Annotated in this window: 37 protein-coding genes and 2 pseudogenes (2 of these 39 cut by a window edge); 26 read left to right on the forward strand and 13 right to left on the reverse strand. The window is 41.0% G+C overall.

From position 1 onward, the window contains the following. Positions 1 to 301 carry the 3' end of a chemotaxis-specific protein-glutamate methyltransferase CheB gene (cheB, locus tag RMZ95_RS17945; RefSeq protein WP_322685024.1) on the forward strand. Its footprint begins 827 nt before the window's first position, so 301 of the gene's 1,128 nt are visible here — the last part of the coding sequence; the start codon falls outside the window, past its left edge; the stop codon is at positions 299 to 301. Between the two features lie 37 nt (positions 302 to 338). On the opposite strand, the gene RMZ95_RS17950 is transcribed toward cheB, so the two are convergent. The 6 genes and pseudogenes from RMZ95_RS17950 to RMZ95_RS17975 form a co-directional block, all read right to left on the reverse strand. Continuing rightward, entirely contained in the window at positions 339 to 929 is a 591-nt protein-coding gene (locus RMZ95_RS17950) for a Uma2 family endonuclease (protein ID WP_322685025.1), read from the reverse strand. 94 nt (positions 930 to 1,023) lie between these two features. Next, entirely contained in the window at positions 1,024 to 1,617 is a 594-nt protein-coding gene (locus tag RMZ95_RS17955) for a Uma2 family endonuclease (RefSeq protein WP_322670076.1), read from the reverse strand. Continuing rightward, entirely contained in the window at positions 1,556 to 1,717 is a 162-nt protein-coding gene (locus RMZ95_RS17960; protein ID WP_322670077.1) for a hypothetical protein, read from the reverse strand. The genes RMZ95_RS17955 and RMZ95_RS17960 overlap by 62 nt, the downstream gene beginning before the upstream one ends. Before the next feature lie 162 nt (positions 1,718 to 1,879). Further along, entirely contained in the window at positions 1,880 to 2,263 is a 384-nt protein-coding gene (locus tag RMZ95_RS17965) for a response regulator (protein WP_322685026.1), read from the reverse strand. Positions 2,264 to 2,360: 97 nt separating this feature from the next. Next, the gene (locus tag RMZ95_RS17970; RefSeq protein WP_322685027.1) at positions 2,361 to 4,403 is read right to left on the reverse strand and encodes a GAF domain-containing protein; all 2,043 of its coding nucleotides are present in this window, start codon (positions 4,401 to 4,403) and stop codon (positions 2,361 to 2,363) included. Between the two features lie 150 nt (positions 4,404 to 4,553). Beyond that, positions 4,554 to 4,952, reverse strand: a pseudogene (locus RMZ95_RS17975) (hypothetical protein); the annotation flags it as partial. A gap of 285 nt (positions 4,953 to 5,237) precedes the next feature. Between RMZ95_RS17975 and RMZ95_RS17980 the strand changes: the two are divergent. From RMZ95_RS17980 to RMZ95_RS18030, 11 genes are all read left to right on the forward strand, one after another. Then, on the forward strand, positions 5,238 to 11,456 hold the full coding sequence (locus RMZ95_RS17980) for a non-ribosomal peptide synthetase (protein WP_322685028.1): 6,219 nt from the start codon (positions 5,238 to 5,240) through the stop codon (positions 11,454 to 11,456). A 117-nt stretch (positions 11,457 to 11,573) separates the two neighbouring features. After that, the gene (locus RMZ95_RS17985) at positions 11,574 to 12,596 is read left to right on the forward strand and encodes a TauD/TfdA family dioxygenase (RefSeq protein WP_322685029.1); all 1,023 of its coding nucleotides are present in this window, start codon (positions 11,574 to 11,576) and stop codon (positions 12,594 to 12,596) included. A gap of 251 nt (positions 12,597 to 12,847) precedes the next feature. Then, positions 12,848 to 16,903 (forward strand): amino acid adenylation domain-containing protein, encoded by a 4,056-nt coding sequence (locus tag RMZ95_RS17990; RefSeq protein WP_322685030.1) that lies wholly within the window; start codon positions 12,848 to 12,850, stop codon positions 16,901 to 16,903. 11 nt (positions 16,904 to 16,914) lie between these two features. After that, positions 16,915 to 18,231, forward strand: a complete 1,317-nt coding sequence (locus RMZ95_RS17995) for an MFS transporter (protein WP_322685031.1) — start codon at positions 16,915 to 16,917, stop codon at positions 18,229 to 18,231. Positions 18,232 to 18,660: 429 nt separating this feature from the next. Next, the gene (locus RMZ95_RS18000; RefSeq protein ID WP_322685032.1) at positions 18,661 to 19,887 is read left to right on the forward strand and encodes an ABC exporter membrane fusion protein; all 1,227 of its coding nucleotides are present in this window, start codon (positions 18,661 to 18,663) and stop codon (positions 19,885 to 19,887) included. Positions 19,888 to 19,914: 27 nt separating this feature from the next. Further along, positions 19,915 to 21,072: an ABC transporter permease DevC gene (devC, locus tag RMZ95_RS18005; RefSeq protein ID WP_322685033.1), complete on the forward strand. Its 1,158-nt coding sequence runs from the start codon at positions 19,915 to 19,917 to the stop codon at positions 21,070 to 21,072. An 84-nt stretch (positions 21,073 to 21,156) separates the two neighbouring features. Continuing rightward, entirely contained in the window at positions 21,157 to 21,852 is a 696-nt protein-coding gene (locus tag RMZ95_RS18010; protein ID WP_322685034.1) for a DevA family ABC transporter ATP-binding protein, read from the forward strand. Between the two features lie 305 nt (positions 21,853 to 22,157). Further along, entirely contained in the window at positions 22,158 to 23,645 is a 1,488-nt protein-coding gene (locus RMZ95_RS18015) for a serine/threonine-protein kinase (protein ID WP_322685035.1), read from the forward strand. A gap of 378 nt (positions 23,646 to 24,023) precedes the next feature. Then, on the forward strand, positions 24,024 to 24,569 hold the full coding sequence (locus tag RMZ95_RS18020; RefSeq protein WP_322685036.1) for a hypothetical protein: 546 nt from the start codon (positions 24,024 to 24,026) through the stop codon (positions 24,567 to 24,569). Between the two features lie 57 nt (positions 24,570 to 24,626). Beyond that, positions 24,627 to 29,537, forward strand: coding sequence for a polyketide synthase (locus RMZ95_RS18025; RefSeq protein ID WP_322685037.1), 4,911 nt, complete (start codon positions 24,627 to 24,629; stop codon positions 29,535 to 29,537). Between the two features lie 205 nt (positions 29,538 to 29,742). Then, on the forward strand, positions 29,743 to 35,049 hold the full coding sequence (locus RMZ95_RS18030; protein WP_322685038.1) for a non-ribosomal peptide synthetase: 5,307 nt from the start codon (positions 29,743 to 29,745) through the stop codon (positions 35,047 to 35,049). 537 nt (positions 35,050 to 35,586) lie between these two features. Here the strand turns inward: RMZ95_RS18030 and RMZ95_RS18035 are convergent. Next, complete coding sequence (locus RMZ95_RS18035) at positions 35,587 to 37,251, reverse strand: alpha-keto acid decarboxylase family protein (protein ID WP_409882948.1); 1,665 nt, start codon at positions 37,249 to 37,251, stop codon at positions 35,587 to 35,589. A gap of 163 nt (positions 37,252 to 37,414) precedes the next feature. Here RMZ95_RS18035 and ppsA point away from each other — a divergent pair, with 163 nt between their 5' ends. After that, positions 37,415 to 40,039 (forward strand): phosphoenolpyruvate synthase, encoded by a 2,625-nt coding sequence (gene ppsA / locus RMZ95_RS18040; RefSeq protein WP_322685040.1) that lies wholly within the window; start codon positions 37,415 to 37,417, stop codon positions 40,037 to 40,039. Beyond that, a complete protein-coding gene (locus RMZ95_RS18045; RefSeq protein ID WP_322685041.1) occupies positions 40,032 to 40,385 on the forward strand; it encodes a hypothetical protein in 354 nt (117 codons plus the stop codon). Before ppsA ends, RMZ95_RS18045 begins: the two co-directional genes overlap by 8 nt. A 44-nt stretch (positions 40,386 to 40,429) precedes the next feature. Here RMZ95_RS18045 and RMZ95_RS18050 read toward each other — a convergent pair whose 3' ends face one another. The 5 genes from RMZ95_RS18050 to RMZ95_RS18070 form a co-directional block, all read right to left on the reverse strand. Further along, complete coding sequence (locus RMZ95_RS18050; protein ID WP_099099723.1) at positions 40,430 to 40,807, reverse strand: VOC family protein; 378 nt, start codon at positions 40,805 to 40,807, stop codon at positions 40,430 to 40,432. Between the two features lie 78 nt (positions 40,808 to 40,885). Next, positions 40,886 to 41,614, reverse strand: coding sequence for a peptidylprolyl isomerase (locus RMZ95_RS18055; protein ID WP_322685042.1), 729 nt, complete (start codon positions 41,612 to 41,614; stop codon positions 40,886 to 40,888). A 63-nt stretch (positions 41,615 to 41,677) separates the two neighbouring features. Beyond that, positions 41,678 to 43,111, reverse strand: coding sequence for an HlyD family efflux transporter periplasmic adaptor subunit (locus RMZ95_RS18060; RefSeq protein ID WP_322685043.1), 1,434 nt, complete (start codon positions 43,109 to 43,111; stop codon positions 41,678 to 41,680). A gap of 60 nt (positions 43,112 to 43,171) precedes the next feature. Further along, entirely contained in the window at positions 43,172 to 46,213 is a 3,042-nt protein-coding gene (locus tag RMZ95_RS18065) for a peptidase domain-containing ABC transporter (protein WP_322685044.1), read from the reverse strand. Between the two features lie 26 nt (positions 46,214 to 46,239). Further along, complete coding sequence (locus tag RMZ95_RS18070; RefSeq protein ID WP_322685058.1) at positions 46,240 to 46,794, reverse strand: helix-turn-helix domain-containing protein; 555 nt, start codon at positions 46,792 to 46,794, stop codon at positions 46,240 to 46,242. A 466-nt stretch (positions 46,795 to 47,260) separates the two neighbouring features. Between RMZ95_RS18070 and RMZ95_RS18075 the strand changes: the two genes are divergently transcribed. The 8 genes from RMZ95_RS18075 to RMZ95_RS18110 all read left to right on the forward strand — a co-directional run bounded on the left by RMZ95_RS18075 (position 47,261) and on the right by RMZ95_RS18110 (position 52,499). Beyond that, positions 47,261 to 47,446: a hypothetical protein gene (locus RMZ95_RS18075; RefSeq protein ID WP_322685045.1), complete on the forward strand. Its 186-nt coding sequence runs from the start codon at positions 47,261 to 47,263 to the stop codon at positions 47,444 to 47,446. 62 nt (positions 47,447 to 47,508) lie between these two features. Then, a complete protein-coding gene (locus RMZ95_RS18080) occupies positions 47,509 to 47,757 on the forward strand; it encodes a hypothetical protein (protein ID WP_322685046.1) in 249 nt (82 codons plus the stop codon). Between the two features lie 61 nt (positions 47,758 to 47,818). Then, complete coding sequence (locus tag RMZ95_RS18085; protein WP_322685047.1) at positions 47,819 to 48,049, forward strand: hypothetical protein; 231 nt, start codon at positions 47,819 to 47,821, stop codon at positions 48,047 to 48,049. A 167-nt stretch (positions 48,050 to 48,216) separates the two neighbouring features. After that, positions 48,217 to 49,365 (forward strand): aminoglycoside phosphotransferase family protein, encoded by a 1,149-nt coding sequence (locus tag RMZ95_RS18090; RefSeq protein ID WP_322685048.1) that lies wholly within the window; start codon positions 48,217 to 48,219, stop codon positions 49,363 to 49,365. 43 nt (positions 49,366 to 49,408) lie between these two features. Beyond that, entirely contained in the window at positions 49,409 to 50,533 is a 1,125-nt protein-coding gene (locus tag RMZ95_RS18095) for a T3SS effector HopA1 family protein (protein WP_322685049.1), read from the forward strand. After that, positions 50,530 to 51,546: an aldo/keto reductase gene (locus RMZ95_RS18100; RefSeq protein ID WP_322685050.1), complete on the forward strand. Its 1,017-nt coding sequence runs from the start codon at positions 50,530 to 50,532 to the stop codon at positions 51,544 to 51,546. The genes RMZ95_RS18095 and RMZ95_RS18100 overlap by 4 nt, the downstream gene beginning before the upstream one ends. 46 nt (positions 51,547 to 51,592) lie before the next feature. Then, positions 51,593 to 52,348 carry a peptidylprolyl isomerase gene (locus RMZ95_RS18105; RefSeq protein WP_322685051.1) on the forward strand — a complete coding sequence of 252 codons (756 nt, stop codon included), beginning with the start codon at positions 51,593 to 51,595 and terminating at the stop codon, positions 52,346 to 52,348. Beyond that, a complete protein-coding gene (locus RMZ95_RS18110) occupies positions 52,335 to 52,499 on the forward strand; it encodes a transposase (RefSeq protein ID WP_322670184.1) in 165 nt (54 codons plus the stop codon). The genes RMZ95_RS18105 and RMZ95_RS18110 overlap by 14 nt, the downstream gene beginning before the upstream one ends. 61 nt (positions 52,500 to 52,560) lie before the next feature. On the opposite strand, the pseudogene RMZ95_RS18115 reads toward RMZ95_RS18110, so the two are convergent. Further along, a pseudogene (locus RMZ95_RS18115) lies at positions 52,561 to 52,740 on the reverse strand (helix-turn-helix domain-containing protein); the annotation flags it as partial. Between the two features lie 454 nt (positions 52,741 to 53,194). Here RMZ95_RS18115 and RMZ95_RS18120 point away from each other — a divergent pair. From RMZ95_RS18120 to RMZ95_RS18135, 4 genes are all read left to right on the forward strand, one after another. After that, positions 53,195 to 53,527, forward strand: a complete 333-nt coding sequence (locus tag RMZ95_RS18120) for a hypothetical protein (RefSeq protein WP_322685052.1) — start codon at positions 53,195 to 53,197, stop codon at positions 53,525 to 53,527. Between the two features lie 597 nt (positions 53,528 to 54,124). Continuing rightward, positions 54,125 to 54,529, forward strand: a complete 405-nt coding sequence (locus RMZ95_RS18125; RefSeq protein ID WP_322685053.1) for a beta/gamma crystallin-related protein — start codon at positions 54,125 to 54,127, stop codon at positions 54,527 to 54,529. 305 nt (positions 54,530 to 54,834) lie between these two features. Beyond that, entirely contained in the window at positions 54,835 to 57,054 is a 2,220-nt protein-coding gene (locus RMZ95_RS18130; protein WP_322685054.1) for a peptidase domain-containing ABC transporter, read from the forward strand. Between the two features lie 88 nt (positions 57,055 to 57,142). Continuing rightward, positions 57,143 to 57,671, forward strand: the beginning of a protein-coding gene (locus RMZ95_RS18135) for a polysaccharide lyase family 7 protein (RefSeq protein ID WP_409882957.1). 842 nt of this gene lie beyond the right edge of the window; 529 of the gene's 1,371 nt are visible here — the first part of the coding sequence; its start codon is at positions 57,143 to 57,145; its stop codon lies beyond the right edge, outside the window.

The following is a 57,671-nucleotide window of genomic DNA, read 5'->3' on the forward strand; positions in this document are numbered from 1 at the left end:
CAGCACTCCTCCTGTTTCCGGGCATCGTCCCTCCGTCACAGCTTTGTTTCAAGCCGTTGCCACCTGTTACCCGCGATCGGCGGTTGGTATTTTGCTGACTGGCATGGGACGGGATGGTGCAGATGGATTACAAGCGATCGCCCAAGCCGGAGGCACTACCATTGCCCAGGATGAACAAACCTGCGTTGTCTTCGGGATGCCCAAAGAAGCGATCGCTCTGGGAGCCGCCCAACATATTTTAGCGATCGGCGAAATTGCTCCCATGCTATTGAATCGAATTTTCAGTTATAGGCTAGGTTAGGTATACCTATAACGTGCAACGCATCTTATCCAAGGGGCTAATTTTGTCCGAATGCTAGAATTTGAGCAGCACTCAGCTTAAAACTAGGAATAACTGTCGATGCCAGAGGAGTGTCGCCCATATAAATCGTGTCTTCATATTGCCCGTTCACCCATAAGCACAGCGTCACTTGCTGTATTTCCGGGTCAATAATCCAGTATTCCGCAATCCCTCGCGCCGCATATTCTGTGCGTTTGTAGCGGTAGTCTCGATCGCGATTCTGCTGTCCGGGTGACACCACTTCAATTACGATCGCAGGTGGCGGCATATCCCGTGTTAAGGTTGCCCGCTTTGCTCCTGCCAAGGCAGTTCGTGATTCTTCTGTATGAACCAGGATATCTGGCAATCGACACTTTGCCCGTCGCCCAGTTACTTCAACCTCTGTTCCCACAGCAATTAATGCAATTGGAAAATATTTTGCCAACTCAAATAACAGATATTTAGCAATGTCTAAATTGCCCTGGCTTTCAGTTGGCATTTCCACTAACTCTCCATCTACAAGCTCATAGCGCGTGTCAGTCCCGTCGTCATAGGCAAGGTATTCCTCCATTGTCATCAACTTTGGGACATTGAGTGCAATTTGAGTCATGGTTAGGAATCTCCGCGATCGCTGCCGTAAGGCTGTCAGGATAGAAAACTGGCTGTGCCAATTTTAGCAAATCTAATTCTGCACCAATGGTTTACTAATTTTGTCCAAATGCCAAAATCTGAGCAGCACTCAGCTTGAAACCAGGAATAACTGTCGATGCCAGAGGGGTATCACCCATATAAATCGTGTCTTCATATTGCCCGTTCACCCATAAGCACAGCGTCATTTGTTGCCTTTCAGGGTCAATAATCCAGTATTCCGCAATCCCTCGCGCCGCATATTCTGTGCGTTTGTAACGATAGTCTCGGTCGCGGTTGTCTTGTCCAGGTGAAACCACCTCAACCACCAAGATTGGCGGTGGCATATCTTGGGTAATCGTGTTGCTGCGTTGTCCTGCCAGCGTTGCGTATCCTTCTTCACTCAGTATGGTCAGATCGGGTAAGCGCACCTTTGCTCGTTTGCCACTCACGACAATTTCCATATCTTTGAGGTTGATCAGCACAATCGAAATGTATTTTGCTAATTCCAACATCAGGAGTTTGGCAAGCTTGCAGTTTTCTGGGGATTCAGTCGGCACTTCTACTAACTCTCCATCTACAAGCTCATAGCGCGTGTCAGTACCGTCGTCATAGGCAAGGTATTCCTCCATTGTCATCAACTTGGGGACGTTGGGTGCAGTTTGAGTCATGGGTAGAAATCTCCGCGATCGCCGCCGCAAGGCTGTCAGAATAGAAAACTGGCTGTGCCAATCTTAGCAAATCCTCATTCTGCGCTAATGTTTTACCCATCGCACCCTGTTAAGCTAAACCACATCTAGTTTGCATATCTAAGATTTATATAACTATTGTGGGGTGGGCAGCGTTCGACTGAACTTCGACAAGTGTTACAGTGAGCCTGTCGAACTGCTCAGTTACCGCGATCGCGCCGAAGTCTGATGAACAAGCAGCAGATCAGGAGCCAATAAATTTTCGTACAGCTTCTCGCAATTGTTCAGCATCAAAAGGTTTGATCAGATATTCTGTTGCACCCGCCAGATGACCCTTCACCCGGTCGAAGGGGGAATCTTGAGAAGTCACCATAATCACGGGCAAATGCTGAAACTGGGGCAGGCTCCGCACCGTGCGGCAAAACTCCAACCCGTTTACATCCGGCATCTGCACATCCAATAGCAAGACTGAAATTCGTTGATGATAAATGATCGACAGGGCATCAACCGCGTTAGCGGCTGTTATTACTTGATAGTCCGGTTCTAACGCTCGTTTAATCATTTGATGAATCACAGGGCTATCATCAAGCGCGAGAACAATCGGTGAGCTTGTCGTACCATTTGACATACTTTACAAGTCGATGAGTCAATCATCGTTGGCATTTAGCCTAGCATTCCCAAAGGAAGACTTGAACAATTGATATGTTGATAATTTTATACATACTTTAAGTACTTTTAACCAGAGGCTCAACCGGAATTTGAATCAAGAACTCGCTGCCTTTCCCAAGTTCTGAGGAGCATTTTAAAATGCCGCCATGTTTTTCAACCACAATTTGATAGCTGATGGACAGTCCTAGCCCGGTTCCCTTGCCGATGGGTTTGGTGGTGAAGAATGGATTGAACAGTTTTTGCTGGGTTGTTTCTGTCATGCCAGAACCGTTATCTCGAATCCGAATCACTACACTATCTGCGTGCGAAAATTGGGATAGATCGGAACTACCCGATTTTTCTCTACTAATGAGTTCTGTTTGAATGGTAACGATCGGATTAGGCGTTTCATCTAAGGCATCGATCGCGTTACCCAAAAGATTCATAAATACTTGATTCAATTGCCCCGCATAACAATCAACAGGCGGTAAATTGTCGTATGCTTTAATCACTTGAATCTCAAACTTGGCACTAGTTAATTTCAACCGACTCTTCAAAATTAACAACGAGTTGTCAATCCCTTCATGGATATCCACAGGTTTCATCTCGGCTTCATCCAGACGCGAGAAGTTCCGCAGAGATAGGACAATTTGCCGAATTCGTTCTCCACCCATTTGCATCGACGACAATAAATTAGGCAAATCTTGCATCAAGAAATCAAGATCCATAGCCTCTATCTTTTCCTGAATAGCATCAGTTCCATTGGGATAGGTTGCTTGATAAAGATGCAATAGTTCCAGCAAATCCCGAACATAGTTGGTTGCATAAGTAATATTACCGTTAATAAAGTTAACCGGGTTGTTGATTTCGTGGGCAACTCCGGCCACCAATTGTCCCAGGCTAGACATCTTCTCTTGCTGTACCAGTTGCATTTGGGTTTGCTGCAACTGGCTCAGGGCGTTTCCCAGATAGGTGGCTTGAGTTTGAGCTGCAAAGGCGGTTGCTCGTGTTTGGGCAAGCAGTTCTGCCTGATCGAGAGCGATCGCTACTTGATCGGTGACAGCTTTGAGTAACCGGACTTCGCTATCAGTCCATTGGCGCGAACCGCGACAGTGATGGCAAACAATAGCACCCAATTGACTAGAATGGGTTCTCAGTGGCAGCAACAGCACCGAGGTTACTGCCAGTTGATGCAGCAGGGCGCGATCCTCCGGGGTGAGTGCCTCTGAGGTAGTAGAAACATCCTCAATCCTTAGCATATCTAGATTTAAGATAGTTTCTGCCAGAACGGAGCCTGGCCCTAGGGAAAGTTCCCCCAACGCCATCTGAATCTCTGGGTTAGTCGCTTCGTGAGTCACCATAAAGTTGAACCGATCTTTGTTGGGCAGACACCACACAAAGTCACAGCGATCGACTTGCAACAGACTATGAATCTCATTCACTGCCGTTTGTAAAATCGTGTCCAGATCCAGAGAATTACGGATTTGATTTGCCAAATTAAACAGAATTGAATCTTGTTGACCAACTAATTCCTGAGTAATCAATTGCTGTTTTAGTTGTTTGATTTCCGGGATCGTTTGACGCAGCTTCGTGGTGTTGCGCTTTAGCTCCAATTGCGCTACCACTTGGTGGCTGAGTGTCTGCAATCCTTTTTGTTGTTTCTGACTCAGATCGCGCGGTTCAATGTCCATGACGCAGAGTGTACCCAAGACACAACCGCCAGTTATTACCAGGGGCACTCCGGCATAAAACCGGATATTGGGAGCATTTATAACGAAGGGATTGGTGGCAAAGCGGGGATCGGCCAGAGTATCTGGAATTACAAATACATCTGACTGGCGAATGGTGTAGTTACAAAATGCGAGGTCTCGGCGAATTTCTGTTAATGTGATTCCCACCTTAGACTTAACCAACTGGCGATCGGCTCCGATAAAACTCACCAGTGCCATTGGAGTTTCGCACAGATCGGCTGCCAGTGCTGTTAAGTCATCTAATGCCCGATTGGGTACAGCATCCAAACCCTGAAATTGATACACTGCTTTGAGCCGTGTCAGTTCGTTGGTGCAGGCCATCTTTGTGCAGGGGAGCATGGAATCAAGTAATAATTCAGGGATTTTCATAGTTTTATTTTAATTGAGGGGCGATCGCTAATTTGACACTGAAACAGGTACATTTGCAATCGCTACTCTAAGTTTTCTAAAGCTTTAGTTTTTATAAGTTTTTCTTTTTTAGAAATATTTTAAATCAAATTATGAATGCGAGTTTAAGTATAACGCCGTCCATATCCAAATTTTGTTTTTTTGACCGCACAAAAGTTTCCAGTTTATCTAATTCCCTAACAGATGGTATTTTATCCGTTGGCGGTGCCTCCGGTAAGTTTTCGCTAATTTGTTTTACCCAGTTAATTATAGTCGTGCGATCAACCCCTGTCTGACGTTCGCTCTAAAGCTAGCACCATTAACGTATGCTTTTAAGCATTCTATTTTTTTCTCATCTGAGTATCCTTTTGGTGGGCTGTAGACATCAATGAATTGGCGTTAGCGTTCGCGTAGCGTCTCGTAGAGAAGCGGGGCGGAACGCACATCGCAATTAGTACATATGTAATTCTGTTTACCTCGCCGCCAGCCATTTTTCCTAATCTCAGTACAGCCGCAGTATGGAAAACTCACAGTAGGGCACCTCAATTCCTCCCTCTATTATGCAACCCCGACTTTTCAATAAAGCAGCGAGGGTTCAGTTTTTCTGCCAGACATCTTCTCAAAGCCGCTTTACAACTAGCATACGAGCTTAACTTCTCGCTCATACGCCCAAGATCGGCAATGCCAAAACAAGATATGTAAAGAAGTGACTGCATAAATTTATTGAGCTTGCCCTATAGAAGTTTTGACCTACACTAGCCACTTACGTTGTGTAACTTTACTAAAGTTATCTTTTTAAATAAAAGCAATAAATTTATGAGTGATTTACTAAAGCGTTTAGAACATCTATCGCCTCAAAAACGCGAACTTGTTCTGCAAAAATTGTTGGCACAGCAATCTTCTCCAATCAACAATAAACCTAAAGTTCCACGAATTGAATCTGTTAGCACTGATAAATTAATTCCTTTATCTTTTCCTCAACAAAGACTTTGGTTTCTCGACCAAATGGAGGGTAATAGCGCTGCATATAATATGGCTGCTGCGGTAGAAATTACTGGTAATTTGCAAGTATATATTCTCGAAAAAATCATCGCAGAAATCATTCAACGTCATGCAATCCTTCGCACTAACTTTAAAACAATTGATGGAAATGCTGTCCAGATAATTACACCTTGTTTAACAATAGCTGTTCCAGTAATTGACTTACAAACATTGCCAGCAGAAGAACAGTTTGCCGAGGTAGAATGTTTGGCAATTGAGGAGCAACTACAACCTTTTGACCTGACAAAAGATTGTTTGTTGCGAGTGACATTACTACATTTGGCATCAGAGTCTTATGTATTGCTAGTAACGATGCACCATATTGTTTCTGATGGCTGGTCGATGGGGGTATTTCTTCAAGAGTTTTCCAGTTTATACACAGCTTTTTCTCAAAATCAACCTTCTCCACTACCGGAATTAGCCATCCAATATACTGATTTTGCTCATTGGCAGAGGCAATGGTTGCAAGGTGAGGTATTAGAAAATCAACTCAACTACTGGCGGCAGCAGTTAGCTGGTATCCCACCAATATTAGAATTACCTACAGACCGTCCGCGTCCTCCAGTTCAAACCTTTCAAGGTCAAACTTTACATTTTGAACTCAACCAAAATCTTACAAAACAATTAAATATCCTGTGTCAAAAGTCAGGGGCAACTATGTTTATGACCCTGATGGCAGCTTTTGTAACTTTACTGTTCCGCTATAGTAACCAGTCAGATATTGTTATCGGTTCCCCGATTGCTAACCGCGATCGCCAGGAAACACATTCACTAATTGGTTTATTTGTCAATACCTTAGTACTGCGGACTAATTTAGAAGGAAATCCGAGTTTTGCAGAATTACTAGAAAGGGTGCGACAAGTTGCTTTAGATGCCTATGCTCATCAAGATATGCCTTTAGAGAGATTAGTTGAAGCTTTGCAACCAGAGCGATCGCTTTCTCACATGCCTTTATTCCAAGTAGCATTTGCGATGCAGAATGCACCGATGGGTAAATTAGAATTACCCAACTTGAGCTTAAATCTTTTAAAAATCGAAAATCGCACAGCGAAATTCGATCTGACGTTATCAATGCAAGAAACCGAGTCAGGACTTTTAGGAGAATGGGAATTCAATAGCGATTTATTTGATGCTACGACTATTAGCCGCATGGCAGAGCATTTTCAGACTTTGCTGGAAAATGTTGTGGCTAACCCTCAGCAAAAAATTGCGGAATTATCACTACTCAGTGCTAGCGAGCAGCACCAGCTACTTGTAGAGTGGAACGATACCCAAACTGCTTATCCCCAAGGTAAATGTATTCATCAGTTGTTTGAAGAGTGGGTAGAACAAACACCAGATGCGGTGGCGGTAGTCTTTGAGAATCAGCAACTTACTTACCGAGAGTTAAATCATCGCGCCAACCAATTAGCACACCAGTTGCAAAACTTAGGTGTAAAATCTGATGTCCTGGTGGGTATCTGTGTTGAACGTTCCCTAGAGATGATCGTTGGGTTATTAGGGATTCTGAAAGCAGGTGGTGCTTATGTACCTTTAGATCCTAATTATCCGAGCGATCGCTTGGCTTTTATGCTCGATGATGCTCAATTACCAGTGCTATTGACACAACAGCGATTGGTTGAGAAGTTACCACAGCATCAAGCAGTCACAATTTGCTTGGATGCAGACTGGAACCAAATTGCCAACAATAGCAGCTCTAATCCTGTTAGTGCAGTTACCGCTTCCGATTTAGCGTATGTAATTTATACCTCTGGGTCAACGGGTAAACCAAAAGGTGTGATGGTGGCACATACTGGGTTATGTAACTTAGTAATAGCGCAAATTCAGATTTATAACGTCCAAACTGATAGTCGCATTCTCCAGTTTGCCTCCTTTAGTTTTGACGCTTCTATTTTTGAAGTTGTGATGGCTCTGGGAACGGGAGCTAGACTTTACCTGGGAACAAAAGAATCTTTATTGCCCGGTTCATCGTTAATTGAACTATTGCAAAACTACGGCATTACCCACATCACTTTACCACCATCAGCTTTAGCGGTCTTACCTGCCGAAGAACTCCCAGCTTTGCAGAATATTACTGTAGCCGGAGAAGCTTGTCCTCCCGACTTGGTTGAACGTTGGTCTTGTGGTCGGCGTTTCTTCAATGCCTACGGCCCAACAGAAGCGACTGTCTGGTCAACAGTTGCAGAATGCAGCGGTAACATCACTAACAAACCCCCCATTGGTCGTCCAATTGCCAATACACAAATATATTTGCTCGATGGAAATTTGCAACCTGTACCCGTTGGTGTTTCTGGGGAACTGCATATTGGTGGCATTGGATTAGCCAGAGGTTATCTCAACCGTCCTGAGTTGACACAACAAAAATTCATTCCTCACCCCTTTCAAAGAGGCAGGGGAGCAGGGGAGCAGGGGAGCAGGGGGGAAACAGAAGACCAATCCTTTAATTCCAAACGCCTCTATAAAACTGGGGATTTGGCACGTTATTTACCTGATGGTAATATTGAGTACTTAGGACGTATCGACCATCAAGTTAAATTACGCGGCTTTCGCATTGAATTAGGAGAAATTGAAGCTTTACTCAGCCAACACCCAGGCGTAATTCAAAATACAATCATCGTCCGTGAAGATATCCCTGGCAGTCAACGTTTAGTTGCTTACACAGTTCCTAATTCAGACCAAGTACCAACAATTAGTGACCTGCGACGATTCCTGAAGGAACGGCTACCTGAGTACATGGTACCGTCGGCTTTTGTGATGTTAGATACTCTGCCTTTAACACCAAACGGCAAAGTAGACCGTCGGGCATTACCTGCACCAGAATCCCGTCCTGAGTTGGAAGTCAACTTTGTAGCTCCACGTACCCCACAAGAAGAAAAGTTAGCGGCGATATGGGCGGATGTGTTGAGATTGCAGCAAGTTGGGATTCACGATAACTTCTTTGAAATTGGTGGCGATTCTATCCTGAGCTTGCAAATTATTGCCAGAGCCAACCAAGCCGGAATTCAATTAAATATCAAGCAGTTATTTCAGCATCAGACAATAGCTGAGTTGGCTGCTGTGGAAAACACAACACAGAGTATCAAAGCAGAACAAGGTTTAGTTACAGGTTCCTTACCATTAACACCTATCCAGCATTGGTTTTTTGCACAAAATCTACCTCAACCAGCCCATTTTAATCAGTCAGTGTTGTTGGAAGTACCAGCAGACCTGAAACCAGAAATATTAGAACAAGCCTTGCAGCAATTATTATTGCACCACGATGCTTTACGTTTGAGATTTATCCAAGAAGGGGAAAGCTGGTTACAAACTAATGCTGATGCTGATGGTACAGTAACTTTAACTTGTGTAGATTTATCAGCCATGTCTGCGACAGGGCGAAGCGCGATCGCCTCACAAGAAAAACAAGCAGCCCTAGAAACTACTGCTAACAGGCTACAGGCTAGCTTAAATCTGTCACAACAGTTAATGCAAGCTGCCCTGTTCAACTTTGGTGCCGAACAACCCGCTAGATTGCTGATCGTTGTGCATCACTTAGCTGTGGATGGTGTTTCGTGGCGAATTTTGGTAGAAGACTTATTTAATACTTATCAACAACTAAATCGGGGAGAAACAATTCAACTTCCAGCCAAAACATCTTCCTTCAAAGAATGGTCGCATCGTTTAGTTGAATATAGCAACTCAGAAGCACTCGCAGCCGAAATAGACTTTTGGTTGGCTCAGTCATCCGGCTCTACTTCTTTGCCTGTAGACTATACTCAAGCAGTTAATACCGTTGTTTCATCCGCACAAGTTTCGGTATCTCTCAACGAAGAACAAACCCGTGCTTTGCTGCAAGAAGTTCCTGCTGTTTACAATACCCAAATTAACGATGTGTTGTTAACTGCTTTGGTACAAAGTTTTGCTCAATGGACTGGTGAATCTTCCCTACTCGTTGATGTTGAAGGTCACGGACGAGAAGAACTGTTTGCAGACATCGATTTGTCGCGCACTGTCGGGTGGTTTACTTGCCTTTTCCCCATTAAATTAGAATTGGCAGCGATGTCTGCGACAGGGCGAAGCGCGATCGCCGATGCTGGTAAAACTTTAAAATCAATTAAAGAACAACTACGCCCTTGCCAAAAACGGGGTATTAACTACGGGATTCTCCGCTATCTCAGCCCCAATCCAGCAATTCGCCATCAACTCGCAACTGTACCCCAAGCACAAGTTAGTTTCAACTACTTGGGACAATTTGACCAATTATCGGAATCTGGATCGTGGAAATTGACCCAAGAATCTGCTGGTGCAGAGCAAAGTACATTAGGCGATCGCACTCACTTACTAGAAGTTAACGCCTTAGTAGCATCAGGTAAGCTGCAACTTAATTGGACTTATAGCCAAAACATTCACCAACAAGCCACTATTGAGGCTTTAGCTGCTGGTTTCATCAATGCACTAACAGATATTATCAATCACTGTCAGTCTGCTAATGTTGGTGGTTATACACCTTCAGATTTTCCCGAAGCTGAGTTAACTCAGAAATATCTGGACAATTTGATTGCAGAAATGGCAATCCGTGATACAGCCAGCAAAAAGAAAAATATTGAGTCGATTTATCCCCTTTCCCCAATGCAGCAGGGTATTCTCTTTCATAGCCTGTATGACCCAGAGTCTGGGGTGTATTGCGAACAGTTAAGCTGCACTCTCCACGGATATATTAATACAACAGCGTTTGCCCAAGCTTGGCAACGAGTAGTTGAGCGTCATCCGGCTTTACGTACCTTCTTTGTCTGGGATAATCTTGACAAGCCCCATCAAGTTGTTTGCAAAACTGTAAATCTACCTTTTACTAATGATGATTGGCGTTCTCTATCGCCTACCCAGCAACAAGAACAACTTACAGCTTTTCAGGAAGCAGATAGAAACAGGGGTTTTGAACTTAACCAAGCTCCCTTGATGCGTTGTAGTCTCATCCAAACAGCAGATGATACTTACGAATTTGTCTGGACTTTCCATCATTTGTTGATAGATGGATGGTCTTTACCTATCGTGGTTCAAGAAGCTTTTGCTTTCTATGAAGCTGCGAATCGGGGTAATGATTTATATCTAAAAACTCCCCGTCCCTTCCGAGATTATATAACTTGGTTGCAACAACAAGACCTTTCCCAAGCCAAAGAATTTTGGAAGCGATCGCTTCAAGGTTTTACAGCCCCAACTTTGCTAATTGCAGATAAGTCTGTTGTTCACAATTCCCAGCAAAAGCAAACTTATCACGAGCAGCATATTCAATTACCACAAGCATTAACAACTACGCTGGAATCTCTAGCTAGACAACATCAACTGACTCTTAACACTGTAGTACAAGGAATTTGGGCACTGTTACTCAGCCATTACAGCACTCAAAAAGATGTAGTATTTGGCACAACTGTATCCGGTCGTCCTCCATCTCTTGTGGGTGTAGAAACTATGGTAGGCATCTTTATCAATGCGTTACCAGTACGGGTACAAGTATTAGAAGATTCTCAAATATTACCTTGGCTGAAAAATTTACACATACAGCAGGTAGAACGGGAGCAATACTCTTATACTCCCTTAGTGGAAATTCAACGGGTAAGTGAAATAGCTAGCGGCACACCAATGTTTGAGACTAACGTCGCATTTTATAATTACCCAGTAGATCCTGCTTTGCAAAATTCCAATAGGGGCTTAAAAATTGACAACATCAGTAATTATGAACGCACAAAATATCCTTTGATGTTAGTAATTATGCCTGGTGAAAATTTATCTGTGGGACTGAGCTATGAAGGCAACCGCTTTTCTCACGATACTATTGCTGACATTCTAGACAACTTTGCAACTATTGCTAACAAAATTACTGAACAGCCTGATGCTAAGTTGAAAACATTAGCAGAAATACTTGTTCAAGCAGACAAACAAAAACAACTCATCAAAGACCAAAAAATGGCAGCAACAGCAATTAATAAGTTGAACAAATTCAAGCGTAAATCAGCTTAAGTTTCTGGTGTTGCTAATCAAGTGTAAATGTTCCTCAAGCAGAGAAGCAAAGCATAGTCTTTTATCCTCTGCGTCTCTGGGTGAAACAAAAAAATCTATTAACCAACACGAATCAAAATGAACGACTTAGAACTAACAACAAACAGCATCAAAAAACTACAAATCGGCAAACGCAAAGTAGTTGAAAAATTAGTCAACATAGAACCGCTCAACTCAGCTAATCCTCTACCGTTAGTCATTTTCCCTGCTGTAGATGGCGTCAATTTAATTAATTGGACGCAGCAAAACCGCGATCTGATTGAAACTAATTTACTTAAAAATGGTGGCATACTTTTCCGAAATTTCCATGTCAATACAGTCGAAGATTTCCAAAGGTTTGTGAAGGTAGCTTCAACCGGAGAACTCTTAGATTACACCTATCGTTCAACGCCACGCACAGAAGTAAGCGATAAAATCTACACTTCAACTGAATATCCCGCAGATGAAGCAATTCCCCTACATAACGAAAATGCTTACTCTCCCATTTATCCTATGAAGATATGGTTTTTCTGCGTTAAAGCATCTGAAATTGGCGGAGAAACACCAATCGCTGATAGCCGTAAAATCTTTGAACGCATCAACCCGTCTATCAAAGAACGGTTTATCGAAAAGAAAGTTATGTATGTGCGAAATTATGGCGATTTAGATTTGCCTTGGCAAGAAGTTTTTCAAACCACAAATAAATCTGAGGTAGAAAGTCATTGCCGCAAGTTGGGTATCTCTTTTGAATGGACAGGTAACAATACCCTCAGAACAAGCCAAGTTTGTCAAGCTGTTGCCAGACATCCAAAAACTGGTGAAATGGTATGGTTTAACCAAGCTCATTTGTTTCATATTTCCAGCTTGAAAGCAGAAATACGCGAATCATTGTCGGCATTACTCAAAGAAGATGAATTTCCTCGCAATGCCTATTATGGTGATGGTTCTCCGATTGAAGTCTCTGTTTTAGATGAAATCCGGGAAATATATCGCCAAGAAGCAGTTATTTATCCTTGGCAGGAAGGAGATGTGTTGATGCTGGACAATATGTTGGCAGCACATGGACGGATGCCATTCGTCGGCAAAAGAAAAATTGTAGTTGCGATGGCAGAATCTTGTTAAAGCAGTTTTCTTTTGCTTTTTTTCAACGCAAAGGTACGCGGAGGTTAGCGCAAAGGTACGCAGAGGGTTTTTAATGTTATCCTCCCAAATGCTTATTAGGTAGGTATTTGGGAGTTTTTGTTTAAAATCTGGCAACTTACAGCATAAATTGATTTGACTACCCCTATTAAAACATTGATGCAGGTGCGACTTCGTTCAATTTACATAACTTGTATCGTCAGTATTGATTAATTGAAAAGGATTTCAATTTTATGCACGCTGAAATGACCAATTTGATTCGCATTTCTCCTCAGCAAAAGCATTTATGGTTGCAACAAAAGGATAATTATCAAGCTTACTGTTCCCAAATTGCGATAAATATCGGAGGTAATCTTAACCCTGATATTCTTAAATTAGCTTTAGCAAATATCAGCGATCGCCACGAAATATTTCGCACTGCTTTTCATTCCTTACCAGGTATGAATATTCCATTACAGTCAATTAGCGATGCTCCGAAGAGAGCCGCCAAGGGCGATCGCAGCACAATTTCACTTGGAGAATACGACTGGAGTAGTTTAACTTCTCAAGTACAACAAACCAAAATTGATGCGCTTTTCCAAGATAAAAGCCTCCGAAATTTTGATTTTGAACAAGCCGCAAGTTTACATTTTATCTTAAGTAAATTAGCTCCAGACAAGCATCTATTGTTTATCAGCTTGCCTGCTTTATATGCAGATATAACAACACTCAATAATCTTATATGTGAAATCGGTCGTTCTTATACAGCTTGTTTACACAGCGAAGAACTGTCAGATGAAATGATGCAATATGCAGATGTTTCTGAATGGCTAAATGAATTATTAGAGTCTGAGGAGACAGAGACAGCAAGAAATTATTGGGATCAACAAGATATTTATTCTGTGTTAAATTTGCAAATTCCCTTTGAAAGTAAAAATGCCAATCAATCATCTGGAGAAATTGTATTTGCACCACAATCGCTCTTTTTGGAGATTAATCGAGATACGGTAGAAAAACTGGCAATATTGCAAGAAAATTATCATACTTCAACTGAAGTAATTTTATTAGCTTGTTGGCAAGTACTAATTTGGCGCTTAAGCGGTCAGTCTAATATTGTGATTGGGACTGCTGGCAATGGACGCGAATATGACGAATTAGAAGAAGTTTTAGGGCTTTTAACTAAATATTTGCCTATTCATTCGCATTTAGAGGATACTTTAAAATTCTCAGAACTTATGAAAAGAGTTTCTGAGTCTTTTCGTTTTGCCAAACAATGGCAAGAGTATTTTGATTGGGAGCATTTGATCGCTGCAAATGAAAAATTTGCTTTTCGTGCATTTTTTCCTTTCTGTTTTGATTTTACAAAACAATCACAGAGCTATGTAAATGCTGATATTTCCTTTTCGGAATATAAAAAATTAGCTAATATAGAGAAATATCAAATTAAGCTTTCCAGTGGCTACAGCCAAAACAATTTATTTCTGAATTTTGATTATGATTCTAGTTTATTTTCAGAGGCTAGTATCAAAACTATTGCTGGACAATATCTGACATTAATAGAAAGTGTCACTCATAATCCAGAAGCAGCAATCATTGATTTAAATATGATTGGTGAAAGCGATCGCCAAAAATTATTGATTGATTTTAACAATACAAAAACAGAATTTCCACAAGATAAATGTATCCATCAACTATTTGCAGAACAAGTAGAACGCACACCCGATAACATCGCAGTTGAATTTAATAACGAGCATCTCACTTATGCACAATTAAACGCCAAGTCCAACCAGCTAGCGCATCAACTACAAAAGTTGGGAGTAAAACCAGAAGTATTGGTAGGAATTTGTGTAGAACGTTCCTTAGAGATGCTGATTGGTATCCTTGGTATCCTCAAAGCAGGTGGTGCATATATACCATTCGATCCCACATATCCCCAAGAACGATTGGGATTTATGTTAGAAGATGCTCAAATTCCTATACTGTTAACTCAACAAAGACTTGTAGATAAGTTTGTTGAACATAACACCCGTTTAATTTGTCTCGATCGAGATTTGCCAGAAAATGCCATACTCAGCATTGAAAATCCTGTAAGCGAAGTCACGCCGGAAAATTTAGCTTATATAATCTATACCTCTGGTTCTACAGGAAAACCCAAGGGAACTATGATTACTCACAGAGGTTTAGTTAATTACCTGAGTTGGTCTACAAATGCGTATGCGATCGCCCAAGGTTACGGCGCTCCAGTACAATCTTCCATAGGGTTTGACGCAACGATTACCAGCTTATTCTCACCGTTATTGGTCGGACAAAGGGTAGTACTGTTGCCTGAGAAGGAAGAAATTGAAGCATTGTCAGCACTTTTGCAGTCTGATAAAAACTATAGCTTGGTTAAAATTACTCCAGCTCACCTAGAAATGCTCAATCAGATGTTACCTAACCGCGAAGGTGTAACGAAAACGAGAGCATTAATCATCGGTGGTGAAGCATTATTGGGTAAAAGCTTGAAATTTTGGCGCGATAATGCTCCAAATACCAGAATAATTAACGAATACGGCCCAACCGAAACTGTTGTTGGTTGTTGTGTTTATGAAGTTGACGAGCAAACTTCTTTATCAGGTGCAATTTTAATAGGTCGTCCTATTGCAAATACTCAACTTTACTTGCTTGATAAAAATCAAAAACTTGTACCAATTGGTGTTCCCGGCGAACTATATATTGGTGGTGCAGGAGTAGCTAGGGGTTATCTCAATCGCCCAGAATTAACACAACAGCGATTTATTCTCAATCCTTTTAGCGATGAACCTAATTCTCGCCTATATAAAACAGGGGATTTAGCGCGATATTTACCTGATGGTAATATAGAGTACCTCGGACGCATTGACCATCAAGTTAAAATTCGCGGCTTCCGCATTGAACTAGAAGAAATTGAGTCTTTACTGGCTCAACATCCCTTAGTAAATTCTGTTACGGTTATTGCCAGGGAAGATCAACCTGGAGACAAACGTTTAGTAAGTTATATTGTTCCTCAAGAGCAAGCCCCAACAAGTAGCGAACTGCGCCAATTTTTACAGGAAAAGTTACCCGAATACATGATACCTTCTGCCTTTTTAATGTTAGAGGTAATACCTCTAACCGCTCATGGCAAGGTAGACCGGCAAGCTTTACCGCAACCCGATACATCTCGTCTCGGTACACTCAAAACCGAATTTTTAGCACCACAAAATAATTTAGAACAGAAATTAGCTAATATTTGGGAAAATCTACTCAACGTCCATCCTGTGGGAGTAAAGGATAATTTCTTCGATTTGGGCGGTCACTCGCTGTTAGCTATACGCTTAATGGCTCATCTTAACCAAGAGTTTGGTAAAAACTTGTCTTTAGCGACACTTTTCCAAAATCCTACAATTGAAAAACTGGCTAATATTCTTCGCCTAGAAACAGAAATATTATCTTGGTCTGCCTTGGTAGAAATTCAAAAAGGTAATTCCAAGTATCCTTTTTTCTGCTTACCTGGGGGTGGCGGCAATGTCCTCTATCTACATAATTTAGCTCGTTATTTAGGGGAAAACCAAACATTTTATGGGTTGCAAGCACCTGGTTTAAATGGGGAATCAGAACCATTGATTTGTGTTGAGGATATGGCAGCTTATTATATCCAGGCGATAAAAACCGTTCAGCCTGAAGGGCCATATTTTCTTGGAGGTCACTCTTTTGGAGGTATTGTTGCTTATGAAATGGCTCAACAGTTAATCAAATCAGGAAATGAGGTTGCTCTGGTTGCGATTTTAGACGCTCCGGCCCCGGTTGCTAGCGACAAACCCTTATATATTGATGTCGATGATGCAACTAGACTGACCGAAACTGCTCGTCTCATCGAACGCTGGGCAGGCAAAAACCTAGATATATCCTATGAAATACTCCAGCCGCTAGAACTCGACGAACAATTGGATTATCTCAAAGAGCGATTAATCACCGTTGATTTACTGCCTGCTGGTACTGATACAAAGCAAGTGCGTGGTTTGGTGCAAGTTTTCGAGGCAAATCTGCAAGCTAGTATCAAATATTTACCACAAGAAGCTTATCCCAATCGCCTGACTCTGTTGCGAGCTAGCGAAGTGAATGCGGAGGATGCTGCACTTTTAACTGATTTACGCGAAGATCCCGCTTGGGGATGGGGACAGTTTTCCGCTCAAAACATCGATATTCACGTTGTTCCAGGCGACCATATTACGATGATGGCTCAACCTCATATTCTAACTGTTGCAGAACAGCTAGGAATCTGCATTGAGCAAGCAAATGTAGGTAAATAAGGAGTATTGAAATGAGCCAACATCCAAAAAATACAGGAATGCAAATTTTTACCCTCATCTGGTTTGGACAGATGATTTCCCTCATCGGCTCTCAGTTAACTAACTTTGCCTTGGGTGTATGGGTATACCAGCGAACTGGTTCGGTAACACAGTTCGCCCTCATTTCACTATTTACCAGCTTGCCCATGATTCTGATTTCCCCTGTAGCTGGCACGCTGGTAGACCAATTTCCCCGCCGTTGGATGATGGTATTTAGTGACTTAGGAGCAGGTATTTCTACGGGGGTAATTGCGATTTTGTTAGCGACAGATGATTTAGCCATTTGGCACATATACGTAGGCGCTGCCATTAGTTCCTGCTTTAGTGCCTTTCAATGGCCAGCTTATACAGCTGCTACCACTCTCCTTGTCCCGCCACAAAAACTGGCGCGTGCCAATGGTATGCTGCAAATCGGGGAAGCAGCTGGTCGGTTGGTTGCACCAATGCTAGGAGGTGTACTGCTGCTGTTTCTCGAAATTGATGGCATTATCTTCATTGATTTTGCTACCTTTATTTTTGCTCTGAGTACTCTGTTACTAGTTCCGTTCCCAAAACAGTACATTGATAGACATCGCGCCGAAAAAACTCCTTGGTTTAAGGAAGCATCCTACGGCTTGGTATATTTAGTGAAAAGAAGAGGACTGTTTGCACTGCTACTTTTCTTTGCTGTTAACAATTTCCTTGTCGGCATTGTGCAGATGCTAATTACACCTCTAGTCTTGTCTTTTGCTTCAGCTACAGACTTAGGTACAATTATGACCGCTGGTGGTGTGGGAATGCTGGTCAGTAGCGTTCTCGTCAGTACAGTAAAATCGCCGCAGCATTTAATTCTCAGTATATTTACTTTTATGCTGCTAGGTGGAATCTGCATTACCTGTGCAGGATTTTATCAATCTGTTTTAGTCTTAGCACTGATAGCTTTTCTATTTTTCTTTGGTCTACCAATTATTAACAGTTCAGCCCAAGTTATTTTCCAAAAGAAAGTACCCTCCAGTCTCCAAGGTCGAGTTTTTGCAACAATCGGAGCGATCGCTAACGCGTCACAGCCTTTTGCTTACACAGTTGCAGGGCCAATGGCAGATAAAATCTTTGAGCCATTAATGACTCCGAACGGACTTTTAGCAGGAAGTATAGGAAAAATTATTGGTGTCGGTCAAGGACGTGGTATTGGTTTGATGTTTATTGTCATGGGAATACTAACTGTATTGGTAACAATTATTGCTTATCAGTATAAATCGTTGAGACTGGTAGAAAAGATTGTGCCCGATGCTATTAACCCAAGTTGCTAAGTAGAAGGCAGGAGGCAGGAGGCAGAGGGCAGAAGGTAAAACCCAATTACTGACAGGGTTTCACAGGTTGACGTTTTACATTTAATTATGTCCACCTACTTAATTGTACTTCCTTAAGTCATAAAATCCCCTCCAGATGAGAAATACGAGGGGTTTATGCTCAACGAAATAATGCCATCTATACTTAGCACTTAACACTCTTGCTCCCCCAGCTTAACTTTATTAACTGAACCATATTGGGTGGGGAAAGCCATACCACAAGACAATTTGGGATATTTTTTGATTTATCAGTTCCCAAGCAAATGCATAAAAGAATTGGCTTACCCCCTATCAAGATACAGAGCGAGATGATTCGGAATTGAAGAATATTTACGAATTACAAATCTCAACATCTAAAATTGCACGAATATTAAATGAGGTTGACCTCCAATGGACATTTTTCGCAAACCAATAAACTTTGATACAAAATCTAAAAAGTGGAGGCTAGCTTTAATAGTTCCTGTAGGACTAGCGGCTGTTGGTGTACCAACCTATATTTTTTCCACTAGCTCAAATTTTAATTTGCAATCTACGAAGCAGAGTAATATTGCCCCAGTAGTTCCAGTTCAACAACCTGTAAATCCAACAGTTGCAGCTTTGGGACGTATCCAAACAAAGGATAAAATCATTAACTTATCTGGTCCATCAGCTTTGCAAACTGCTAGGTTAGATCGGGTTGTGGTAAAAGAAGGCGATAATGTTCGTCGCGGACAATTAATTGCTGTTCTTGATAACGTCAGTCAACTGCAAACAAGCCTAAATAAAGCACAAATAGGTGTTCGAGTTGCTCAAGCGCAACTGATGCAAGCTAAAGCGGGGACTACAAAACAAGGAGAAATTGCCGCTCAACAAGCACGCATTGCAGATTTAGAAGCGCAGTTTCAAGGAGATATTAACATTCAAAAAGCTAAGATTGCTGGATTGCAAGCGCAGTTGAGAAATGCCCAGACGGAATATGCACGCTTTCAATCTTTATACGACCAAGGAGCTATATCTGCGGTCACTAAAGATACTAAAGTTTTAGCAGTAGAAACTTTGCAAGCACAATTCAAAGAAGGTAAAAGTTCTCTCAACCAAACTTTATCGTCGTTTCCCAATCAGATTAGACAAGCTAAAGCTAGCTTGGAAGAGTTAAAAGAAGTTCGTCCTGTAGATGTGCAGGTTGCTCAAAGCGAGTTGGAAAAAGCAAAAGCAGCTGTTCTGGAAGCCAAAGCTAACTTAGATTTAGCTTACGTGAAAACCCCAATGGGTGGAAAAATTTTAAAAGTTAATACTTTTCCGGGAGAAACTATTAGTGAAAAGGGAATAGTCGATCTAGCTCAAACTCAAACTATGTATGTAGTTGCAGAAATTTACGAGACTGACATTAACAAAATTAAAGTAGGTCAAAAAGCTTTGATATCGAGTATTGCATTACCTAGAAAATTTTCTGGAACCGTTGAAACAATAGGTGTCCAAATAGGTAAGAGAAATGTTGTCAACAATGACCCAGCCATCAATATAGATTCAAGAGTTGCAGAAGTAAAAGTTCGCTTAAATCCCAATGATACTGACGAAGCCGCTAAGTTTATTAATCTGCAAGTCAATGTCAAATTAGAAACTGATATCAATAGTTAAGTTAAATTAATAGATAAATACTAAAATATGAGCGCTACAACACCAGTTGCTTGGTTACAATTAATTCATCGCAAATCCCGACTAGTAGTAACAATTACTGGCGTTACTTTTGCTGTGATGTTGATGTTTATTCAATTGGGTTTTCGAGACGGTCTTTTTGAAGATGCTGTTGTATTCCATAAAAAAATACAAGCAGATTTAGTACTGTTACATCGCGATACTGAGCGTTTTTTTGATATGAAAGTCTTTCCACGACGCTATTTGTATAATATCTCAGCAGTTGATGGCATCGCATCAGTTAATCCTTTCTATTTTTCCGTTACAAATTTCAAAAATCCTGAAACTTTTGTCAATAGACCAATCGCTATTGCTGGTTTTACACCCGATCAACCTGTTTTTAATTTGCCAGAAGTAAATCAACAGAAAGAACTGATAAAAGCTGCTGACACTATACTATTTGATAGACTTTCTCGACCTGAATTTGGCCCAATCGTTGCAGAATTAGAAAAGCATGGAGAAGTAACAACAGAAGTATCTAATCGCCAAATAAAAGTGAGAGGATTATTTTCTCTAGGAGGTGGGGTGATGACAGCTGATGGTGTAATCATCACCAGTGATTTAAACTACTCTGAGATTTTAAACCACCCATTAGAAAAAGTTCAGATGGGAGTCATTCAGGTTAAACCTGGTGTTGACCCTGAAAGTATAATCAAAAAAATCTCAAAAGACTTACCTCAAGACGTGAAATTAATGACTCTAGAAAATTATATCAAACTAGAGAAAGACGTTTTAGCACAATCTACACCTATAGGATTTATTTTTAATATGGGTACTGTGATTGGCTGTGTATTTGGTGGCATTATTGTTTATCAAATTCTATACACACAAATTTCTGATAGCTTATTTATTTATGCAACATTTAAAGCTATTGGATACGCAAATTCTTACTTGGTAAAGGTGGTTTTACAACAAGCAATTTTAATGTCCTTGATTGGATATATCCCTGGATTTGCTGTTTGCATGTATCTTTATAACTTTGTTCAAGAGGCTACCCGTTTACCAATGATTATGACTATTACTAGGGGTGTAACAGTTATGTTGCTCACAATTGTTATGTGTTCTCTTGCAGGAATGTTAGCGATGAATAAACTTCGTTCTGCTGACCCTGCCGAACTTTTTGGCTAAAGTCATACCATCATTAATAACCTTAGCCTTTTCGGAATATTTACACCACAAATTTATTTATCCTCTAATTTTGAGGTAATCACTATGTCACAAGGTTCTATCATATCTGTTCAGCATCTCAACCACTACTTTGGTAAAGGCTCGTTACGAAAACAGGTTTTATTTGATGTTAGCTTGTCAATTCAATCTGGTGAAATTGTAATTTTGACTGGCCCTTCTGGCTCAGGTAAAACAACTTTATTAAGTCTAATGGCTGGTTTACGGAGTGTGCAAGAAGGTAGCGTGAAAGTTTTGGGAAGGGAAATATATCGAGCTAGCAATCAGAAGCTATTACAACTACGCCGTCAAACTGGATATATTTTCCAAAAACATAATTTAGTACCTTTTCTAACTGCTAGTCAAAATGTACAAATGACTATGGAATTGGCTCGAAATATGTCTCGTAAAGAAATGTGTAACCGAGCAGAAGCAATGTTGGAAATAGTAGGTTTGAATCACCGCATTCATTATTATCCTGAGCAACTTTCAGAAGGACAAAAACAACGTGTGGCGTTTGCACGAGCGCTAGTTACTCAACCTAAATTAATTCTTGCTGACGAACCAACAGCATCGCTAGATAAAAACAGTACTCATACAGTCGTTGAAATTTTAAAAGAATGCGCCAGATATCAAGGTTGTTCCATTCTTTTAATTACTCATGATAATCGCATCCTTGATATGGCTGACCGCATCATTCACATGGAAGATGGTCAGTTAAAAAATGATGTACGCGCTGCCTAATAAGTTGTAGACAAAAATTCAAAAATTTATAAGGTCAAATAAAACTTGATTTCTAGAGACGTTAACCGTAAGGTTTCTATTTACATCTAACTAAAGTAAAGCTAAATTATCTATGACAATTTAACTGCTTGGCATGGCCATACTAGCAGTATGTATTTGATACATATGTTCTTTAGCGTTTGTTTTCTCATGAAGGAGGAAAGTTTTATTTATTCACTAAATGTCTGTTTTCTGCATAATTCTTGAGGATGCAACACTATTAAATAAAAAAATAATGTTTGCTCCAAATTAATCGGGTATTAGAAATGATTACAAAAATTGAGTCAGGAACTTTAATAAATAACCGTTATCAGATTCAGAAATTTCTTGGTAAGGGAGGATTTGGACGAACTTACCTAGCATTAGACAATCAGCGATTTGATGAACCTTGTGTTTTGAAAGAGTTTGTACCAACAGCGTCAAAAGCAGAAAATCTACGGAAATCCCAGGATTTATTCGAGCGTGAAGCAAAAGTTTTATACCAGATTCAGCATCCTCAAGTTCCCAAATTTTTAGCTTGGTTTACAGATAACCAACGAATCTTTATTGTTCAGGAATATATTAACGGCAAAACTTATTCTGAAATTTTCTCAGAACGCTTGGTGCAGACAGGTCAGCCTTTTTCTGAAATAGAAGTGAGAACATGGCTGACAGATGTATTGCCAGTTTTAGACTATCTCCACGAACGTAAAATAATTCACAGAGATATTTCACTAGAGAATATCATGCTACCTCATAATCAATCTAAACCTGTGTTGATTGATTTTGGCACAGTTAAAGAAAATTACACGCAGATTATGTCTGCTGATTCTCTAAACTTTTATAACTCAATTCGTATTTCAGTAGTTGGAAAGTTTGGTTATTCTCCACCTGAGCAGTTACGTTTAGGATATTCCTATCCTTCTAGTGATATCTATGCACTTGGTGTTTGTACAGTGATTCTTTTAACTGGAAAAATGCCACATGCTCTCTTAGATGAATCACTAAATTGGCAATGGCGTTCTCAAGTCAATATAAGCGATGATTTTGCCAAAATTATCGAAAAAATGTTAGTAGAAGAACCAAATGCCCGCTTTCAGTCAGCTAAAGAAATTCTCCTTGTCTTGAATAATCTAGACAGTAGTTCATCTGTTTTACCTCGTTTTGACTTCAAAATCACATCTCCGATAAAGGCTATTAAGATTCGTAGACAAAAAAAAGAAACTAATAAGGCATTAGAAGAACTATTAATTTTACAAAATTTAGAACGCAATCTGAGACAATCTAATAATATAAATGAAAATATTAGTCTGCAAAAACCTATTTATCTCAACTTAAATTTATCAGAGTATATAAAGCAAAAATCGAGTGTTAATTCTGAGTCTTCTACTCATGCCTTGATTAAAAACTCGACAATACTCACAAAAATTAATAATTTTTTAACGAAAATAACTACTAAGGAAGTAGCAGAAAATAATGAGTGTAATAAAAAAATTTATATTCAACTTAACATACATAATTTCCTGGATAATTGTTCGGTAACTAGTAATTTACAGCTTTTTGAACTTCTCAAGAAAGAATATACTAACTTTGTTGGGCCAATTGCACAGCTAATTATTAATCAAGTACTAGTAAGTTTTCCAGATTGTTCTATCAAACAAATTATTGAAATATTAACAGCAGAAATTCCTGAAAAATTAATGGCGGAACAGTTTCAAAAGCACATGTATAAGATAATTGAATCAAAATTGTATATTTTACAAACTACTGAATAAGTAGCTGTCATCAACTGTATGTCAGAATAACTTTTGTAGGCGATCGCAGCTCCCAAAGCGCTTTAAATCTAGGGTTTTTCGCCACATCAATATTTATAAGTTAACTATATCGGTTATAAATCCTTTATAAATTACTTAATATTTTATTTTTTACTCTTTTCCTTCAAAGACGCTATATGAAAGGCGATGGCGGAGGCGTTCGACAAATTATTTAGGGCTTTATATATTCCTTAATATTTGCTATTTACGGTTATTTTTTCTAAAAACTGCTTTTTACTTGCATAATTTTATAGATTAGATCGGTAATATACATTGTAAGCAACTCTCCTAATTTTTTGAATGAATTTACTCATCTTAGTTATATATTAGAGTAGAAAAATGAACTTCTTAGTATTGGTTAATCAGCAGCAAGAAGAAATACAAATTGTTGATGAAAGTAACCTCAACCTAAATAAACATTCTGTCAGGAATATAATTAGTATTCGAGGTGCTAATTATTCCACTCAAGCTATTGAAAAAACCGTAACTCAAAGCCATCCTTCCTTAAGACAAAATGCAGGAGTGGCATTTACCGTCGAAGTTAATTATCAAGAACGACTAGTAGTTATTCAGGAAGTAAAGAGAACCTATTCACGTATTCTGAACGTGGATGAAGTAATTCCAGCTATCCGTTTTGCTGTGTTGGAAGAACATGGATTGCAAATATATGCTGTAGTACTTCTAAAGGCAACTAGTCTCCCAAAAGACTCTGATGGAAAGATTGACCGTCAAACTTGTCAGAAAATTTTTCTGAATGCAAGTTTGAATGCAATCCATACTTGGACAGTAAACCCTCAACAAGATTTGCAGCAACTACAGGCAGATGTAGATGCTTTGTTAGAAAACATACAAATGTCTCAACAGGCACAGTTCAAAGTCTCTTAACTTCACTATTAATTACAAACTCCGTCCATTACTAGATTTCTTATAAGGAAAAAGCAAATGATTACTAGCCTCAACAATTTTGCCAATAAAAATAATGTTAACTTTTCTACTTTAATAGACCTTTTAACCTATAGAGCGCACAATCAACCTGAGCAAACAGCTTATACTTTTCTTGTTGATGGAGAAACAGAAAGCGTTAACTTAACTTATCAAGAATTAGATCGAAAAGCACGCGCGATCGCTACTCAACTTCTGCAACAGGGAGTACCAGGTTCGCGGGCTTTGTTACTGTATCCACCTGGACTAGAATTTATCGCCGCCTTTTTTGGTTGTTTATATGCTGGTTTTGTCGCAGTTCCAGCTTATCCACCCCGACGCAATCAAAAAATGTCTAGGCTACAGGCGATTGTATCTGATGCTGAAGCGGTAGTAGCATTGACTACAGAATCTATATTGACAACCATCTCGCCTCAATTAGCTGAAAATATTACATTGGCGGTGATACCCTGGATCGCAACTGATAGTATTAACATCGGTATAGTTGGAAATTGGCAGCATCCAAATGTCAACAGTGATACTTTGGCTTTTCTGCAATACACTTCGGGTTCTACTGGCACACCGAAAGGAGTAATGATTACCCACGGTAATTTATTACATAATTCCCAACTAATCTATAACTTTTATCAACACACACCCCAAAGCCAAGGTGTAATTTGGCTGCCACCATATCACGATATGGGATTAATTGGCGGGGTTTTGCAACCGATATATGGTGGTTTTCCAGTAACGCTGATGGCACCAGTTGCTTTTTTGCAAAAGCCTTTCCGTTGGTTGCAGGCGATTTCTAATTACAAAGCAACTACCAGTGGCGGCCCAGATTTTGCTTATGACCTCGCCTGTCGCCAAATTACCCCCGAACAACTAGCAAGTCTTGATTTGAGTAGTTGGAAAGTTGCGTTTACAGGTGCTGAACCGATACGGGCCGAAACACTGGAACGTTTTGCCGAAACTTTTGCTCCTTGCGGTTTCCGGCACTCAGCTTTCTATCCTTGTTATGGGATGGCGGAAACGACTTTAATTGTATCTGGGGGTTTAACATCTGAAGTTCCAATTGTTCGTCATATTCAAACCACAGCTTTGTCACAAAACCAAGTCATAGATACTACTGCTGAAGCTGGCGGCAAAGCGATTGTTGGTTGCGGTAAAAGTAGCCCAGACCAAAAAGTATTGGTTGTAAATCCCGAATCATTTATGCCTTGTGCAGATGGACAGGTGGGAGAAGTTTGGGTATCAGGGCCTAGCGTTGCTCAAGGTTACTGGAATAATCCCGAACAAACAAAAAATACTTTTCATGCGTATCTTGCAGACAATACAACTGGCCCTTTTTTGCGGACTGGAGATTTAGGCTGTTTACAGGATGGTGAGTTGTTTATCACTGGCCGTCTCAAAGATTTAATTATTATCATGGGTCGCAACCATTATCCGCAAGATATTGAATTCACCGTGGAAAATTGTCATCCGGCACTACGTCCTGCTAGTGGTGCAGCTTTTGCAGTCGAAATCAATAACTCAGAAAGGTTGGTCATAGTCCAAGAAGTCGAACGCTCTCATCTCCGCAAACTCAACGCTGATGAAGTCATAGCAGCAATTCGTAAAGCTGTAGCCGAACACTATGACTTGCCAACTCATGCCATTGTCTTAATTAAAACAAACAGTTTGCCCAAAACTTCTTCTGGCAAAGTGCGACGCAGTACCTGCCGAGCTGAGTTAGAAGCTGGTACTCTTGATGTAGTCGCCCAGTGGAGTGCTGATGCTCCCAACAAAACGCAAGAAGCAATTGCACCGCAGGTAGAACAAACAGTAAACACCGAAGCGATCGCAGCTTGGTTAGTTGCAAAAGTTACTGAACAATTGCAATCTCCCCAGGAAATTAATATTGACGAACCGCTGGCACAATACGGTCTGGGTTCCTTGGCAGCCGTGAGAATTTCTGGAGAATTACAAGAATGGTTAGGACGGGAACTTTCACCGACGCTGTTATATGATTACCCTTCTATCGCTGTTTTGGCACAATATTTAGGTGATGGAGTGCCACAACCGAAGATAATAGCGCAGCCGCAAACAGAAAATAATGCGATCGCGATCGTTGGTATTGGTTGCCGTTACCCTGGTGCTAATAACCCAGAAGCTTTTTGGCAATTACTCCGTAATGGTGTTGATGCCATTAGTGAAGTACCTAAACAGCGATGGAATATCGATACTTTCTACGATCCAAACCGTGCAACACCAGGCAAAATGAATACTCGTTGGGGTGGCTTTTTAGAGCAAGTAGACCAATTTGACGCGCAATTTTTTGGCATTTCCCCACGCGAAGCAGAATCTCTCGACCCGCAACAGAGATTATTACTAGAAGTTAGCTGGGAAGCGCTGGAAAATGCAGCTTATCCACCAGATAAATTAGCAGGAACCAATACAGGTGTCTTTGTCGGGATTAGTAATTTTGATTACTCTCAGTTGCAATCCAAACAAATTACTGGATTAGATGCTTACACGGGTACAGGTAACGCTTTTAGCATCGCCGCTAACCGTATTTCCTATTTGTTAGATTTGCGCGGGCCGAGTTTGGCAGTAGATACAGCTTGTTCTTCATCTTTAGTTGCAGTTCACCAAGCTTGTCAAAGTCTGCGTCAGGGAGAATGCGAACTGGCCTTAGCTGCTGGTGTAAACTTAATTCTCACCCCACAATTGACGATTACATTTTCCCAAGCCGGGATGATGGCTAGTGATGGTCGTTGTAAAACTTTTGATGCCGATGCTGATGGTTATGTCCGGGGAGAAGGTTGTGGTGTAGTAGTTCTCAAGCGTCTTAGCGATGCGCGCCGGGATGGTGATAATATCCTGGCAGTGATTAAAGGTTCGGCAATTAATCAAGACGGACGCAGCAACGGACTGACAGCACCCAACGGCCCAGCCCAACAAGCAGTGATTCGGCAAGCGATGCAAAATGCAGGTGTGTCACCTGATGAAATCGGTTACATTGAAGCCCACGGTACTGGAACCTTTTTAGGCGATCCTATCGAAATCAATTCCCTAAAAGCTGTAATGACGCCAGGGCGATCGCCGGAAAATCCCTGTGTGATTGGTTCGGTCAAAACCAACATTGGACATTTAGAAGCAGCAGCGGGAATCGCTGGTTTAATTAAAACTGTACTATCGCTAGATCGCGAGGAAATTCCACCCCATCTGCACCTCAAACAAGTTAACCCCCACATTTCTTTGGCTGGAACGTTATCCATCCCCACTGTATGTGTACCTTGGCATCGAGACGATAAACGGCGCTTGGCTGGTGTATCTTCTTTTGGTTTCGGTGGTACTAATGCCCATGTAATTTTAGAAGAAGCACCTCTTCAAAAACAAACAGGCGGCGATGAACGGCAGATGCATCTTTTCACACTCTCTGCTAAAAGTGAAAATGCTTTGCGCGATTTAGCACGAGATTATGAAAATTATCTTGGTAATAACCCTGATGCGTCATTAGCAGATATTTGTTTTACGGCTAATACCGGACGTTCTCATTTCGAGCATCGCCTAGTTGCGATCGCTCAATCTAATATCCAATTACAAACGGGACTTGGTGCTTACACGGCTGGTAAAAAAACATCTCAGTTAGAAAACGGTAAAATTAGCGGCAAAAAGCATCCCAAAATCGCTTTTTTATTCACAGGTCAGGGTTCCCAATATCTAAATATGGGTCGCCAACTTTACGAAACTCAACCGACCTTCCGCGCTTGTATCGACCAATGCGATCAAATTTTGCGGTTACATTTAGATAAACCTCTGCTGTCGGTTTTGTATTCTGATGAAAGTAGCTGCATCGATGAAACTGCCTATACCCAACCAGCTATATTTGCTGTAGAGTACGCTTTGGCGCAATTATGGAAGTCTTGGGGTGTGGAACCAACAGCAGTAATTGGTCACAGTTTCGGTGAATATGTGGCTGCTTGCATTGCTGGAGTATTTAGTTTGGAAGTAGGACTGAAGCTAGTTACCGAACGATCGCGCTTGATGGAAGAAATCAAGTCAATCGGTGCGATGGCTGCGGTGTTTGCCAATGAAGCGCAAGTGCAAGCTGTGATTGAATCTTACACAGAACTTACCATATCTGCGGTTAATGCTCCTAATAATATCACCATCTCTGGTGCGATCGCCAAAGTTGAAGCAGCGATCGCCCAATTCACAGCCCAAGGAATTGAGACTCGACGCTTGAATGTATCTCATGCTTTCCATTCTCCTTTAATGGATGAAATGCTTGATGCTTTTGAACAAGTAACAAGCCAAGTCAAATTTCAAGCACCACTGATTCCTTTAGTTTCCAATGTCACCGGGAATTTTCTACCAGCAGGACAAGTACCTGATGCCAAATACTGGCGATGCCATACGCGCCAAGCCGTAAGATTTATGGCAGGGTTGAATACTTTATTGGCAGAAGGTTACGAATTATTCATAGAAATTGGTGCTAAACCAGTTCTTTCTAGTCTGGGTAAACGTTGTCAGCAAAACGAAGATTCGGTTTGGTTGCCTTCTTTGACTGCAAAGCGAGATAATTGGCAAACATTATTGGAAAGTGTATCAGTATTGTATTTGCGAGGAGTAGATATTGACTGGACGGGATTTGAAAGCGATTATTCGCATCAGGTACTTCCAGTTCCTACTTATGCGTTTCAAAGAAAACGTTACTGGGTTCAATCGCAAAATTCGGTTGACAGTACAGCAGGAAATCTCAATAGCAATGGTTCTAAACCTGTTGCTTTTAATGGTGATGCTAGAAGAATACCATCTCAAGCATTGGTAGAAAAAATGCTCAAACAACAACTACAGATTATGTCTGAGCAATTAGAAGTTTTGCGTAGTCATAATTTGTCTACAGACAAATTCTTGCCATTCCAGAATGGAATACGGTCAAGATAAGCCCAAATTTAGCGAAAAATAGAACGGTAAGTCAGTGATTGCATAAATTAATTGACTTACCCCTATGAAAACATAGGCGATATATAGGACTCATTTTATTTTTGCGAAGCTAGGTACACATTTATTTCTTCTCTTCTTCCTTTTATATATAGCCCCTGAAAAAACTAATCAGATGAAATTCCAACCAAGCAATTGATAAAAACTCATGAACACATATACTCTTAACACTGATAATTCTTATTTTCAAGTTCCCAGTCAACCCCATAAATGCCAAAAATTATTAACAGAACTACGTACAATTATTGCAAATTTACTCAAATCCGATCCAGAAGATATTGATGTTCATGCTCATTTTTTAGACATGGGTGCTGATTCAATAGTGCTAATTGATGCCATTCGTCAAATTGAAAATACTTTTGGAATTAAAATTACGATTCGTCAGTTATTTGAAGAACTAACAAACCTGAATGCGTTAGCAAACTATATTGATGAGAGTATACAACAAGAACCTATCAAATCTCAAATTCAAGAACAACCCGAAATATCACCTTCTCAAGCCTCAGAAACGACATCCGAAACATTAGTAGAAATCGTTCTTCGGCAGCAGTTTGAATTGATGTCCCAACAGTTGGAAATCTTGCGTAATTCAAGCTTATCAACAAATTTAAATTCTTCCTCTAGCCCACATAAAGAAGCGAAATTTGCCCATAACCCAGTAGAATTACACAAATCAACCGCAAAAAAAGATTTTCCCTCTTCTTTCTGGCGAGTTGAACAATCGTCAGCCAAAATCCTCACCCCACAACAACAACAATATTTAGATTCTCTGATCGCCCGTTATACCAAACGTACAGCAAAATCCAAACAGCGATCGCAAACTTATCGCCCTGTCCTCGCCGACAGAAGGGCTTCTGTCGGATTTCGTCCCGAAACTAAAGAAATCCTCTATCCTATTGTTGGCGATCGTTCTCAAGGTTCAAAAATTTGGGATATTGATGGCAATAAATACATAGATATTTCTATGGGTTTTGGCGTACATCTTTTTGGTCATGATGTTCCCTTTATTACAGAAGCTCTAGAAAATCAACTCAAGCAAGGGATGCAAATCGGCCCCCAATCTCAACTTGCTGGTGAGGTAGCAACTTTAATCTGCGAAATGACAGGAATGGAACGAGTCACTTTCTGTAATTCAGGTACAGAAGCGGCGATGACAGCGATGCGTATAGCCCGTGCAGCCACAGGTCGTGCCAAAATTGCTATTTTTAAAGGCGCTTATCACGGTCATTTTGATGGCACTTTAGCCATACCACAAACATCTGAGGATGGAAAATTACCAGCACACCCAATGGTTCCAGGGGTGCTGCAAAATATGGTTGATGATGTTTTGCTTCTGACTTATGGGGCTTCTGAATCGCTTGATATTATCAAAGCCAATGCTCATGAATTAGCAGCAGTTTTAGTTGAGCCTGTACAAAGCCGCAAACCCGATTTACAACCTAAAGAATTTCTGCAACAGTTGCGAGAGGTAACACAACAACTAGATATCACCTTGATTTTCGATGAAGTAATCACAGGTTTCCGCGTTCATCCCCGTGGAGCGCAAGCATGGTCTGGTGTTGATGCAGATATTGTCATCTATGGCAAGTTAATTGGTGGGGGAATGCCAATCGGGGTAATAGCTGGAAAAGCAGCTTATATGGACAAAATTGACGGTGGTATGTGGAACTATGGAGATGAATCTTATCCAGAAGTGGAAACGACATTTTTTGCTGGTACTTTCTCCAAACATCCTTTGACGATGGCAGCAACACGAGCCACACTCCTACACCTCAAAGCCGAAGGAGCTACCCTCCAAGAGCGATTGAATCAACGTACATCACAGTTAGCCGCAACACTCAATACTTACTTTGAACAAGAAAATATCCCTGTCCAGATAGTGCATTTTAGCTCGCTTTTTCGCTTTACTTTATCGGGCAATTCTAGCTATCTATATCAGCCTTTAGAAATGGATTTGCTGTATTACTCTTTAATTGCAAAAGGCGTTTATATTTGGGAAGGACGCACCTGTTTTCTATCTACTGCACACACAGATGAAGATGTAAATTATGTAATTAAATCAGTCCAAGATAGTGTACAAGAATTACGCACAGCAGGTTTTTTTCCCAAAAAGCTAAAATTATCGATAGTCCAAAAGCAGACACATAACACATCAGACAAATTGAGAAGTTCTGTAGCTTTGGAAACCCAAATTAAAAGTGAATTAGAACTAAAACCAGCATTCAAAATTCCCCTGAGTGATGCCCAAAAGCAGCTTTGGTTTTTAGCTCAAATTGGTGACAATGGGTCTTTAGCTTACAACATTTCCCTCAATATTCAATTACGGGGTACACTTCATCTAGCAGCCATGCGTCAAGCAGTGCAGCAAGTGATACAACGTAATGAGGCTCTACGTACAACTATCAGCAGTCAAGGCGATTTTCAAGAAATATTACCATCACTGCAAATAGACGTTCCTGTAATTGACTTTTCAAATGTAGAAGATGGCAACTTTCAACTAGCCCAGTGGTTGCAAAATGAAAACCGCGAATCTTTTGACCTCACCAACGGGCCTTTATTCCGCGTTCGGATTCTGAAATTAAAAGACCAATTGCATATATTAGTTGTTAGCGCCCATCACATTATTACTGATGGCTGGTCAATCAGCGTTATCTTGCAAGAAATGATTGCATTGTATTCAGCAACTTGTCAGGGTGATGTTTGTCAGCTAGAACCACCGATGCAATATAGTTCATATCTCGACTGGCATCGTCAATACTGTGAAACAGACGAGATGAAAGCCCATGAATCTTATTGGTTACAGAAGTTTGCTAGCCCAGTTCCAGTTTTAGACCTGCCCACTGACCGTCCTCGCCCACTAATCAAAACTTATCAAGGTGGCAGACAACAGTTACAGCTTGATAGTAGTTTAAGTGGTGCCATCAAACAATTCAGCAAGCAAAACGGTTGTACCTTATTTATGATGCTGCTGTCTGCATATACTGTCTTACTCTATCGCTTAACCAACCAAGACGACATTACCATTGGTATTGCTGCTGCTGGACGCTCTCTTGAAGGTAGTGAGCGACTAGTTGGTTATTGCAGCCATCTGCTACCGATACGCGGTCAAATTGTCGGCGATGTGACATTCGTCGAACATCTCAAAACTTGCAAAAGTTTGTTGTTGGATGCCTATGAGCATCAAGATTATCCTTTCGCTAAATTAATTGACAAACTGGGAGTAAAGGCTAGTAGCAGCATGTCTCCTTTGGTGAACGCCACCTTTAACCTGGAGCGCCCCGTAGACATTCCCCAAATGTATAATTTGTCAAGTAGCTTGTTACCTCAATCTATAAGTTTTGCTGACTACGATCTAGGCTTGAATGTGACTGAGATTGAAAACGACTTACTGTTGGAATGTGATTATAATGCAGACTTGTTTGATGCTGCCACTATCGACCGCATACTTGGACATTACCAAACGTTATTGATGGCGATTATTGCCAGCCCCCAAACATCGCTCTCGCAATTATCCTTATTAACAGCAACCGAACGCCATCAAATACTGGTTGAGTGGAATAACACTCAAACCGACTATCCCCAAGATAAATGTATTCATCAAATATTTGCACAACAAGCACAATTGACTCCGAATGCTGTAGCGGTAGAATTTACTGAAGAAAAACTGACCTACCGAGAGCTAAATCAGCGTGCTAACCAATTAGCGCATTTCCTACAAAGTTTAGGTGTAAAACCAGAAGTGCTTGTAGGCATTTGCGTTGAACATTCTGTAGAAATGTTAGTAGCGATGCTGGGTGTTCTCAAAGCTGGTGGTGCTTACGTACCCCTAGACCCGGCTTATCCTCAAGAACGCTTGGCTCATATGCTAAGTGATTCTCAAGCCTCAGTGCTACTGACAAGTGCTGAATTAGAGAGTCAACTGCCTCCACACTCTGCAAAACTAGTACTATTGGATACGGATTGGCAAGCGATTTCTCGTCAATCAATCACGAATCCTGTTAGTGTTGTTGAGCCGACAAATTTAGCCTATGTGATTTATACTTCTGGTTCTACTGGCAAATCGAAAGGGGTACTAATTCCGCACCAAGCCTTAGTAAACCATAACTACGCCATAGCTAAAAATTATGAACTAAAAGTGAGCGATCGCGTCCTACAATTTGCAAGCTTTAGCTTTGATGTAGCTGCCGAGGAAATATTTCCTACTTGGTTAAGTGGAGCAACTTTGGTACTACGACCAAAGAAAATGTTTGCGATCGCAGATTTTGTGCAATTTGTCAAAAAACAAGAATTGACTGTCCTAAACCTGCCAGTAGTATACTGGCAAGAGTGGGTTTCCCAAATGCCCCATATCAGCTGGGCAGAAAATGTACGTTTATTGGTTCTTGGTAGCGAAAGAGTCCCATTAGAGCGGTTTATTACTTGGCAACAGCAAGTAGGTAGCAACGTTAGTTGGCGAAACGCTTACGGCCCTACTGAAGCTACAATTACAGCTACAGTCTATGATTCCCAAGTGAGTTTAGAACATCAAACAGCTTCCTCACTGTTTATTGGTCATCCCATAGCTAATACTCAAATTTATATTCTCGACCATCATTTGCAACCAGTGCCTATCGGTGTTGCAGGTGAATTGCATATTGGTGGTAATGGTTTGGCACGAGGTTATCTTAACCGTCCAGAATTAACAGTCGAAAAGTTTATTTTCAACCCCTTTAGTAATGAACCGACAGCCCGCTTGTACAAAACAGGAGATTTAGCTCGACACAGAAGCGATGGTACTATTGAATTTATCGGTCGAATTGATAACCAACTGAAAATTCACGGTTTCCGTATTGAGTTGGGAGAAATCGAAGCAGCGCTGAGTCAACATCCACAAGTCAGAGAGTGTGTAGTTATAGCCAGCGATGACCAATTAAATAATCAGCGATTGCAAGCATATATTGTTTTTCATCAAGAGCAAAATGTAGATAGTAGGGAACTGCATCGCTTCCTCAAGCAAAAATTGCCTGAGTACATGTTACCCTCTACTTTCTTCCAAATAGAAACCATACCGCTTACCCCTAATGGTAAAATCGATCGTCTTACTCTAAATCGCTTGGGTGTGTTAATCAACAATATTGAAGTGAATATGGTTTCACCCCGCAACCCTATCGAGGAGTTACTAGCTTCTATCTGGGCTGAAGTTCTAAACTTAAAACAAGTCGGTATCCACGATAATTTCTTTGAATTGGGAGGCAATTCGCTCTTAGCTATGCAACTTGTAAATCAGATCAACGAAGCCTTCTTGATAGAGTTACCGTTGCGTAGTTTATTTGAATGCTCGACAATCGCTCAAATAAGCGAATTGGTACAGACTCACAAACTTGAACAAGTAGAAAGTGATGCTCTAGAACAAATTTTAGCTGAAGTTAATGAGTTAATGGATACAGAAATCGAACAAATGCTTGCCAACTTTTAGTAGACTAACATAGCAGGGTAAGCGCATCTCAAACGCTATTGACAAGCGGGTTTAGAGGTATCCTTATGTTGGGATAAACAAGCAGCAAGAATAGTCAGCATTCTGAAGCATGAATTACCCAACTCTTTACCAAAGCTTTCTCGTTGAACAAGAAAAAACTTTTCCCCACAATGCCAAGAAGTCAAGAAGTCTATTTTTTACTAACTCAAACAATGTACCAATACGAGTTCTCGATATGCTATCTGACGTTGGTGTGCGACTAGAATTTTGGTAAGGCTCAAAGACAGCCCCGCCCCCATAGTTAATAATCCCTTGATGCTGGATAAGAGTTAGTTCTTTTTGCTTGGGAGGAACTGACCTTTTAGCGATCGCTTTCTGTACCCAACTTTTTCATGCCATCCATTCAGTCCACTGGGGCGCATCTGTCACCAGTTGAGCAAACAAGTTTTGGCAAGCGTCTTCAAACTCCAACATCACACCGCAACGCCGATCGATCGTTAAGGTACTGAGTAATTGATGAGGCAGTATGTTGCTTTATTACTGCAACATCTTTAACAGAACCTCTGGGCTGTCCATTTTATCCATTACAACCTCAATAAAAGCAAGTTGGTCACGGTTTTGTTGAGCTGTTTCTAATGCTTTGTCTAACTGCGATTCGGTACTAACTTTAATTGCCCAGGCATTGCCAGCGAAAACCTTAGGGAGCTGATGATAATTCCAAGGTTGAATGTCGTTATATGGCATACGTTCACCGTGAATATCACGCTCTATAGTATATCCATCATTGTTAATCAACAAAATAATCGGTTTTAGATTATAGCGTAAGATGGTTGAAAGTTCTTGTGCAGTCATTTGGAAAGACCCGTCACCAACCAATAGGATAGAGCGACGTTGTGGTGCGGCGATGGCACAACCAAGTAATGAACCAACAGAGTAACCAATCGATCCCCAAAGTACTTGCCCAACAAAAGTAGCTCCTTTTGGCAAAGGAACGATAGAAGCGCCAAACAAACAAGTTCCAGTCTCAGCAACGATAATGTCATCTTCTTGGAGAAAATGAGCAAATCTATACCAAAAATGCTGCTGCGTAATCGGTGCCGAAGAACCGCCAACGATAGGCTCTATAAAACCAGCATCTAAATTTTCTGTTGCTGATTTGAAATTCAGCGTTTGACGATCGCGGTGCTGCAACCGTTGGCTTAAAGCAGAAAGCACATCTGCCATAGCGACATTGTTGTATAAAGCATGTTTAACTTTTACATACTCCCCATGCACTTCAATAGTTTGGCTGGGATCGAGTTTGGCAGAAAACTTACCTGTGTTGAAATCAGTCATCAAAGCACCGATAGTTAAAACACAATCTGCCTGCTCAATACGTTTTCTGACAGATTCCTCACTGGCAGCACCATTATATATGCCGATGAATTGGGGGTGGGTTTCTTCTAGCAATCCTTTTCCCATGTTCATCGTCGCATAAGGGTATCCAGTAGCTGTTAGCAATTCTCGCAATTGTTCATGCAAATGATAGCGAGCTACACCAATATCAGCAAGAATCACAGGTTGGGAAGCTTTTTCCAGTATGTTTACACAGACATCAATTATTTCTGCTATTGTAGCGCCATCGCTCTGAAATACAGGGGGTATAAAGAAATCAGACGGTGCAGACACCTCAGCTAGAGCAACATCCATCGGTATGGAAATATAAACAGGTAATTTCTTCAGCAAACAGATACCTAAAACTCTGTCAATTTCCGTTGTTGCATTTTCATTTGTTAAATATGCTTGAGCCACCGTTACCTGTTCATACATTCGGGCAAATATTGAAAAATCACCAGTACCAAGCGTATGATGGACAAGTGAACCAAGAGCTTGAATTTTAGTTGCAGGAGCACCGGTAATCGCTACAACCGGAACGTGTTCAGCATAAGCGCCAGCGATACCATTAATAGCACTGAGTTCACCAACACCAAACGTAGTTACTAATGCCGCAACACCATTAAGCCGACCATAACCATCGGCAGCATAGGATGCGTTAAGTTCGTTGCAAGTAGAAATTAACTCGATGCCATTGTGGTTAACAATATAGTCGAGAAATTCCATATTGTAGTCTCCAGCAACCCCAAAGATATGCTTGATGCCAATTTGCTCCAGACGAAGCAATAAATAGTCGCCAACAGTAAACTTTGCCATTGTCTTAACCAAATTACCCCTTTAGGGTATGAAAACTATAACTGAGATGCGTATCTCTGAAGTAAGAATAGGATTGTGACTTTTGCCGACGCCCATGCACACCGACTGTCGAGAGTCGATCGGTTGTGATGCAGTTAAAATTACCAAAGTATGAATTGCCAAAGGAAAGAAACTGATGAGTTCGTTTGTGCTTTGTTTTCAAGATATTGATAAAACAAAACTCAAGGTTGTTGGGGGCAAAGGTGCTAACCTGGGGGAACTATCCAGGATTGAGGGAATCCACGTACCAGATGGCTTTTGTATTTCTACTGAAGCTTTTAAAAGAATCATTGGGGAAATGCCATCGATTAATGAATTACTCGAACAGTTATCGCATCTATTGATGGAAGACCGGCATAAAATTGGTGAACTTAGCGGTGAGATTCGCTCTTTCATTGAAGGTATAACCATTCCTCAAGATATTAATGAAGAGATCGCCCGCCTCCTCTCCAGGTTTGATGAAAAAAATGCCTATGCAGTACGATCCAGCGCAACTGCTGAGGATTTACCGACAGCCTCTTTTGCAGGCCAGCAGGATACGTATTTGAACATTGTCTCAAAGGAGGCAATCTATCAGCATATCAGCAAGTGCTGGGCATCGCTATTTACCGAGAGAGCAGTAATTTACCGCCTCCAAAACGGCTTCGACCACCGTAAAGTCCACCTGTCTGTGGTTGTTCAGAAGATGGTATTACCGCAGGTGGCAGGAATTTTGTTTACTGCCGATCCCGTCACTTCTAATCGGAAGGTGTTATCCATTGATGCCAGCTTCGGACTTGGTGAAGCTTTGGTCAGAGGTCTTGTGAATGCTGATATCTATAAAGTTTGTAACGGTCAGGTTATTGATAAGAAGATATCCACCAAGAAACTGGCTATTTATGCCTTAAAAGATGGCGGTACGAAATTACAGGAAATTGAACAACACAGACAGAATAGGCAAGCGCTGACGGATGAGCAGATTTTGCAGCTTGAGCGCATCGGTAGGAAGATTGAAGAACATTTCGGCCGCCCCCAGGACATCGAATGGTGTTTGGTTGATGATACATTTTATATTGTCCAAAGTCGCCCCATCACGACTTTATATCCGATCCCGGAAGCGAGCGATCGCAAAAATCACGTTTATGTATCTGTTGGTCATCAACAAATGATGACCGACCCCATTAAACCATTGGGATTGTCTTTATTTCAATTAATAGCTGCTCGACCCATGTATAAAGCTGGTGGAAGGTTGTTTGTTGATATCACACCCGATCTGGCTTCACCTGTTAGAAGAAAAATTGTAGTAGATGTGTTGGGAAAATCCGAACCGCTCATAAAAGACGCACTGATGACTATCATAGAGCGAGGAGATTTCATTGAATCGTTACCAGACGATCAAAAAGAACTAAGTCCCGGTAAAAGCAATAAATCTCCATCGTCTGCGGATTTTCAAACACTAAACGAATACGATCCGACAATCGTTTCTGATTTAATTAAGAGTAATCAAGTATCGATAGACGATTTAAAACATCACATCCAAACGAAATCAGGATTGGATCTAATTGATTTTATTCAAGAAGACACCCAGAAATTAAAGAAGAGTTTATCCGATCCACAAAGTTTTGGTGTGATTATGACTGCTATGAATGCTTCATCATGGATCAATGAAAAAATGCAGGAGTGGTTAGATGAAAAAAACGTAGCAGACACGCTTTCTCAATCTGTACCCAACAATATTACTTCATCTATGGGTCTGGAACTATTGGATGTCGCAGATGTAATTCGTCCTTATCCTGAAGTAATTGATTATTTACAACATATAAAAGATGATAGCTTTTTGGATGAACTGGTTAAGTTTAATGGGGGAAAGGAAACCCAAGACGCTATCTATGCTTATCTCAACAAATACGGAATGCGATGTGCCGGAGAAATCGATATTACTAAAACTCGTTGGAGTGAAAAACCAACTACACTTATCCCCATGATTCTCAGTAACATCAAAAACTTTGAGCCTAATGCTAGCAAGCGGAAATTTGAGCAAGGACGACAGTCAGCTTTGAAAAAAGAACAAGAGTTATTAGATCGATTGAAGCAATTACCGGATGGCGAACAAAAGGCCGAAGAGACAAAACGAACGATCGGTCTAATTCGGAATTTCATCGGTTATCGTGAATATCCAAAATACGGCATGATTAATCGCTACTTCGTTTATAAGAAAGCTTTACTCAAAGAAGCCGAACAACTCATACAAGCGGGCGTTATTCATGAAAAAGAAGATATATACTATCTCACTTTTGAAGAACTTCGCTCAGTTGTACGCACAAATAAACTTGATTACCAGATTATCGGCAAACGAAAAGATGAGTACAAATTATATGAAAAACTAACTCCCCCCCGTGTTATCACGTCTGATGGTGAAATCATTGCAGGTCGATACAAACGAGAAAATCTCCCTGCCGAAGCTATTGTAGGTCTACCTGTTTCCTCCGGAGTTATAGAGGGACGAGCGCGTGTCATCTTAAACATGGAAGATGCCGAGCTAGAAGATGGAGATATATTAGTCACCTCCTTTACTGACCCTAGCTGGACACCATTGTTTGTATCCATAAAAGGCCTAGTCACCGAAGTTGGTGGACTGATGACACATGGAGCAGTTATCGCACGTGAATATGGTATAAGTGCAGTTGTTGGAGTAGAAAATGCTACCAAGCTGATCGAAGACGGACAGAGAATTCGGGTTAATGGAACGGAAGGCTATGTAGAAGTGGGATTCGTTGGCTAAAAACTATACCCCGCAAGGGGTTGAAGGATTATCCGCAAGATTCTCAGCCCTCCGGGTTCGCAGTTCCTACAACAAAGGGAACCTCCGCAACGGACTGCTCACCTTGACAACTGATGAATTGGCAAGTAGGAGAAAAAGGAAATCTGGGGATGGAGAAAGTAGCGAAGCGATCGCTCTTAAAGCAAAGCGTAGCCAATCGATTTTTTCTCTTACTGCCAAAAGTTCTGCTGATGTGGACTATTGGAGTCATAAGTGGGGAGTTGGTGGGAAATCTTGGGTCAAGATTCGTTTTACAAGCTTTTTTAGGCTGATCCCCACTAAGACAGTTAGGTTAAATTGCAAATGAAATCATATCCCTGCCTAATTCCCCGATTTAGGTGTAAATCCAGGTTAAGACTGCGGATTTTGCCTAAGCCCTAACAAATTTCCGTCAATATCCTTGAAAGTGGATAATTGCACTCCATGACCAACATCTGTAATTGGCCCAACTGAGACTCCTTTTTCAGTCAGGCTTTGACGAGCAGTAACTATATCATTGACAACAAAGGTACTGACAGTATTACCTGGTTCAACTGAGTTACTCAAGTTCAATCCGATTGCAAAGCGTGGAATATCAGGAAAACTAAACTGTCTCCAGCTAGGTGTGTCATATTTTTCTTCAGGAACTAACCCAAGCTTGGACTTGTACCACTCGGCACTAGCTTCGAGATTAGTAACGTCTAGTTTGGTGACAAAACTATATTCACCAAAAGTGTTTTTCAATGTCATATTCTACTGTGCTAATCCAGAACTTTTGTAATACAGCTATTATAAGCTTTTTAGGATAAAATACTGCAAGCTTACCAATTATAGGGTAAAATTTAGATCCAAAATTTTACGCTTTAGCCATTCAGAAAACAAGTTTGAGAGAATTTTTAAGCGCAACATCTCGTCCAATTGTGGCTCAATAATTTCCTCAACCAAAATTAGATGTGCCCCAATGGATGTCAATATTGGTTTGACAACTTGCGGTGGAGTTGCCGCAAAGACAGCAGCAGAAATTTCTGGTTTCAAATCTGCACGGCTTAATATCCCTCGATATCCTCCTTTTCTGCGTAGTTCTGTATCTTGAATATATTGATGAGCAATTTCATGAAAACTTATCTCACCTTCACCCAATGCGTAAAACAGTTCCATAGCCAAATCAAAATCATCTAAAACGACTTCATACATAACTATCTGGGCATAATCAATCTGATGTTCTACAAAAAAAGATTCAACTTTATCTACAAACAGATATTGAGCTAATTTTGAGGAAATTACTGTGTAATAAACTAATTCTTCAAACTCGTCTAGAGATAAACTGTGTCTCTGTAGCCATGACCAAGTAGCATCAGCACCAGTCAAATTGTTCATCAAACGCAAGTTATCTGCCGCTTGCTGTAGTTCTTCTGGCTCAACTTTAATATTAACTTCTTGTGCCGTATGTGAAATAATCTTGCGAGTAAGAATACCTTCAATCACAGAAGGAATTTGACATGAAATCTTGACTTGGTTGATAATTTCTTCGAGAGAAACAGTTGCCACTTCTAACATAGTAAAACTTCTTAGCGCTCGAAATGAAATAGAAAAGATAAACTTTTTGATAGTTCTTGATTTTTAGAGTTTCAAACCACCTTTTTGCAACTTTTTAAACGGGTCTAACACAAAATCAACAATACGGCGCTGCCGAACAATTACCTCAGCAGTTGCTGTTTGACCAGGCGTTAAAGCAATACGTTTGTTTCCACTTTGAATATAAGTCTGCGGCACTGCAATTTCTAATTCAAAATTTTCTATGTTACCTTGAGCAGTTTCCACAACTTTGGAGTCTGGTGAAATCCAGTGGAGTTTGCCTTCTATCACTCCATAATCTTGGAAAGGATAAGCATCAAATTTAAGTTTAACTGGCATTCCTACACGCAGAAAGCCACTTTCTTGACTAGGCATCTGCGCTCTGAATATCAGAGGTACTCCATTAGGTGCAATCTGAGTAACCATCTGCCCTGGTTGTACTACTGTCCCGGCATTATTGATAGACAACTGGAAAATTGTGCCAGCAATCGGAGCGCGGAGTGTTTGCTGTTGTAATTGGAATTGTAAAGAATGAATTTGCTTTTTAGTTTGAGAAATTTCTGATTGTAAATCTACAACTTGAGCTTGGAGTTCTTTGAGTTGTTTGTGACTATCCAAAACTGTAAGTTCACCTGTGCGTCTAATACGTTGATTAGTACTTTGCTGTTTAGCAATCTCGGTGTTGGCCTGTTGAATATCTGATTGAGCTTGTTCTAGCAGTCTTTGACGCTCAAACATTGCACCTTCTATTTCTTCTAATTTACTTTTGGAAATAGCGCCCTTTTGCAAAAGATATTGATAACGTTGTACCTCATTTTTAGCTAGCTTAAGGCGACCAACTTCAAGGGCATATACTTGTTTACTAGAATTAAATTTTTGATGTATTTGGTCAAGTTGAGCAAGTTGCTCAGATTCTTGAGCTTGATTTTGCAATTGCTGAGTACGTAAAGACATTTCCAGTTGATTTTTTAATAGCTGAAGCTGATTAACTCGATTTTGTTGACCCTCAAGTTTTGCCTGAGTTTGTTGCAGTTCAGTACGAGTTAATTCTGATTCTAATTCCAGTAAAGTTTGCCCGGAAAGTACAGTTTGACCTTCTTTTACCTTGATGGCTGTAACTTTTCCGGTAACAGGTGCATCTAATCTCACAGTTCTCCCTTGGGGTTCAAGTCGTCCTCTGGCGCTACCTGTTTCGTCTACTTTGGATAGCATTGCCCAAGGTAAGACGATCGCAGCAAATACTACCAGCCAATACAACAAGCCGCGTGTCCAAATCCGTGGTAAGGTATCAATCAGTTCTTTTGTTAAAGAAGACCAGTCTTCACCCAAAGGTGCATAGGATTTTCGCTCTTGTGATGATAGTGTTTTTTTGGATTCTTTCAAGTCTAGTTGATTATTAGGGTAGTGACCGTTCTGACTGAACTGCTCTTGGGTAGTAAATTCATTTGGCATAATTGGTAATACAGTTTTGGATTTCAAATATTGGATTTTTCTGGTTTCTAGCAAAGCTAAAGAACGAAAAATGAAGAGGCTTTTAGTTCAAACTGCTATGGTAAGTTGCTGTTGATTCAGGTAAAAGTAGTGACCGCGTTTAGCCATTAATTGATCGTGAGTTCCACATTCAACCAAAAGACCTCTATCTAGCACCAAAATTTTGTCAGCATTGCGTACTGTTGAAAGGCGATGAGCAATCACCAGCGTTGTTCTATCTTGAAGAATTTTGTTGAGGTTAGTCTGGATGATACGTTCAGATTCAGCGTCAAGACTGCTGGTGGCTTCATCTAAAATCAGCAGTTGGGGATTTCCGACAAGGGCGCGAGCGATCGCTAGCCGTTGTCTTTGTCCACCAGACAGGGTTCCTCCTCCCTCACCGATTTGTGTTTCATAGCCCATCGGTAATTCTTTAATAAATTCATGCGCTCCCGCTTGTTGCGCTGCTTCTATGATCTCTTCTAAAGTTGCTTCGGGATAACCTAAACTAATATTTTCCCGAATCGTACCACCAAAGAGAAAAGTATCTTGGTCAACGACACCAATTTGAGAACGGAGCGATCGCAATGACAAACTAGTAATATCATAGCCGTCAATCAAAATTTTCCCTTCTGTGGGAGGATACAGCCCCAATACCAACTTGGAAATGGTCGTTTTTCCCGAACCACTGCGCCCTACAAGTGCGATCGTTTGCCCTGGTTGCACCTCAAAACTGATGTTTTCTAAGGTGTTTCTATCACTTTCTGGATGATAACGAAAAGTAACTTTGTCAAAGCAAATATAACCGCGAATTGGCGGTAAAGATTGATGAGACTGGTGTTGTAAATCTTCTTCTGGTTCAGCATCAATCACATCATTGATGCGTTCAACGGCAATTAGCACCTCTTGCAATTCATTCCATAGCAAAATCAGCCTTTGGAAGGGATTAATAACATTACCCAGCAACATATTAAAAGCAATCAGTTGCCCAATTGTGAGTTCATTCTGAATCACTTGCCATGCCCCAAACCACAGTAAAACTGTGGTGACTACAGCTTCAATACCGGAGCTAAATATTTGCAGTGTGTTGCCAATTACCTGCCCAGAAAAAGTTTTTTTCACTGATTTACCAAAAAGTTCTTCCCAATGCCAGCGGACTGTTTGCTCAACAGCCATAGACTTAATCGTGCGGATACCAGTGAGAGACTGGATCAAATACCCAGTTTCTTCATTATGTGCGCCAAAAATCTCGCGGGAAACACGCTGTAAGAAAGGTGTAGCAATCAGCGCCAATAATACGAATGGTGGCACAATTACTAAGGTCATTAATGCCATCTTCCAACTATACCAAAACATCAATCCTACATAGACAAATACTGTTAGTAAATCGAGGAAGATAGATAGGGCTTCACCAGTTAAAAAACGTTGAATTTTGCGATTTTCCTGCACGCGGGAAATAATATCGCCAACGTAACGGGACTCGAAATAGTTCAGAGGTAAACGGAAGGTATGACTAATAAAACCCACAATCAAGGCTAGATCCACTCGGTTAGCTGTGTGGTCTAGAAGGTATTGCCGCAGTCCAGTTATGGCAACTCTAAAAAGGCTAAAGATTACCAAGCCGATGCCTACAGCCGTTAATGTTAGGTCACTGCGTTGCACAACTACTCGGTCTAACAATAATTGCGTAAATAGGGGTGTAATCAGGCCAAAAATTTGAATGAGGATGGAAGCAATAAATACTTCCAACAACACCAGCCAGTGAGGTTTAGTTAATTCAAAAAACTGCCAGAAAGCAGTACTAGCTTCTTTTGTCTCTTTGAGTAAGGCTGTGGGTTGGAGTAATAAAGTATAGCCAGTCCAACCTGCTTTAAATTCTGCATAAGTGAGGGTACGCTGACCAATAGCAGGATCTCCAACGATAACGCGATCGCCTCTGACTTCGTAGACGACAATATAATGTTTGCCTTCCCAATGCACAATCGCAGGCAAACTTTGCTGGGCAAGTTTATCAAGGCTGGCTTTTACAGGTCGAGTCGAAAACCCGATGCTTTCTGCTGCTGCTGCTAAACCTCGCAGCGATGATCCATCCCGATCGACGTTGGCAATGTCTCGCAGCCGATTGACACTAAAACGCTTACCCCAGTAAAGACCAACCATCACTAAGCAAGCCGCACCGCAATCAGATGCACTTTGTTGTTCAAAAAAAGGATAGCGTCGAGTAATGCGTTGCCATAAATGACCGATTTTTACAGTTGGGCTAGGGAAATAGGCTTTATTAATTTTTTTCTGGAACTGGTTTTTTGGCTCAACAGTAAATTGAGGAAATATAACAGGCTCAGACGCTGTTACTGGGTGGTTATTGGCTGATGGGTTAGCATCAAGTTCAGCCAGTTGTGGCACATATTGCTGTGCTGTTTCCCAATGCGAACGGCTGAGGCTGTATAGTTGCGTTGGTTGAGTTACTTGCCAATCACGTTCTTTAGGTAACTGAGATAAGGTGTAAATATTGCCAGCAGTGAGTTTGAGTCCTGATGTGTGCAGTAGTTCGCCGCGACGCAGTATCCAAAGTTGTTGGTCTTTGAGTAAAGAAGATGGAAGTTTGTTAATTTGGAGATTGTGCTGCTCTAGCAATGGTTGTATTTGCACTACACCTTCGTAAGCAGCATTATTCAGCGCCGCATTTTGGCGACATAACAGCAGTAAATCCCACAGTACAGCTTGACGGTGAAGATGCTGCCCAATAGAGGGATACTTGCGGATGAGCGATCGCAAACAATTTCCTGAAATATAGCAAACTTTGAGATTTACCGAAGCCCTAGCAGTGTAAGGTTGAAATTCCTCCTCTGGAAATAGCGTTAGTTGAGCAAATGATGTTCCCGCACCTACAGAAGCGATTAAATTATCGGTGCGATCGAGCAATCTGACTTTACCTGCCAAAATTAGATAAATACCTACGTTTGCATCTGCTGTTTGCCAGAACAGTTTGCCTGCACTAGGCTGAAGAATTTCAATTTGTTTGATGCAGTCTGAAAATTCCTGTTCTGAAAGAGTCTGACCCAGAGTTTGGGCAAGCTGTTGAGTGGAAAATTCTGTTTTGTTCTGAACCATGATTTGTTGGGAGTTTAATGGCAGAATTAGTTACTTGTTGTAGCGAAATTCAATGACCACCGAAAATCAGGCTCTGCATTTGGTAGCAGGTTGTTTATAGTAATCCGAGGATTTTTTGTGTTATTAGTTTCTTTCTCGGCAGTTTTGCGTGTCTGTCGAGTTGAAAGTCCCATCTCTTTGAGCAAACGGTTAATGTGGCAAGGACTAACCTTAATTCCCAGTTCTTTTGCCAGATGCTTGCTTAACCATTGGCCTGTCCACCGCTCAAATGAATAGCCATACTCACGCGGACTATGGCTTGCTAGTTCTTGCAAACGAGCCAGATATTGCTCATTCACAGCTTTGGGACGACCCATTGCGCGATCGCTCCAATGATGAGCTTGACCTGTTTGGGCGATCGTAATCCAGTGCCGTGCCGTCTCCTGAGAGCATCCTAACGCTTCACAGATTTGAGTCTGAGATTGGCCTGCATCTGCCAATAATATGATTTCAATACGACGGCGGTATTCTGGACGTAAATCTGCTTCTAGGCTTTTCAACAGAAGCTTGCGCTGAAACGCTGTTAAGTATTGACCTTGCATATTCACAGCAATTCCTCCTGGTGTAACTTGCAATGCCCAAATAGAAATTAATCTGGATCATCCTTGAGAACCTTCTGTTACTTCTCTGAATCAAAACTCTGGGAATTCCACAGCTCGTTACAAAGCTTTACAAGAATCAGATGAACGGTCACAAGTGTGGCTTTTCAGGCTTTGGTGGTGTGACAAACTAAAAACAGCACCATCTACAACAAAAAACATAGCTTCAGTTTCAAATTAGATGATTCGGAGTAGTAACGCGCTACTGCACTGTAGTTTTTCAGAGAAAAGTAGTTTTATTTTTGAATATTAAATATTTGAATAATTAAAACATAACTCATTTAATTATGCATAAACAATAAGTTTTTAAGTCTTGCAATCATCAATTGAATCTCTGATGATTGAAATGTGATTAGGCGATACACAGCTAATCCAATTAAAAACAACTTCATCTAAGAGGAAAAATTCAATGGCTACTATCAACATTTCTGATTTGCGTCCTACTGGCTCCAATCTATTTTCTGATTCTGAAGGCTATATGGATGATTTACTTGATAGCGATATTGGCGCTATTAAGGGTGGTTTAGTGGGTTTGATTGTTGTGGGAACCATCGTTCTTGCAACCTTATATTTTGGTGCAGGAGAAGCTTACTAACCTGTAACAAAGCAGTTTACTGCTAATTCCATTTCAAGCAATTTTATTTAAGAGGAAAAACAATGGCTACTATCAATATTTACGATTTGCGTCCCACTGGTTCCGATCTATTTTCTGATTCTGAAGGCTACATGAATGATCTAGGTGACAATGAATTTGACAGTATCTACGGTGGTTTAACACCAGCGCTTGTGTGGTCTGCTGCTACTGCTGCCGCTCGAATTTCCTCAGCTAAATGTGCGGTTTCTGTAGGTGCAGGGATCGCTGCCGTAAGTGGTGCTGTTTCTGGCTGGATCACTGCCGGCAAATGATTAACTAAAGTCAACTAGCAACTGAGTTAATGAAGCAACGTATTACTTGGAGAAATCTATCATGACAAACATTTTAGTTAACGATCTGAATCTATCAGGATTTGCTCTGATTTCAGATGAAGAAAGCTATCTTAATGAAATCAACGATGATGAGTTGAATTTGACTTATGGTGGATTCACTCCTGTGGCGGCTGTAGTGAGTATCAGTCTGGCATTTTCTGCCGGCTATGAGGCATCTAAGGCTGCTAGGGAAATTCATGATAAGAATAAGGGAATAATAGCCTGGTTATAGACTGAGAAAACTAAAATGAAAGGGTGGGCACTGCCCACTTTTCATCATTTCTATTTCAAACTTACATTTGAATAATCAAAAAACATATTTCATATTAGATGGTAATCCTTTTTTAATTATGTTTGTTTGAATGTTTCTTTTGCTAACCTTGATTTGGATGGATGCATATGACATTTTTATTAAGCTCAAAAAACGTTTTTAACTATTTATTAGCACAGAATATCTTTACTCAAGAAGAGCAAGAAAGTCAAGTCGAACTTAAAGTTGCCAAAAACTTTAACTTATTACTGAGCTTGCAAGATGGTCGCCAACTCCTCGTCAAACAGGAGCGTCACAATGGAGAAGGGAAAACTGCGGGTGAATTTTTGAGTGAATGGCGAATTCATCAATTATTTCAACAAACTCCTAAACTCAGTCACATCTGCTTAATGCTTTCAGAAGTTTTACATTTTGATGCGGAGCATTCTGTTATTGTTTTTAACTACCTCAACGATTATTGCGATCTAGTTGATTTTTACACAAAGGAGAATGTTTTCCCGACTGCGATCGCAACTTCAATCGGCGCAACTTTAGCTACAATCCATCGTGATACATTTAACTCTCAAAAATATCAAGAATTTTTTTCTCAGCAATCTGAGGATGTATCTAGTAAACAAGCTTTTAACTTTAATCTTGGGCTAGAACGGATTAGTCCTGAAGTTTTTGGTCAGGTTCCCGCAGACGCACTGAAATTCTTTGCTCTCTATCAGCGCTACGACAGCCTCGGAAAAGCGATCGCACAACTTGCCACTGAATTAGTGCCTTCCTGCCTAACGCATAATGACCTCAAGCTGAACAATATCCTCTTACATAGCAATTGGGAAGAAGTTCTGGAACAATCAACTAACAGTGTCATTCGACTCATTGACTGGGAGCGAGGCGCTTGGGGAGATCCTGCATTTGACTTAGGAATGCTCATCGCTAGTTATTTACAACTCTGGCTCAATAGCTTAGTTGTGAGTAAATCTATTGATGTCGAAGAATCTCTGCGATTAGCTATGACACCGCTCGAACAGCTTCAACCTTCAATTGCAGCCTTGACTAAAACTTATTTGGCTAATTTTCCAGAAATTCTAGAGCATCGCCCTGATTTTTTGAAACGAGTCGTGCAATTTTCTGGTCTTGCCTTAATTCAACAAATTCAGGCAATGCTTCAATACCAAAAATCCTTTGGCAATGCAGGTATCTGTATGCTTCAGGTTGCTAAAACTTTATTGTGTCGCCCTGAACAATCAATCCCAACTGTTTTTGGAGTGGCAGAATCTGAACTCACCTAAACCGTTCTCCCGTTTAAGTATTTTTAGTTGCACCTAAACCATTATGCAATTACTAGATTCTCTTCAAAGTCAACTGCTAACTTCTGCGCCAGATCAAGTACTGGATTCTCTTGAAGATATTGCCAACAATGTTCAGATCCAGTCAAATTTTTGTATTACCCACCCAGCTTACAAACCTTTTGAAATTCCTGCTGAGGTAGTAACTCGTTTTCAACGAATACCATTGGAGCTTCAAAATAAGTATTTGAGTCTACAACTGCAAAGTTTTCTCTACGGTATCTATTACAACGGCTCGATGCAAGCTGCCCTGGCAGCAGATGCAAGTTCAGATAACCTAGCACTACATCAGAATTTAGAGAATAATACTTTTCTAGGAGTAGACCTAGAGTTTTACGATCGCCTACATAAAAGCAACACTGGCGAAGGCTATTTCGACCCAGGTTGGTCTGTACTGCGCCAAGAAAGTGATGGGAGTCTCGCTGTTACCAAAGGCGGATTGACTTTGCATATTGAGCGCGATCGCCATTTACAACTTACTGAGCAATCCGCATCTGTAGGCAATATAGTCGCTATCCGTATGCCTCGTAATTTAGTTCAAAACGGATTTTACATGGCTGTTAGCGATGCCGGGCCAGACACTTATCCTCAGACAGTTAGAGTTTACTTTAACTTGACACCCGAAGGTGCGATCGCTGTTATGGAAAGCCTGACACGGCAACTGAATCAAATCAAAATTCCCTTCACCTTTAAAGTTCTATACAACCCTTCTGATTACGGACGCTATGACAGTGGGGTTCTCTACTTTGAGAAAAGTAATTATGAAGCGATCCGGCAAGTGCTAAAAAATGTTTATCCAGAAAAGCGATGCCTACGGCGGGCTTCGCCTACGCATTTCCGCACCGAAGTACCCTTGTTCACAAAGTTACTTGCCCCTGGACTTGCACTAGCAGAAGAACCAGATTGCAAATTTGCTGCTGTAGAGAGTTTTGGGATGAACCGTTGCCAAATTGTTGCCAATGGCTTGCTAGAAGCACGGGCTACAGGTGATGAATCGCCCCAAAGTCGGATGGCAGCTATCCATCAGCACTTCTCTCTTCTAGGGATTGATTGGCAGCATTCTTACCTAAATGCCAACTCTCTTGACATCTATACCCCTTTAGACCAATGAAACTAACCGATCTTGCATTGCCTAAAGTAGCCTCAGTCAGCGAAGTTAATCATGTAACAAATAATTTTCCAGAGTCCGATTTACCGTTTTACCGCAAACTAGGGCGGACTGATTTAACAGTCAGTTGTCTCGGTCTAGGTGGTGGCGGTAGCATCTCTAGCGAAGATACCCTTTACGCTTTTGACAGAGGAATTAACTACTTTTTCTACTCTAGCGATTTGCACCACTATCTTTACAGTCCGATGTCTGGAGCATTGCGTCAGCTTTGTGGACGTGGCTCTTCAGTGCGAGAGAAAGTGGTGCTGGCAACCGTGACTTATATCAAAAGTCCAGAAATGGCGCTAGCCGCTCTATTAGACCAATTCGTAGAGTTAAATATTGATTATATTGATGTGTTGTTCTGGGGCTGGATTGGTTCTAACGATCGGTCAGTTTTACAGAATTGCTTGCAGCTTTCTCCTGATTTAAGAGGCAGCAATAGCGTCTATCAGCGCACCATTGAAAGAATGTTTGGCGCTTCCGAAAGACTCAAGAAAATGGGAGCCGTCCGCTATATTGGTGCTTCGTTTCATGATATTGATTTGGCGCAACAATGCTTGCATAACGACCTATTAGATGTGGTGATGGTCAGACACAATGTTGCACATCGGTCTGCTCAGAGTCAAATATTTAATCAATTGAAAGCGCAAGATCCATCTCGATCAGGTATCGTCACCTTCAAATCTACAGGTTCTCACTCAGGCGCACTTTGGGATGCTCCGGTTAGTTTACCTGAAAAATGCTGGCGGCCTACTGTTCCTGATTTATACCGATATTCGTTAACGCAAAACTGTGTTGATGTTTGTTTAACAGGTTTGACTAAACGCGAAGAAATTGATGCAGCGATCGCTGGCGTTGAGCAAGGTAAGCTAACAAGTGCTGAAGTTGAATACATGAATCTTTACGGCGAATTACATCGCAATCAACTAACAACTTCCGAAATTCCCTCTGAAAAACTGATTTATCGCAGCTAAACAGCAATAATTTTATCCAAATCAACTTTTACAAGAGAACAAAACAATGACAAAAACTTTAGAAAACATAGAATTAGTGTCCGTGCCAGAAATTGCCCAAGCAACAGATGAAGATATAATTGCTTACCTGCGTTATTCTCACAAAATAGCTGAATATGCAGTTTTAGCTGAACGAAATGCATTTATTTTAAATATCTGTCAACAGTTTGGCTTAACTGTTACTGATGAAGAATTGCAAACAGCCGGAGATGCATTTCGGCTCGAACATAAATTACTAGGAGTTTCTGAAACCTTGGCTTGGCTGCAACAACAACGAATTACTGTAGATGATTGGTCTAAAGGTACTAGATTAGAATTACTTACGAAAAAGTTAAAAGAATATCTGTTTGGAGATGCTGTTGATGGTCATTATCTGAGTAATCGTAACGATTATCAACGTGTAGCCTTATCTCAGATTTTAGTCAGCGATTTAACAGAGGCTAAGAAAATAATTTATGCAATTAAAGAATCAAATGAGTCCTTTTGTGCTTTAGCACTAGAGTATTCCAAAGGTAAACAGTCTAAACAAAATGGTGGGTTTGTTGGTATTCGCTTTCTTTCAGAATTAATACCAGAGATTGTACAAGCTATTTCTCAAGCAAAAGAAGGCGAGGTGATTGGGCCAATAAATACAAAACTGGGTTATCACATTCTCAGAATTGAGAAGTGGTTCCCTGTTGAATTCAGTGAAAGTCGAGAGCAAGTATTAGAATCTCTCTATCAAAATTGGCTACAAGCAAATACTATCTCTGCTTCCAAATAACTTTCCCAACTGGAAGAGTGTCTATCATTACTATCGACAGTGGCGCAAGAACGGGACTTGGCAAAAAATTCACGCGCGGATGAATAGTCAACAAGGCGCGGATTATGATTTACCAATTCTTTCAGGCGAGCGACGTATTGCTCAGTTTTAGGTCGTTCCATCAAGCGATCGCTCCATTTTTGGGCTTGTCCTGTTTGTGCGATCGTAATCCAGTAGCGTGCAGTCTCTTGAGAACATCCCAAAGCTTCACAGATTTGAGCCTGAGATTTCCCTGTATCGAAAAGCAGCATAATTTCAATGCGACGGCGGTATTCTGCACGTAAGTCGGTTTCTAAGCTTTTCAGTAGGTATCTGCGCTGAAAGGGTGTTAAACAAAGACCTGAATTTTCCATAACGATTCCCCCTGGTAGAACTTGCACTCATTGGAAGTTCGTTTAGCTTCTTTGCGAACCTCTGCTTACTTATCGGAATCAAAAGTCTATGAATTCTGCAAATAGTTACAAAAGTTCATAATTATCATGTGAATGGTCAGAAGTTAGGCTTTTCAGGCGTGGCCAAAAGCAGCGAAAAAAAAGTGACGATGAAATCAAAGATATAGCTTTAGTATCAAGGTGGGTGACTTGGAGTATCTCAAAGCGTCAAAACACTTTAATTTGCAAGATAAAAATACCTTTTGTTTTGAATTTTTAAAATTTAAATAATGAGAACATAATTCCTTGAGTTATGTGTATAAAATCAGCTAGAACCTATTGATTTTATAGATTTAATATCAGAAGATGTTGATGTGGAATTAGAGAAGACATCACTAATTCCACATCAACATCAATCTAGAAAATGAAAACAACAATGTTAAACACCAAAGAAAACTTCAATCAGCTTGATGTAACTCTTGCTGTTAAGGAACTTGGCAATGAAGCTGCTGCTACCATTCAAGGTGGTTTTGATTTGATAGCCTACGACGGATTCAATGGTAAGGGAAGTGTGTTAGGTGAGTTCAACTTCGGAAAATCAGTGTTAGGTGCAGGTAACAACAGGATTAGCTCCGTTAGAATCAACGCAGGTCGATGGAAATTTTCTGATGGATTTTTTGGTCTAGGTGAATCTGAAACAATTAGCAGAACAGGACTGTTTAACTTTCGCAGTTTAAATAACAGGATCTCATCCCTTAAGCGTTTCTAATGGTTGAGCTAACGCTTCCAAAAATTCGGCTTCAGTTACTAAATATCCCGGACGGAGAGTTAGAAGTTACTGAATTGTTAGTTTCCAATCTTCGTACAGACTAGCTCTGAAGTATGAGCATATCCTAACTGAAGCAGATAATCTTATGATAGTTTTTAGGGGCTAAATATGCCCATTACAGCGCTTACGGCTATTATGCAATACAGTTTTTCTCCTTGCCCTCTCCTCTCAAAGCTTTCAGATTTGAGGATGTACCTCATAGCTGCCGTAAGTGCTGTCTTGTCAACTTAAACTCTAGCGAATACTCTGCTATGAGTTCGTGGGAGGAGGCATATTTCGCCCCTATTTTTTGTCATTTTTCAATTGAATGATTCACCTGTATCTCAATAGCGAAGTGCATTTTAATTGAAAATGACAAAGCACCTCAATTTGAAATCTTCGGGGTTAAAACATGAAAACATAAGTCATTGATTTATGCCTAAAAAATAAGTTTTTTCCACTTATTTTTGTTGATTTAATCTCATAAGATTTAAATGGAGTTAGACAAGATGTCACTAATTTTACATCAATATCAATCTGGAATGAAGGAAAACTACAATGTTAAACACCAAAGAATACTTCAAACAACTTGATGCAACTCTTACCGTTATAGAACTTGATGATGAGGTTGCTGCTACCTGTAGTGGTGGAGCTAGATTTTATACCAATGGGAGTAACCCAGATGTGTTTTTATATGACGAGAAAAATTTTGGATTAAAAGGAGGAAAATTGGGAATCAATGCAGAACTGTATGGTGGTGATTCTAACCTCGACAACGCGCTCGTCGGTAGCGGTTGGAATAACAGGACTTCGTCCATTATAGTAGTAAGAGGAACATGGAAGATATACCAAGACAGTGGCTATAAGGGTAAATCCAAGACGCTGAAGCCAGGAAGGTATGCTAATGCCAAAGCATTTGGTCTTGCAGACAACTCATTGACTGGGATTATACGGGTAGATTAGCTCTAGTTTGACTGTAACTGATCTAGAGATTGGTTTCTAGACAGTAAAGCTGCTTGGGAGCAGATGCTCTCAAGCAGTTGAATATCTTAGTTGACTGACTTTTGCTGATCGCTAACAACCTATTAGCAAGATGGTTTCAGGTTTTTACCGCTAGTCTTGCTTAACTTTTGCACCAAGGAATTTAATTAGGTTGACCTACTTTCTCATTTTTGAGTTGAGTCAAGCACCTCTAAATATTTTTAAAACTAGCTCTAGTCGGGGTGATAGCCCCGATCTACTTTCTCCTCTGCGTAAGTTCTTAAGTTATGAAATACCAAACTGTACTTCAACACAGTGAAGAAGACTGTGGTGCTGCCTGCCTTGCTACTATTGCCAAACACTACGGACGCACCTTTGCCATTAGTCGAATGCGGGAAGTAGTTGGTACAGGATCGCGGGGAACCAGTCTGCTGGGTTTGAGGCGGGGTGCAGAAACTCTAGGATTTAATACTCGTCAAGTCAAAGCCTCAGAGCAACTGCTCGACCAATTGCATAAAGCCCCTCTACCCGCGATCATTCACTGGAAAGGCTACCACTGGGTCGTTTTATATGGGCAAAAGGGGAGAAAATACGTAATCGCTGATCCTGGTGTAGGCATCCGCTATCTCACCCGCGAGGAGTTGCTCGAAGGGTGGGGCAATGGCATCATGCTGCTGCTAACGCCAGACGACAGCCGCTTTTATCAGCAATCAGATGATAAAATTGGGGGCTTTGGGCGTTATCTGATGCGGGTTTTGCCCTATCGCGCTATTCTCATTCAAGCGATCGCAATTAACATCGTCATCGGTCTGCTCTCCCTTGTCTCTCCTTTGATGATGCAATTGCTCACCGATGACGTACTTGTGCGGGGAGATACCCAGTTGCTAACCGTCGTGGCGATTGGGGCGATCGCTATGAGTCTATTTAGCAGTGCGATCGGTTTGGTACAATCTCACCTAATTGGTCATTTTGGTCAACGACTGCAATTAGGACTGATTCTAGAATATGGACGACAACTGTTGCGTTTGCCCCTCTCGTACTTTGAAGGACGACGCAGTGGGGAAGTAGTTAGCCGCATTGCCGATGTGAATCACATCAACGAGCTAGTTTCTCAAATTGTCCTCGGTTTACCCAGCCAATTTTTTATCGCCTTGGTTTCCTTGGGTTTCATGCTGTTTTACAGTTGGGGGCTGACTTTGGCTTCCCTGGCTGCCTTTATGATTGTCACCCTTGTTAACCTGCTTTTTCTCCCAGCTTTGCGCCAGAAAACCCGGAATGCGATCGTGTTGGGTACAGAAAACCAAGGCTTTCTCGTTGAAACTTTTCGCGGTGTCCAGGTGCTAAAGACGACCCAAGCCACTCCCCAAGCTTGGCAAGAGTATCAGGCAAATTATGGTCGGCTTGCTAACTTGGGCTGGAGTACGATGAAGCTGGGGCTTTACAGTGGCACAATTACTAATATTATTTCTACTTTTACTAATATTGCCTTACTGTGGTTAGGTTCATACTTGGTGATTAATCGTACTTTGAGCATTGGTCAGTTGCTAGCATTTACTGGTATGAGTGGCAACTTTCTCGGCTTTTTGAGTTCAGTCATCGGCTTAGTTGATGAGTTTATCACCGCCCAGATTGTCATCCAACGCCTGACGGAGGTGATTGATGCTACCCCAGAAGACCAAAAGGACGAGAAAAAGCCTTGGGCAGAACTTAAGGGCAATATAGATATTACTTGCACCAACCTTAATTTCCACCATGCAGGTAGAGTTGACTTGCTGCAAGATTTTTCGCTGATTATCCCTGGCGGTCAAGTGGTTGCCCTAATTGGTAAATCTGGGTGTGGTAAAAGCACCCTCGCCAAACTGCTTGCTGGTTTATATTTCCTCCAATCTGGCAATATCCGCTATGGCATCTATAATCAGCAAGACCTCTCAATGGAATGTCTGCGGCAACAGGTAGTGCTAGTACCTCAAGAACCTCACTTCTGGAGTCGCTCAATTCTTGAAAATTTCCGCTTCAGCTATCCTCAAATCGCCTTTGAACAAATTGTCCAAGCTTGCGAGATTGCTGGTGCAGATGAGTTTATTAGTAAACTACCCGATAAGTATCAAACTGTTTTAGGCGAATTTGGCGCGAATCTTTCTGGTGGACAACGACAGAGATTAGCGATCGCTAGAGCTATAGTTACTGACCCACCCATATTAATTTTAGATGAATCCACTGGCGCTCTCGACCCAGTGAGTGAAGCCAAACTGTTAGATAAACTGCTATCCCATCGGCTGGGCAAAACCACAATTATGATTAGCCATCGCCCCAAAGTGATTGGGCGCGCTGATTGGATTGTACAGATGGAAGAAGGGCGTTTGAAAATCCAAGGCACTCCAGAGGCTCTGCGCCATCAACCTGGTGAACACTTAGACTTCTTAGACGGTGTTGATCTATTTACAAATGGTTTAGTAGCTAAATCTTCCAATCACTCTAACGGCAAATTCAGCGCAATCAGCAAATAAAATCATCTATGACTTACGCATTGACAAAAAATATCATCCATGCATCTAAATAACAACTCATTGTTCAACATTCAACAGAGGTTAAAGAATGAATACAAAATTTTCAAAGCTGTATTTTACGATCGCTGTCTCGGCTGCAATCATCGGTAGTGCTTCTGTCGCGTTGTCTGCTGTTGTATCGTTCAGCGATGCTACTGCCACATCTACTAGTGGTTCGTTTGTTGCGGACAACGCTATTGACAAAAATAAGAATACCCACTGGGAGGCTGCCGCCCGTGGTGCTTCCATAATTGCGAGATTCAATAGCTGCCAGCGCGTAGACGATCTGGTGCTTAACTGGTACGGCACGAACAAGTATACCTACAGCGTAAAGCTTTCCAAGGACAATGGTGCAACTTGGACTACTGTGGTCAGTAAAACCTCTGGCAAGGGCAATGAAAACAAGCAAAACGTCGACGACCAAGCCGCCAACGCGATCGAGATCGTGGGTGATAACGATTCTAGATTGCGTATCGACGAATTGAAGATTAATTCCCTGGGTTCGACCAATGGCTGTACGAGCAGTGGTACTTCCAATCCCTCAACTGGTGAGAGCAGTGGTACTTCAAATTCCTCAA

This window comes from Nostoc sp. DedQUE07, assembly GCF_034530975.2.
In the GTDB taxonomy this organism is placed as follows: Bacteria; Cyanobacteriota; Cyanobacteriia; order Cyanobacteriales; family Nostocaceae; genus Nostoc.

Excerpts from the sequence above, each read along its gene's own strand:
- RMZ95_RS17950 (WP_322685025.1), bottom strand. The coding sequence starts at position 929 with ATGACTCAAATTGCACTCAATGTCCCAAAGTTGATGACAATGGAGGAA.
- RMZ95_RS17955 (WP_322670076.1), bottom strand. The coding sequence starts at position 1,617 with ATGACTCAAACTGCACCCAACGTCCCCAAGTTGATGACAATGGAGGAA.
- RMZ95_RS17960 (WP_322670077.1), bottom strand. The coding sequence starts at position 1,717 with ATGGGTAAAACATTAGCGCAGAATGAGGATTTGCTAAGATTGGCACAG.
- RMZ95_RS17965 (WP_322685026.1), bottom strand. The coding sequence starts at position 2,263 with ATGTCAAATGGTACGACAAGCTCACCGATTGTTCTCGCGCTTGATGAT.
- RMZ95_RS17970 (WP_322685027.1), bottom strand. The coding sequence starts at position 4,403 with ATGAAAATCCCTGAATTATTACTTGATTCCATGCTCCCCTGCACAAAG.
- RMZ95_RS17980 (WP_322685028.1), top strand. The coding sequence starts at position 5,238 with ATGAGTGATTTACTAAAGCGTTTAGAACATCTATCGCCTCAAAAACGC.
- RMZ95_RS17985 (WP_322685029.1), top strand. The coding sequence starts at position 11,574 with ATGAACGACTTAGAACTAACAACAAACAGCATCAAAAAACTACAAATC.
- RMZ95_RS17990 (WP_322685030.1), top strand. The coding sequence starts at position 12,848 with ATGCACGCTGAAATGACCAATTTGATTCGCATTTCTCCTCAGCAAAAG.
- RMZ95_RS17995 (WP_322685031.1), top strand. The coding sequence starts at position 16,915 with ATGAGCCAACATCCAAAAAATACAGGAATGCAAATTTTTACCCTCATC.
- RMZ95_RS18000 (WP_322685032.1), top strand. The coding sequence starts at position 18,661 with ATGGACATTTTTCGCAAACCAATAAACTTTGATACAAAATCTAAAAAG.
- devC (WP_322685033.1), top strand. The coding sequence starts at position 19,915 with ATGAGCGCTACAACACCAGTTGCTTGGTTACAATTAATTCATCGCAAA.
- RMZ95_RS18010 (WP_322685034.1), top strand. The coding sequence starts at position 21,157 with ATGTCACAAGGTTCTATCATATCTGTTCAGCATCTCAACCACTACTTT.
- RMZ95_RS18015 (WP_322685035.1), top strand. The coding sequence starts at position 22,158 with ATGATTACAAAAATTGAGTCAGGAACTTTAATAAATAACCGTTATCAG.
- RMZ95_RS18020 (WP_322685036.1), top strand. The coding sequence starts at position 24,024 with ATGAACTTCTTAGTATTGGTTAATCAGCAGCAAGAAGAAATACAAATT.
- RMZ95_RS18025 (WP_322685037.1), top strand. The coding sequence starts at position 24,627 with ATGATTACTAGCCTCAACAATTTTGCCAATAAAAATAATGTTAACTTT.
- RMZ95_RS18030 (WP_322685038.1), top strand. The coding sequence starts at position 29,743 with ATGAACACATATACTCTTAACACTGATAATTCTTATTTTCAAGTTCCC.
- ppsA (WP_322685040.1), top strand. The coding sequence starts at position 37,415 with ATGAGTTCGTTTGTGCTTTGTTTTCAAGATATTGATAAAACAAAACTC.
- RMZ95_RS18050 (WP_099099723.1), bottom strand. The coding sequence starts at position 40,807 with ATGACATTGAAAAACACTTTTGGTGAATATAGTTTTGTCACCAAACTA.
- RMZ95_RS18055 (WP_322685042.1), bottom strand. The coding sequence starts at position 41,614 with ATGTTAGAAGTGGCAACTGTTTCTCTCGAAGAAATTATCAACCAAGTC.
- RMZ95_RS18065 (WP_322685044.1), bottom strand. The coding sequence starts at position 46,213 with ATGGTTCAGAACAAAACAGAATTTTCCACTCAACAGCTTGCCCAAACT.
- RMZ95_RS18070 (WP_322685058.1), bottom strand. The coding sequence starts at position 46,794 with ATGCAAGGTCAATACTTAACAGCGTTTCAGCGCAAGCTTCTGTTGAAA.
- RMZ95_RS18075 (WP_322685045.1), top strand. The coding sequence starts at position 47,261 with ATGGCTACTATCAACATTTCTGATTTGCGTCCTACTGGCTCCAATCTA.
- RMZ95_RS18080 (WP_322685046.1), top strand. The coding sequence starts at position 47,509 with ATGGCTACTATCAATATTTACGATTTGCGTCCCACTGGTTCCGATCTA.
- RMZ95_RS18085 (WP_322685047.1), top strand. The coding sequence starts at position 47,819 with ATGACAAACATTTTAGTTAACGATCTGAATCTATCAGGATTTGCTCTG.
- RMZ95_RS18090 (WP_322685048.1), top strand. The coding sequence starts at position 48,217 with ATGACATTTTTATTAAGCTCAAAAAACGTTTTTAACTATTTATTAGCA.
- RMZ95_RS18095 (WP_322685049.1), top strand. The coding sequence starts at position 49,409 with ATGCAATTACTAGATTCTCTTCAAAGTCAACTGCTAACTTCTGCGCCA.
- RMZ95_RS18100 (WP_322685050.1), top strand. The coding sequence starts at position 50,530 with ATGAAACTAACCGATCTTGCATTGCCTAAAGTAGCCTCAGTCAGCGAA.
- RMZ95_RS18105 (WP_322685051.1), top strand. The coding sequence starts at position 51,593 with ATGACAAAAACTTTAGAAAACATAGAATTAGTGTCCGTGCCAGAAATT.
- RMZ95_RS18120 (WP_322685052.1), top strand. The coding sequence starts at position 53,195 with ATGTTAAACACCAAAGAAAACTTCAATCAGCTTGATGTAACTCTTGCT.
- RMZ95_RS18125 (WP_322685053.1), top strand. The coding sequence starts at position 54,125 with ATGTTAAACACCAAAGAATACTTCAAACAACTTGATGCAACTCTTACC.
- RMZ95_RS18130 (WP_322685054.1), top strand. The coding sequence starts at position 54,835 with ATGAAATACCAAACTGTACTTCAACACAGTGAAGAAGACTGTGGTGCT.